The organism is uncultured Nisaea sp., assembly GCF_963974195.1.
In the GTDB taxonomy this organism is placed as follows: Bacteria; Pseudomonadota; Alphaproteobacteria; order Thalassobaculales; family Thalassobaculaceae; genus Nisaea.
The window spans coordinates 55,154-109,403 of the sequence record NZ_CAXBDC010000002.1; the positions used below are offsets into that span (position 1 = coordinate 55,154).

The 54,250-nt window shown below is 60.3% G+C and carries 61 protein-coding genes and 2 pseudogenes (1 of these 63 only partly in view); 20 read left to right on the plus strand and 43 right to left on the minus strand.

All coding sequences use genetic code 11. The features are described 5' to 3' along the window. Positions 1-639, minus strand: partial view of an Ldh family oxidoreductase gene (locus tag AAC126_RS00925; RefSeq protein WP_339848965.1) — the 5' portion only. 414 nt of this gene lie to the left of the window's left edge; the window shows 639 of its 1,053 coding nt (coding positions 1-639); the start codon lies at positions 637-639; the stop codon falls past the left edge of the window. A gap of 119 nt (positions 640-758) precedes the next feature. Between AAC126_RS00925 and AAC126_RS00930 the strand changes: the two genes are divergently transcribed. From AAC126_RS00930 to AAC126_RS00940, 3 genes are read left to right on the plus strand one after another with little or no spacing between them, the layout of a single operon-like run. Then, a complete protein-coding gene (locus AAC126_RS00930; protein WP_339848966.1) occupies positions 759-1,241 on the plus strand; it encodes a RimK/LysX family protein in 483 nt (160 codons plus the stop codon). Then, positions 1,238-2,143: a 30S ribosomal protein S6--L-glutamate ligase gene (gene rimK, locus AAC126_RS00935; protein ID WP_339848967.1), complete on the plus strand. Its 906-nt coding sequence runs from the start codon at positions 1,238-1,240 to the stop codon at positions 2,141-2,143. Before AAC126_RS00930 ends, rimK begins: the two co-directional genes overlap by 4 nt. Continuing rightward, positions 2,143-3,183 (plus strand): succinylglutamate desuccinylase/aspartoacylase family protein, encoded by a 1,041-nt coding sequence (locus tag AAC126_RS00940; RefSeq protein WP_339848968.1) that lies wholly within the window; start codon positions 2,143-2,145, stop codon positions 3,181-3,183. Before rimK ends, AAC126_RS00940 begins: the two co-directional genes overlap by 1 nt. A gap of 12 nt (positions 3,184-3,195) precedes the next feature. Here AAC126_RS00940 and AAC126_RS00945 read toward each other — a convergent pair whose 3' ends face one another. After that, positions 3,196-4,266: an SPASM domain-containing protein gene (locus tag AAC126_RS00945; RefSeq protein WP_339848969.1), complete on the minus strand. Its 1,071-nt coding sequence runs from the start codon at positions 4,264-4,266 to the stop codon at positions 3,196-3,198. A 199-nt stretch (positions 4,267-4,465) separates the two neighbouring features. On the opposite strand from AAC126_RS00945, the gene AAC126_RS00950 reads away from it, so the two are divergent. Beyond that, a complete protein-coding gene (locus tag AAC126_RS00950) occupies positions 4,466-5,446 on the plus strand; it encodes a glucokinase (protein ID WP_339848972.1) in 981 nt (326 codons plus the stop codon). Positions 5,447-5,461: 15 nt separating this feature from the next. Here AAC126_RS00950 and AAC126_RS00955 read toward each other — a convergent pair whose 3' ends face one another. Next, on the minus strand, positions 5,462-6,115 hold the full coding sequence (locus AAC126_RS00955; protein WP_339848975.1) for a glutathione S-transferase: 654 nt from the start codon (positions 6,113-6,115) through the stop codon (positions 5,462-5,464). 110 nt (positions 6,116-6,225) lie between these two features. Here AAC126_RS00955 and AAC126_RS00960 point away from each other — a divergent pair, with 110 nt between their 5' ends. After that, the gene (locus tag AAC126_RS00960; protein WP_339848978.1) at positions 6,226-6,789 is read left to right on the plus strand and encodes a TetR/AcrR family transcriptional regulator; all 564 of its coding nucleotides are present in this window, start codon (positions 6,226-6,228) and stop codon (positions 6,787-6,789) included. An 89-nt stretch (positions 6,790-6,878) separates the two neighbouring features. Here AAC126_RS00960 and rocD read toward each other — a convergent pair whose 3' ends face one another. Both rocD and rocF read right to left on the minus strand, forming a co-directional pair. After that, positions 6,879-8,087, minus strand: a complete 1,209-nt coding sequence (rocD, locus tag AAC126_RS00965; protein WP_339848981.1) for an ornithine--oxo-acid transaminase — start codon at positions 8,085-8,087, stop codon at positions 6,879-6,881. A gap of 39 nt (positions 8,088-8,126) precedes the next feature. Then, positions 8,127-9,062: an arginase gene (gene rocF, locus AAC126_RS00970; RefSeq protein ID WP_339848984.1), complete on the minus strand. Its 936-nt coding sequence runs from the start codon at positions 9,060-9,062 to the stop codon at positions 8,127-8,129. Positions 9,063-9,225: 163 nt separating this feature from the next. Between rocF and AAC126_RS00975 the strand changes: the two genes are divergently transcribed. Then, positions 9,226-9,669 carry an Lrp/AsnC family transcriptional regulator gene (locus AAC126_RS00975; RefSeq protein ID WP_339848987.1) on the plus strand — a complete coding sequence of 148 codons (444 nt, stop codon included), beginning with the start codon at positions 9,226-9,228 and terminating at the stop codon, positions 9,667-9,669. A 14-nt stretch (positions 9,670-9,683) separates the two neighbouring features. Here the strand turns inward: AAC126_RS00975 and AAC126_RS00980 are convergent, their stop codons facing one another. Then, entirely contained in the window at positions 9,684-10,268 is a 585-nt protein-coding gene (locus tag AAC126_RS00980; RefSeq protein ID WP_339848990.1) for a TetR/AcrR family transcriptional regulator, read from the minus strand. Between the two features lie 110 nt (positions 10,269-10,378). On the opposite strand from AAC126_RS00980, the gene AAC126_RS00985 reads away from it, so the two are divergent. Then, the gene (locus AAC126_RS00985; RefSeq protein WP_339848992.1) at positions 10,379-11,521 is read left to right on the plus strand and encodes an MFS transporter; all 1,143 of its coding nucleotides are present in this window, start codon (positions 10,379-10,381) and stop codon (positions 11,519-11,521) included. A gap of 93 nt (positions 11,522-11,614) precedes the next feature. Here AAC126_RS00985 and AAC126_RS00990 read toward each other — a convergent pair whose 3' ends face one another. The 3 genes from AAC126_RS00990 to AAC126_RS01000 form a co-directional block, all read right to left on the minus strand. Then, positions 11,615-12,016 (minus strand): hypothetical protein, encoded by a 402-nt coding sequence (locus tag AAC126_RS00990; protein WP_339848995.1) that lies wholly within the window; start codon positions 12,014-12,016, stop codon positions 11,615-11,617. Between the two features lie 124 nt (positions 12,017-12,140). Then, positions 12,141-12,977, minus strand: a complete 837-nt coding sequence (locus AAC126_RS00995) for an RNA polymerase sigma factor (RefSeq protein ID WP_339848998.1) — start codon at positions 12,975-12,977, stop codon at positions 12,141-12,143. Between the two features lie 71 nt (positions 12,978-13,048). Next, entirely contained in the window at positions 13,049-13,657 is a 609-nt protein-coding gene (locus tag AAC126_RS01000; RefSeq protein WP_339849001.1) for a TetR/AcrR family transcriptional regulator, read from the minus strand. 124 nt (positions 13,658-13,781) lie between these two features. On the opposite strand from AAC126_RS01000, the gene AAC126_RS01005 reads away from it, so the two are divergent. Next, positions 13,782-14,075 carry a DUF1330 domain-containing protein gene (locus AAC126_RS01005; RefSeq protein ID WP_339849004.1) on the plus strand — a complete coding sequence of 98 codons (294 nt, stop codon included), beginning with the start codon at positions 13,782-13,784 and terminating at the stop codon, positions 14,073-14,075. A gap of 125 nt (positions 14,076-14,200) precedes the next feature. Then, positions 14,201-15,361 (plus strand): mandelate racemase/muconate lactonizing enzyme family protein, encoded by a 1,161-nt coding sequence (locus tag AAC126_RS01010; RefSeq protein ID WP_339849005.1) that lies wholly within the window; start codon positions 14,201-14,203, stop codon positions 15,359-15,361. Positions 15,362-15,368: 7 nt separating this feature from the next. On the opposite strand, the gene AAC126_RS01015 is transcribed toward AAC126_RS01010, so the two are convergent. Then, positions 15,369-15,698 (minus strand): DUF1330 domain-containing protein, encoded by a 330-nt coding sequence (locus tag AAC126_RS01015; RefSeq protein WP_339849007.1) that lies wholly within the window; start codon positions 15,696-15,698, stop codon positions 15,369-15,371. 401 nt (positions 15,699-16,099) lie between these two features. On the opposite strand from AAC126_RS01015, the gene AAC126_RS01020 reads away from it, so the two are divergent. Together AAC126_RS01020 and AAC126_RS01025 are read left to right on the plus strand one after the other, a co-directional pair. Beyond that, entirely contained in the window at positions 16,100-16,603 is a 504-nt protein-coding gene (locus tag AAC126_RS01020; protein ID WP_339849009.1) for a TRAP transporter small permease subunit, read from the plus strand. Then, complete coding sequence (locus AAC126_RS01025; RefSeq protein WP_339849011.1) at positions 16,600-17,961, plus strand: TRAP transporter large permease subunit; 1,362 nt, start codon at positions 16,600-16,602, stop codon at positions 17,959-17,961. Before AAC126_RS01020 ends, AAC126_RS01025 begins: the two co-directional genes overlap by 4 nt. A gap of 78 nt (positions 17,962-18,039) precedes the next feature. Here AAC126_RS01025 and AAC126_RS01030 read toward each other — a convergent pair whose 3' ends face one another. Beyond that, entirely contained in the window at positions 18,040-18,459 is a 420-nt protein-coding gene (locus AAC126_RS01030; protein ID WP_339849014.1) for a helix-turn-helix domain-containing protein, read from the minus strand. 388 nt (positions 18,460-18,847) lie between these two features. Here AAC126_RS01030 and AAC126_RS01035 point away from each other — a divergent pair, with 388 nt between their 5' ends. The 5 genes from AAC126_RS01035 to AAC126_RS01055 all read left to right on the plus strand — a co-directional run bounded on the left by AAC126_RS01035 (position 18,848) and on the right by AAC126_RS01055 (position 25,778). Continuing rightward, the gene (locus tag AAC126_RS01035) at positions 18,848-19,225 is read left to right on the plus strand and encodes a hypothetical protein (RefSeq protein WP_339849017.1); all 378 of its coding nucleotides are present in this window, start codon (positions 18,848-18,850) and stop codon (positions 19,223-19,225) included. Beyond that, the gene (locus tag AAC126_RS01040) at positions 19,222-20,295 is read left to right on the plus strand and encodes a TRAP transporter small permease subunit (protein WP_339849019.1); all 1,074 of its coding nucleotides are present in this window, start codon (positions 19,222-19,224) and stop codon (positions 20,293-20,295) included. The genes AAC126_RS01035 and AAC126_RS01040 overlap by 4 nt, the downstream gene beginning before the upstream one ends. 5 nt (positions 20,296-20,300) lie before the next feature. Further along, positions 20,301-22,961: a TRAP transporter large permease subunit gene (locus AAC126_RS01045; RefSeq protein WP_339849022.1), complete on the plus strand. Its 2,661-nt coding sequence runs from the start codon at positions 20,301-20,303 to the stop codon at positions 22,959-22,961. A gap of 320 nt (positions 22,962-23,281) precedes the next feature. Then, a complete protein-coding gene (locus AAC126_RS01050; protein WP_339849024.1) occupies positions 23,282-25,489 on the plus strand; it encodes a cation-translocating P-type ATPase in 2,208 nt (735 codons plus the stop codon). Next, entirely contained in the window at positions 25,479-25,778 is a 300-nt protein-coding gene (locus AAC126_RS01055) for a hypothetical protein (RefSeq protein WP_339849025.1), read from the plus strand. Before AAC126_RS01050 ends, AAC126_RS01055 begins: the two co-directional genes overlap by 11 nt. 179 nt (positions 25,779-25,957) lie before the next feature. Here the strand turns inward: AAC126_RS01055 and AAC126_RS01060 are convergent, their stop codons facing one another. The 11 genes from AAC126_RS01060 to AAC126_RS01110 all read right to left on the minus strand — a co-directional run bounded on the left by AAC126_RS01060 (position 25,958) and on the right by AAC126_RS01110 (position 32,994). Further along, complete coding sequence (locus tag AAC126_RS01060; protein WP_339849026.1) at positions 25,958-26,374, minus strand: hypothetical protein; 417 nt, start codon at positions 26,372-26,374, stop codon at positions 25,958-25,960. Positions 26,375-26,619: 245 nt separating this feature from the next. Next, on the minus strand, positions 26,620-27,105 hold the full coding sequence (gene lspA / locus AAC126_RS01065) for a signal peptidase II (protein WP_339849028.1): 486 nt from the start codon (positions 27,103-27,105) through the stop codon (positions 26,620-26,622). A gap of 5 nt (positions 27,106-27,110) precedes the next feature. Next, positions 27,111-27,566 (minus strand): DUF411 domain-containing protein, encoded by a 456-nt coding sequence (locus tag AAC126_RS01070; RefSeq protein WP_339849030.1) that lies wholly within the window; start codon positions 27,564-27,566, stop codon positions 27,111-27,113. Between the two features lie 4 nt (positions 27,567-27,570). Then, a complete protein-coding gene (locus AAC126_RS01075; RefSeq protein ID WP_339849032.1) occupies positions 27,571-28,905 on the minus strand; it encodes a M23 family metallopeptidase in 1,335 nt (444 codons plus the stop codon). A 23-nt stretch (positions 28,906-28,928) separates the two neighbouring features. Then, positions 28,929-29,555, minus strand: coding sequence for an SCO family protein (locus AAC126_RS01080; RefSeq protein WP_339849035.1), 627 nt, complete (start codon positions 29,553-29,555; stop codon positions 28,929-28,931). Beyond that, complete coding sequence (locus AAC126_RS01085) at positions 29,555-30,010, minus strand: copper chaperone PCu(A)C (protein ID WP_339849109.1); 456 nt, start codon at positions 30,008-30,010, stop codon at positions 29,555-29,557. Before AAC126_RS01085 ends, AAC126_RS01080 begins: the two co-directional genes overlap by 1 nt. Before the next feature lie 40 nt (positions 30,011-30,050). Beyond that, entirely contained in the window at positions 30,051-30,710 is a 660-nt protein-coding gene (locus AAC126_RS01090; RefSeq protein ID WP_339849038.1) for a thioredoxin domain-containing protein, read from the minus strand. Then, complete coding sequence (locus AAC126_RS01095; protein ID WP_339849111.1) at positions 30,707-31,129, minus strand: disulfide bond formation protein B; 423 nt, start codon at positions 31,127-31,129, stop codon at positions 30,707-30,709. The genes AAC126_RS01090 and AAC126_RS01095 overlap by 4 nt, the downstream gene beginning before the upstream one ends. After that, entirely contained in the window at positions 31,129-31,737 is a 609-nt protein-coding gene (locus tag AAC126_RS01100; protein WP_339849041.1) for an SCO family protein, read from the minus strand. The genes AAC126_RS01095 and AAC126_RS01100 overlap by 1 nt, the downstream gene beginning before the upstream one ends. A gap of 440 nt (positions 31,738-32,177) precedes the next feature. Continuing rightward, the gene (locus AAC126_RS01105; protein WP_205620558.1) at positions 32,178-32,519 is read right to left on the minus strand and encodes an SHOCT domain-containing protein; all 342 of its coding nucleotides are present in this window, start codon (positions 32,517-32,519) and stop codon (positions 32,178-32,180) included. A 49-nt stretch (positions 32,520-32,568) separates the two neighbouring features. Then, positions 32,569-32,994, minus strand: a complete 426-nt coding sequence (locus AAC126_RS01110) for a hypothetical protein (RefSeq protein ID WP_339849047.1) — start codon at positions 32,992-32,994, stop codon at positions 32,569-32,571. A 995-nt stretch (positions 32,995-33,989) separates the two neighbouring features. Between AAC126_RS01110 and AAC126_RS01115 the strand changes: the two genes are divergently transcribed. Next, the gene (locus tag AAC126_RS01115; protein WP_339849050.1) at positions 33,990-34,412 is read left to right on the plus strand and encodes an integrase core domain-containing protein; all 423 of its coding nucleotides are present in this window, start codon (positions 33,990-33,992) and stop codon (positions 34,410-34,412) included. A 9-nt stretch (positions 34,413-34,421) separates the two neighbouring features. Here the strand turns inward: AAC126_RS01115 and AAC126_RS01120 are convergent, their stop codons facing one another. The 16 genes and pseudogenes from AAC126_RS01120 to AAC126_RS01195 form a co-directional block, all read right to left on the minus strand. Further along, positions 34,422-35,159, minus strand: coding sequence for a cytochrome c biogenesis protein CcdA (locus tag AAC126_RS01120; protein WP_339849053.1), 738 nt, complete (start codon positions 35,157-35,159; stop codon positions 34,422-34,424). Next, entirely contained in the window at positions 35,152-35,649 is a 498-nt protein-coding gene (locus AAC126_RS01125) for a hypothetical protein (RefSeq protein WP_205620551.1), read from the minus strand. Before AAC126_RS01125 ends, AAC126_RS01120 begins: the two co-directional genes overlap by 8 nt. Beyond that, positions 35,646-36,260, minus strand: coding sequence for a hypothetical protein (locus AAC126_RS01130; RefSeq protein ID WP_339849055.1), 615 nt, complete (start codon positions 36,258-36,260; stop codon positions 35,646-35,648). Before AAC126_RS01130 ends, AAC126_RS01125 begins: the two co-directional genes overlap by 4 nt. After that, entirely contained in the window at positions 36,260-36,697 is a 438-nt protein-coding gene (locus tag AAC126_RS01135; RefSeq protein ID WP_339849058.1) for a copper chaperone PCu(A)C, read from the minus strand. The genes AAC126_RS01130 and AAC126_RS01135 overlap by 1 nt, the downstream gene beginning before the upstream one ends. Further along, a complete protein-coding gene (locus AAC126_RS01140; protein ID WP_339849060.1) occupies positions 36,694-37,350 on the minus strand; it encodes an SCO family protein in 657 nt (218 codons plus the stop codon). Before AAC126_RS01140 ends, AAC126_RS01135 begins: the two co-directional genes overlap by 4 nt. A 58-nt stretch (positions 37,351-37,408) precedes the next feature. After that, positions 37,409-37,693, minus strand: a complete 285-nt coding sequence (locus AAC126_RS01145) for a hypothetical protein (RefSeq protein ID WP_036552883.1) — start codon at positions 37,691-37,693, stop codon at positions 37,409-37,411. Positions 37,694-37,999: 306 nt separating this feature from the next. Further along, positions 38,000-38,521, minus strand: a complete 522-nt coding sequence (locus tag AAC126_RS01150) for a TlpA disulfide reductase family protein (protein WP_339849063.1) — start codon at positions 38,519-38,521, stop codon at positions 38,000-38,002. Then, the gene (locus AAC126_RS01155; protein ID WP_339849065.1) at positions 38,518-39,096 is read right to left on the minus strand and encodes a DsbE family thiol:disulfide interchange protein; all 579 of its coding nucleotides are present in this window, start codon (positions 39,094-39,096) and stop codon (positions 38,518-38,520) included. The genes AAC126_RS01150 and AAC126_RS01155 overlap by 4 nt, the downstream gene beginning before the upstream one ends. Beyond that, positions 39,093-39,578 (minus strand): cytochrome c, encoded by a 486-nt coding sequence (locus AAC126_RS01160; protein WP_028464230.1) that lies wholly within the window; start codon positions 39,576-39,578, stop codon positions 39,093-39,095. Before AAC126_RS01160 ends, AAC126_RS01155 begins: the two co-directional genes overlap by 4 nt. After that, positions 39,575-39,715: a hypothetical protein gene (locus tag AAC126_RS01165; protein ID WP_156901123.1), complete on the minus strand. Its 141-nt coding sequence runs from the start codon at positions 39,713-39,715 to the stop codon at positions 39,575-39,577. The genes AAC126_RS01160 and AAC126_RS01165 overlap by 4 nt, the downstream gene beginning before the upstream one ends. Before the next feature lie 96 nt (positions 39,716-39,811). Next, the gene (locus tag AAC126_RS01170) at positions 39,812-40,231 is read right to left on the minus strand and encodes a DUF411 domain-containing protein (protein WP_339849078.1); all 420 of its coding nucleotides are present in this window, start codon (positions 40,229-40,231) and stop codon (positions 39,812-39,814) included. 11 nt (positions 40,232-40,242) lie between these two features. Continuing rightward, positions 40,243-40,824: a hypothetical protein gene (locus tag AAC126_RS01175; RefSeq protein ID WP_339849080.1), complete on the minus strand. Its 582-nt coding sequence runs from the start codon at positions 40,822-40,824 to the stop codon at positions 40,243-40,245. Positions 40,825-41,191: 367 nt separating this feature from the next. After that, on the minus strand, positions 41,192-42,628 hold the full coding sequence (locus AAC126_RS01180; RefSeq protein ID WP_339849082.1) for a multicopper oxidase family protein: 1,437 nt from the start codon (positions 42,626-42,628) through the stop codon (positions 41,192-41,194). Positions 42,629-42,763: 135 nt separating this feature from the next. Then, the gene (locus AAC126_RS01185; RefSeq protein ID WP_339849085.1) at positions 42,764-43,210 is read right to left on the minus strand and encodes a hypothetical protein; all 447 of its coding nucleotides are present in this window, start codon (positions 43,208-43,210) and stop codon (positions 42,764-42,766) included. Beyond that, positions 43,204-45,717 (minus strand): heavy metal translocating P-type ATPase, encoded by a 2,514-nt coding sequence (locus AAC126_RS01190; protein ID WP_339849088.1) that lies wholly within the window; start codon positions 45,715-45,717, stop codon positions 43,204-43,206. Before AAC126_RS01190 ends, AAC126_RS01185 begins: the two co-directional genes overlap by 7 nt. 108 nt (positions 45,718-45,825) lie before the next feature. Further along, a pseudogene (locus tag AAC126_RS01195) lies at positions 45,826-46,526 on the minus strand (IS5 family transposase). A 285-nt stretch (positions 46,527-46,811) separates the two neighbouring features. Between AAC126_RS01195 and AAC126_RS01200 the strand changes: the two are divergent. Next, the gene (locus AAC126_RS01200; RefSeq protein WP_339849091.1) at positions 46,812-47,480 is read left to right on the plus strand and encodes a cytochrome c biogenesis protein CcdA; all 669 of its coding nucleotides are present in this window, start codon (positions 46,812-46,814) and stop codon (positions 47,478-47,480) included. Further along, entirely contained in the window at positions 47,477-48,715 is a 1,239-nt protein-coding gene (locus AAC126_RS01205) for an MFS transporter (protein WP_339849094.1), read from the plus strand. Before AAC126_RS01200 ends, AAC126_RS01205 begins: the two co-directional genes overlap by 4 nt. Positions 48,716-48,913: 198 nt before the next feature. Here AAC126_RS01205 and merA read toward each other — a convergent pair whose 3' ends face one another. From merA to AAC126_RS01225, 4 genes are read right to left on the minus strand one after another with little or no spacing between them, the layout of a single operon-like run. After that, positions 48,914-50,344 (minus strand): mercury(II) reductase, encoded by a 1,431-nt coding sequence (gene merA, locus AAC126_RS01210; RefSeq protein WP_339849096.1) that lies wholly within the window; start codon positions 50,342-50,344, stop codon positions 48,914-48,916. Positions 50,345-50,358: 14 nt separating this feature from the next. Continuing rightward, entirely contained in the window at positions 50,359-50,598 is a 240-nt protein-coding gene (gene merF / locus AAC126_RS01215; protein ID WP_339849098.1) for a mercury resistance system transport protein MerF, read from the minus strand. 10 nt (positions 50,599-50,608) lie between these two features. Further along, a complete protein-coding gene (locus AAC126_RS01220) occupies positions 50,609-50,941 on the minus strand; it encodes a cation transporter (protein ID WP_339849101.1) in 333 nt (110 codons plus the stop codon). Positions 50,942-50,953: 12 nt separating this feature from the next. Further along, a complete protein-coding gene (locus tag AAC126_RS01225; RefSeq protein ID WP_339849104.1) occupies positions 50,954-51,349 on the minus strand; it encodes a mercuric transporter MerT family protein in 396 nt (131 codons plus the stop codon). Positions 51,350-51,426: 77 nt separating this feature from the next. On the opposite strand from AAC126_RS01225, the gene AAC126_RS01230 reads away from it, so the two are divergent. Beyond that, positions 51,427-51,840: a helix-turn-helix domain-containing protein gene (locus AAC126_RS01230; RefSeq protein WP_339849107.1), complete on the plus strand. Its 414-nt coding sequence runs from the start codon at positions 51,427-51,429 to the stop codon at positions 51,838-51,840. An 857-nt stretch (positions 51,841-52,697) separates the two neighbouring features. Here the strand turns inward: AAC126_RS01230 and AAC126_RS01235 are convergent. Continuing rightward, a pseudogene (locus tag AAC126_RS01235) lies at positions 52,698-54,250 on the minus strand (hypothetical protein); the annotation flags it as partial.

The following is a 54,250-nucleotide window of genomic DNA, read 5'->3' on the forward strand; positions in this document are numbered from 1 at the left end:
GTCGCTTGCCGCGCCATCCGCATCCTGGACCCACATGCCGGGCAGCTTCCTGCCTTCGCCATGCAGGCGTCCGGTCATGCCGTTGGTGGTGATGGAGGCGCTGGTATCGATGAGAATCGGGTCATTGCTGGTGGGAATTCCAACCGCGATCGGGTCCGGGGTGAACAGCGGCTCTGTGCCGCCATAGGGGGCAACGCTGGCGACGGCCGGATCGGAGCAGGTGATCTGCACCATGCAGCCCTCGCGCGTCGCCCGCTCAAGAAAGACCGCGAGACAGGCAATGTGGTGGCTGCGGCGGATGGCAATGCTCGCGGTGCCATAGAGTTTCGCCCGTTCTACGGCCTGGTCCACGGCGCGGGCGGTCAGCCAGACACCCGGCAGGCGGCGCCCGTCCCATGTCGCGACCGCCCCGCGATCACTCAGCACTTCGGGGCTGCCCTCCCGGCGCATGCTGCCGTCTTTCAGCGCTTTCAGATAAGGCGCGCAAAGCTGCATGCCGTGGGTCGTGTGCCCCATCATGTCAGCCTCGACCAGCGCGGCTGCTATGGTCGTGGCCTTGTCCGTGTCTAATCCCGCCGTCTCGAAAAGAGCCGTTGCAAAATCGCTCAGGATGCTGCTGTTCCAGCGTTTGCCGGTCATATCGATTCCCCTCCCCAGGGTGTACGCGGGCCGATGCCATCTTTCTTGTTTGCCGGCAGGGTTGCTTTAATCTCCCTGACGCGGTTCGGTCACCCATCAGGCTATTGCGGATACAGCAATTGAAGAAGAAAAAGTCGCTTTCTCCACCGGAGATCATTGGCTGGCGGGAGATGGTTAGCCTGCCGGACTACGGCATCGAAACGCTGGCAGCGAAGATCGATACCGGCGCGCGAACGTCGGCCCTGCATGCCGTCGATCAAAGACTCTTCGAGAAGGATCACCAGATCTGGGTCCGGTTCATCATCCCGATTCCCAGCCGCCGCAGAGGCGTCAGGATCGAGGCGCCGGTTGTCGATGAGCGGGATATCAAGAATACCGGCGGGGTTCCCGAACGCCGGCTGATTGTTCGAACCGCGCTGGTTCTCGGTAGCCATCACTGGCACATAGATGTTTCACTGGCGAACAGGGAGAAGATGGAGTTCGATCTGATACTCGGACGAACGGCCATCCGGGACCGCGGGATGCTGGTAAACCCGCGCCGCTCGTTTTTACTGGGCGATCCGGACCTTCTGAAACCAATCGACGGGGATGCAGAACGATGAAAATCGTCATGATGGCGCGTAATCCGAACCTTTACTCCCATCTGCGTCTCAAGGAGGCGGCGGAAGCGCGCGGGCATGAGCTGGATATCGTCAATACCCTGCGCTGCTACATGAACATCGCTTCCCGCCGTCCCGAGGTTTACTACAACGGCGAGAAGCTGCCGAAATACGACGTGGTGATCCCGCGTATCGGCGCTTCCGTGACCTTCTATGGCCTTGCCGTCCTCCGTCAGTTCGAGATGATGGGGGTCTATCCGCTCAATGAATCGGTGGCCATCGGCCGCTCCCGCGACAAGCTGCGCTCGATGCAGCTTCTGGCGCGGGACGGTATCGGCTTGCCGGTCACCACCTTCGCCCATGATCCGAAGCAGACCGAAGAGGTGCTGAGCCTCGCCGGTGGTGCGCCGCTGGTGGTCAAGCTGCTGGAAGGCACCCAGGGCATCGGCGTCGTGCTGGCGGATTCGGACCGTTCCGCCAAATCGGTGATCGAAGCCTTCCGGGGCGCCGGGGTTAATATTCTGGTGCAGGAATTCATCAAGGAAGCGGGCGGCACCGATATCCGTGCCCTGGTCGTCGGCGGCAAGGTGATCGCGGCCATGCAGCGCACCGGGGCCGACGATGAATTCCGGTCCAATTTGCACCGGGGCGGCAGCGCCAAGGCGATCCGGATCAGCCCGGAAGAGCGGGCAACCGCGATCCGCTCGGCCAAGACCCTTGGCTTGAATGTCTGCGGCGTCGACATGCTGCGCTCCAATCACGGGCCGGTGGTGATGGAGGTGAATTCCTCCCCCGGGCTCGAAGGGGTGGAGAAGGCAACAGGCATCGACGTTGCCGGCAAGATCATCGAACATATTGAAGCCCGCGCGAAGGCAGGCAAGACCAAGACAAAGGGCAAAGGCTGATGGCCAAACGGCCGGATTTCGTCATTGGCGGGGTTTCGGTTGCCCCGGGCACGCGCCAGACAGTCGATATCCCGGTCAGTGTGCTGTCGGACAACACGCCGGTGCATCTGTCGGTCCATGTCATCCACGGGCGACGGCCGGGGCCAACCCTGTTCGTCAGTGCCGCCGTGCATGGCGACGAGGTGATCGGGGTCGAGATCGCCCGCCGGCTGCTGCGCTCTTCACAGGTAAACAGCGTCAGCGGAACGTTGCTCGTTGTTCCGATCGTCAACACGTTCGGGTTCCTCAACCATTCCCGCTATATGCCGGACCGGCGCGATCTGAACCGCAGCTTCCCCGGTGGCGAGAAAGGCTCGCTTGCGGGGCGCTTGGCGCATCTCTTCATGACGGAAGTGGTGGAGCGGTCCGATCTCGGGATCGACCTTCATTCCGCCGCCATTCACCGCACCAACATGCCGCAGATCCGGATCTCGCCAACGCAGGCGGATACATTGTCTTATGCCCATGCCTTCGGCGCGCCGGTGATCATCCGGGCGAAGCTGCGGGACGGTTCTCTTCGAGCAGCGGCAAAAGCGCGGGGCATCGACATGCTGCTTTATGAAGCGGGCGAAGGGCTGCGGTTCGACGAGCAGTCGGCGCGGGCGGGTGTCGCCGGAATTCTCAGGGTCATGCAGGAAATGTCGATGATCCGGGGGCGTGGTGTGTCGAAACCCCGGGCGCGGGCGGTGGAAGCCTCTAGCAGCTCCTGGACTCGTGCTCCGGCCGGGGGGCTTCTCCGGGCCTTCAAGGGGACAAGCGAGTATGTTGTCGAAGGTGATCTGCTGGGGGTGATTGCCGATCCTTTTGGGGAAGTGGAAATCCAGGTTCTGGCGGAGACCACCGGAATCATTATCGGCCGGACCAACTTGCCGGTGCTGAATGAGGGCGATGCCCTGTTCCACATCGCCGAGACCAGTCGGCGAAAGGCGGAAACGACCATCGATCAGCTTGCCAACCAGCTTGAGGCGGATCCGATGTTCGACGAGGACGAGATTATCTGACCGGGGTGGTTCTTACTCCGCCGCATCCCTTGAGCGGCCGCTGAGGCGCTGCCGCCGGGCTTCTTCCAGAACGCCTGCCAGCACTTCGGTATGGAACCGGTCGCAGCCGATGCAGAGATTGCGGTAGGGCTCACCTTTCACGGTGATGGTCTCCGACTTCTTCAGGAAGGTTTCGACGTCCCAGCCATGGGCGATCCCCATGCGTTCCGGGTGCCCCATCGAGATCGCCTCGAAGGCGGGGTGGCCGACCAGGCTGTCGATGATGTCTTCCAGCGGCTCTTCCGTCAGGTTGCCGAGCGGCGCCTTGGTTTTCAGGCAGCAGGGGAAAACGTCACCGTTCGGATCGATGGACACTTCCGAGCCGGAATAGCGCCGGTTCAGGAAATTCAGGCCGCCGGACCAGACATTGCAGAAATTGTCGTTGATGGTCGCCTTGGAGAGGCCGTTCTTCCAGGCCCGGCCGCGCGGCCAGATCTTGCCGATCCAGGCATCCTCCGTGGCACCAAAGAAGGAAAAGGCCGGTCCGTCATCGTCCCAGGCCCGTTCGGACGGTTCATGCACGAAATCGCGCATGCCGGCGGCCTTGAACCACTGGGTCAGCCGTTCCTGCAGCGGAACCCGCTTCTCGCCCTCCATACCGACATGGAAATCATCCATCCCGGCGACCGAGATCATGTAGATGCCGCGTTCCAGCAGCTCGCCGATGATCTTTTCGGTGAGCAGGTCACCCGTGGTCTGTACGACGAGACGGACGCCGCCCTGCGCCTTGTACTTGTCCCGGATCATTTCCAGCGCGGGATAAAGAATATTCTCCCGCACGGGATCGATCAGCACTTCCCCGCCGGAGACGATGATCCGGCTGTTCCGCTCGACATAACCGCCGGGGGCGTTGTCGTCCGGTTGTTGCAGATCGAGATAGGTGAGCCGTTCGGGCAGGTTCGCGATGATGCGGGGGAAATTCTCTTCTGCCGCACTGACGACCGCTTTCAGCTCGTCGCGGACATAGGGCCGGAACTTGTCCTCGTAGCAATGCTTGCACCGCCGGTGACAAGCCCATGAGAGGACGTAATAGATACTTTCCATTAGATTTTTCCCGCTTGCATCTGGTGATGCATATGCCTGTTCCGGCACGGCCTGTGAAATCACGCCTCCGTCAGCAGTACGCGATCCAGCCGGATAAGAGCCTACCTTCGATGGCGCAGGCAGGTCGAGCCGCATGCCCGTCCGGTTGCACGGGGGCGCCTCTTCCGGTACCCCATGAGTGTGGTTCTGAGAGGTGCGGATGACGGCAAGGACACTGATTGGCGATCTCGGCGGCACGAACTTGCGGCTGGCACTGACCGATGGCACCGCGCTTGAGGCCGAGGCCCGTTTTCTGACGGCAGAGCATGACGGCCTGGAAGCTGCGCTTGACGCTTATCTGAACGGGCTTCCGCCCACGCACCGCCCGGCCGGGGCCATTCTTGCCGTGGCGGGGCCTGTTTCCGGTGACCTCTTTACCCTGACCAACTGCCCCTGGAGCTTTTCCCGGCAAGCTGTCGCGGGACGTTACGGCTGGAGCCGGTTTGATCTGCTGAACGATTTCTCGGCGGTTGCGTCCGGCCTGCCATATCTGGACGGCCCTGATCTTGAACTGGTCAAGGACGGCACTGCGATGCCGGATGGGCCCAAGCTGGTGCTCGGGCCGGGGACGGGACTTGGTGTCGGGATCGCGGTGCCCTCGGAAGATCGCTGGACTGTGCTGGATGGGGAAGGCGGGCATGTCAGCCTGCCGGTTTGCGATGCGGAAGAAGCGGATCTGATGCGCCGGCTGAAACACGGCACCGTGCCGGTTTCAGCCGAAGAGGTCCTGTCCGGCTCGGGGCTGGCGGCTTTGTTCAATGCCATAGCGGAGCGGGACAGGGGGGCGGAGCGTGACGGGGTGGCGGAGCGGGCCGAGGCCGGTGCCGATGTCATGGCCCGGCTGACCGATGACGCGTGCCCGGTCGCCCGCGAGGTACTGGACCGGTTCTCCGTGTTCCTGGGGGCGGTTGCCGCGAATGCGGCCCTGACCGTGGGGGCACGCGGTGGCGTCTATCTGACCGGCGGTGTGCTGGGGCATGCAGGCGACGCTTTCCGGCAGGACCTGTTCCGGGACCGTTTCATCGCGAATGCCCGCATGGCGGATTATCTCGCCGCGATCCCGGTCTATCGCATCCGGCATCCGGAGCCGGGTCTGTTCGGGCTCCGGATGCTGGCGCGTGGTGTGTCTCTCACTCAGTGAATGACGGCTGGCAGGTCATGCCTCTTCGGTCAATTTTGACATTGTCACCCGGTTCCTTACGCTCGGACGCTCCTGCATTCTTGCGTACCAGGCCCGGAGAGCGCCGCATTCCTGTGGCACCGGCACGTCCACGCGCTCGGCAAAGATCAGACCGCCTATTGTCGTGATATCGGCCATCGAGAAGACATCGCCAGCGACAAAGGGCTGTTTTTCCAGGACGTCGTTGAAATAGTGCATGCCTCTTATGGCTTTGTCGCGCTGGCGGAAACCCCATTCCGGGTTCTGATAAATCTCGACATCGGGCCCAAGCCCGGGCGTACCATGATGGAAATAAACACTTATGGCATCGAGCAGTTCCAGCTCCGCACGCTTGCTCATCATGTGGATCATGCCTTTTTCACGCGGCGTCCGGCCTGTGAGCGTCGGAAGGCCATCAAGCGCGTCGAGATATTCCGTGATGGCGGTGCATTCCGCAATGAAGCTCCCGTCCTCGAGTTCAAGCACCGGTAAGGTGCCGGAATAGTTCTTGGCCAGAAACTCCGGCGTCTTGTGCTCACCTTTCCAAAGGTTGACCGATATGAAGGTGACAAGCGGCTGCAGGTTTTTCTCGGCCAGAGCGATCCGCACGCGCGCCGGATAGGGGCCGGTGTGCCAGTCGTAAATTTTCATGATTAAGCTCTCTACCTGTCAGTTGGTAGATAATTCATAGGCTATTAATCCATTCGGTCAATGGCTATCTATCACTTGGTAGAATGCAGAATACCTTGATGAGGCGGGATATGGGCGAGAACGCTAAGGAAGCTATCCTGGCAGCAGCCAAAAAGACTGCGCAGGCACATGGTTACGGCGGATTGAACTTTCGTGAACTGGCGGCTGAAGTCGGTATCAAATCCGCGAGCATCTATTATCATTTTCCAAGCAAAGCGGATCTCGCGGTAGCAGTGGCCCGGCGCTATTGGGAGGACTCGGCAGCTTATCTGGAGGCGATGTCAGCCGAGCTTCCGGATCCTTTGCACTGTCTTCGTAAATATCCTGTGACGTTCCGCCGGGCGCTGGAAAATGGCAATCGCATGTGCCTGTGCAGCTTCATGGCCGCGGAATATGACGACCTGCCCGACCTCGTGAAAAAAGAGGTGCGGCATTTTGCAGATGTCCATGTGGGATGGCTTAGCAAGGCCTTGTCATCAGCCGGCATAGGCACTTCTGAGGAATGCGACCAGCGTGCAGGCGCCATCTTCGCTGCCATTGCAGGCGCGCAGCTGATGGCACGGAGCCGTTCGGATATCTCGCTTTTTGACGGGATGATCGACAGCTATCGCGCGGCGGGACTTCTCCCGGCCTAGGTAACGAGCCTTCAGCGCCCGTGACTGCTTTTGCATCCGGAGCCGGATCTCTTCAGGCTCCGGATGCTGGCGTCTGACTGGATTATTATTCAGTGCAGATTGGTCAGCACATCCTGGAACCGCTCCAGCGCCCAGTCGACCTGATCCCGTGTAATCACCAGTGGCGGGGCGATGCGGATGGAATGTTCGTGTGTGTCTTTCGCCAGAATGCCGCGCTCTTTCAGGGCCTCGCAGTACTTCTTGGCGCCGCCCGCTTCCGGCTGCAGCTCGACCGCCAGCATCAGGCCGCGGCCGCGGATTTCCTTCACCGCGTTGGAGCGGATGTCTTCCAGCCCGGCCTTGAAATAGGCGCCCTGTTCGGCGGAATTCTCGATCATTCCCTCGCTCACCAGCACGTCTAGCGCAGCCCGGGCGATGGCGCAGGCCAGCGGGTTGCCGCCGAAGGTGGAGCCATGCTGGCCCGGTTGCAGGACGCCGAGAACCTCGGTGTTCGAAAGCACGGCGGAGACCGGGTAGAAGCCGCCGGACAGCGCCTTGCCGACCAGTGTCACGTCCGCCTCGATCTCCTCATGCTCTTCCGCGAGCATCTTGCCGGTGCGGCCGAGGCCTGACTGGATCTCGTCCAGGATCAGCGTGATGTTGTGCTCGGTGCAGAGCGCCCGCATCCGCTTCAGATAGCCTGCGGGCGGAATGATCACGCCGGCCTCGCCCTGGATCGGTTCGATCAGCACGGCGACGGTGTTCGGTGTGATGGCCTGTTCGAAAGCTGTGATGTCACCGAACTTGGCCACCCGGAAGCCCGGCGCGAACGGGCCGAAGCCGCCACGCGCGACAGGATCGGTGGAGAAGCCGACAACGCCGATGGTGCGGCCGTGGAAGTTGTTGGAGAAGACGATGATCTCGGCCTGGTTCTCTTCCACGCCCTTCTGCTCATAACCCCATTTGCGGACCGCCTTGATGGCGGACTCAACGGCCTCGGCGCCCGAGTTCATCGGCAGCACCTTGTGGGAGCCTGTCAGCCGGGCGATGTCTTCGTAGAAACCGGCGAGCTGATCATTGTGGAAGGCGCGGGAGGTCAGGGTGATGCGTTTGGCCTGCGTCACCATCGCTTCAAAGATCTTCGGATGGCAATGGCCCTGATTGACCGCCGAATAGGCGGACAGGCAGTCGAGATACTGTTTCCCGTCCACGTCCCAGACATGCACGCCTTCGCCCCGGGACAGTACCACGTCCAGCGGTTTGTAATTGTGTGCGCCGAGGCGCTGTTCGGTGGCGATGAAGTCTGCGGCGTTTGCCATGAGTGTCTCCGTGGTTCGGGGTATCAGAAAGGCCAGGGCTCAGAAAGAACGTGTCGGCCGGTCCATGACCTTGCGGCCGAACAGGCTCGCGGTCAGGTCGACCATCAGGCGCGCGGTCTTGCCGCGCTCGTCGAGAAACGGGTTCAGCTCGACCAGATCGAGGGAGCTGACGCGCCCGCAATCGTTCAGCTTTTCCATGATCAGATGCGCCTCGCGGAAGGTCGCGCCGCCGGGGACGGTGGTGCCGACCGCAGGCGCGATCTCGGGATCGAGGAAATCGACGTCGAGGCTGACATGAATGATGCCGTCCGCCGCTTCGACCCGCGCCAGGAAATCTTTCAGAAGAGTGTTGACGCCATGCTCGTCGATGGCGCGCATGTCGATCACTTCGATCGGCTGGTTCAACAACTCGCGATGCTCCGCCGGATCGACGGAGCGGATGCCCATCATGGTCATGTTCTCGGGCTTCACCGGCACCTCGAGCGGCGGGAAGTAACCGTCGAAGCCGTCACGGCCGGTGAAATAGGCAACCGGGACGCCATGCAGATTGCCGCTCTCGGTGCTGTTGAGGTCGTGATAGTCGGTATGGGCGTCGAGCCAGAGCACGAAAAGCTCGCGGCCGTCTTCCCTGGCGGCCTTGGCGATGCCGGGAAGGGTTCCCGCCGCCAGCGCATGATCGCCGCCGAGGAAGATCGGTGTGCGTCCGCCCTGCTTCGCCTGATAGGCGGCTTCGGTGAGCGTCTCCACCCAGCCGGCGGTTTCCGTCAGGTTCTTGATCGCCTTGTTCGGATGGCTGCGCGGCGCGAGTTCCGCGGCGGCGCAATTCCCCAGATCCTCGACGGAATGGCCAAGGCTTTCCAGCGCCCGGCCGAGCCCGGCGGTGCGGAATGCGTCAGGCCCCATCAGGCAGCCCGGCTGGCCTGCCCCGATCTGAACGGGGGCGCCGACAAGAACACAGGAACGGGGATCGCTCATTCTCAACTCCATGAATGGTGTGCGGATCACGCGCCCGCGGACCAATGATGGCCGACCATGATGTCAGTATGCGGGCAATTCTCTGGCGCAAAATAGATGGCAATTTGCGCAATTTGATCCATGATATGGTCAATATGATAAACTAAATATGACGATTTGAAAAATGGATGCTGTTGACCAGAAACTGATCGCCGCGCTGCGCCGGGACGGCCGGGCAGGAATTTCCGAGCTTGCCGGGACGGTCGGGGTGTCGCGCGCCACGGTGCGCAGCCGGCTGGAACGGCTGGAGCGGGACGGCCATGTGCTCGGCTACACGGTGGTGCTGCGCGGGGACGCGTCGGAAATGCCCGTGCGCGGCATCATGCTGATCGAGATCGAGGGACGCGGGACCGAGAACGTGGTGCGCCAGCTCACCGGCATCGGCGAGGTCGGCGCGGTGCACAGCACGAATGGAAAATGGGATCTGATCGCGGAGATCGGCGCCGAGACCCTGACGGATTTCGATGATGTGCTGCGCCGTATCAGGTTGATTGAAGGCATCGCCAGTTCGGAGACCAACCTGCTGCTGGCAACACGGCGCAGCGCCCGGGCTGCTCGCCGGGGGTGACGGACAGGCGAGACCTAAGTCGGACGTGTCGGAAAGACCGAGGAGACGAGGGCGGCGGCAAAGGGGCGGTCGAGCGGTTGATTGGTCAGAAGCCGGTACCAGAATGCGCCGTGGATCATTGCCGTGACCGTGTCGATATCGGCCGATGGCGGTAATTCGCGTTCCGAGCAAGCCTTGTTCAAGATCTGGCGAACCATCTGCTCACGCGGGAAAACGAACTTCTCTTTGAAGGTTTCACAGAATTCAGGATCGCTCTGGGCGCAGGCAATCAGACTGCTGATGGCATCTCCCTCGCGTGCAAGGCTGTCAAATACGTCTGCCAGGAACTTTTCCAGCACCGAGCGAGCCGTTAATCCGGCGTTGCCCGAGAGCGTGGGCGGCTCGCCGGCAGTTTCGAAAAATGCTTCCAGCACCAGATCTGCCTTGCTTGACCAGCGACGATAGAGCGTCTGACGCGCTACGCCAGCTACACGCACAATTTCACTGATACTGACATTCTCGTAGCCTTTTTCCGTCACCAGGCGCCGCGCCGCAGCCTTGATTGCCGGTGCCGATGTTTCATCCCTAGGGCGGCCGCCCGGTTTGTTGTCATTGGTCATATCGTCTCTCATCAAAGAAGACTGTAGTCTCGTAAATTAGTGGACTATAGTCTATTATTGTGTCAGTCGTCTCCTAACGATTGTAGATCACTATGACCGGAAAACCTTCCTTGACCCAATGGGGCACCGCAGCCCTGCTGTGTGTGGCGACGCTGACCATCATGGTGGGCAGCGCCATCGCGCCCGCTCTCCCGCGGATAGCCGGTCATGTCGGCATGGCTGAGAATGCGAGTTGGCTGATCACCTTGCCTTCCTTGGGGGTGGTCGTTTTCGGGCCGATGGGGGGGCGCATGATTGACCGTATGGGCGGTCGGCGTGCTGTGATGCTCGGGCTGTTACTCTATGGTTTCCTGGGAGTGATAGGGGCGATTATCACCAGTGTCCCATTGTTATTGCTCGATCGTTTTCTGCTTGGTGGCGCGACCGCGCTCGTGATGGCTGGCGGGACGGTATTAATTTCCGAGTTTTTCGAAGGTGGCGAGCGCTTGCGTATGATCGCCCGGCAAGGGATGGCCATTGAGCTCGGTGGTGTCGTGTTTCTGAGTGCCGCTGGACTGATGGCGGAAATCAGCTGGCGTCTTCCCTTCAGCCTCTATCTGCTGGCCTGGTTGTTCTGCATTCTCGTCGCGGTTTCCATTCCTGATCCAGCCCCTGCGGTAGAGGATGACGCTGTGGCTCAGGACGATGGCGTGAACTGGGTCGGGGACATTTACTTTGCAGCAGCATTGTCACTGATCCTGTTTTTCGCCGGTTTCATTACCTTGCCCGGTCTGCTCGCCGATATGGGAGCTTCCGAAGCCATGACAGGATATTATCTGGCGTTCGTTTCGCTCGTTGCAGTTTGTGCCGCAGCCCTCATGCCCCGGATTCAGTTACTCGCAGGGACCCGTACGGTCTTTCTTGTCGCTTTCATGTGTTACGCGGTGGCTCACACAATTTATCTGTCCAGTCCTTCGTTACCGGCCTTGATTTTTGCGGGCTTTATGATGGGAGGCGCATTCGGTTTTTCCATTCCCCTGGCTAATCACGAAGTTGTTGAGAGGAGCCCGCGTGCGGTGCGGGGACGCAATCTGGCCTATCTCTCATCAGCAGTTTTTCTGGGCCAGTTCCTGTCCTCGTTCCTCGAACTGTTCAGTCCGGAAAAAGCCGTGACGTTCGGCTCGGCTGCCGGCCTCGCGGTCATTGGAGCAACGATCTACGCGATCCTCGCGCAACGGGCCGCACCGATCCGGCTTCCGGAACTTCCTGGCTGACCCTTTACGCGCCCATGAGAAAGGTCGCGACGCTGTATATTCATACTCGCACGGGCCGCTCACGGGTATTGCGGAGCGGCCCGTGCAGCTATTCTATTCCGAGGCGGCAGATTCAAGCGCATGGGAGCCGTGCGGGTTGTCGAGCACCATCAGCCATTTACCGTCCGGTTGGCGGCGCAGAATGGCGACGGTGAGGCCGCCCATGGTGACGTCCTCGCAACCGGGTTTGGTACCTCGCATGCCCCATGGTGCTAAATGCACAGCGATATCGCCGGTTACATAGACTTCATGCTCCCCGTAATGAACGGTCGGTTTGGTGGCAGCGAGTTCACTGAAGATTTGCCGGGCGACGGTTGCGTCGGCAACCTGCTGTCCCGGCTCGAACAGGATTGAGGCGCCGGGTTCGTAGGATGCCATGACACCGTCCAGATCACCTTTCTCGAGATTGGTGGTCATGGTCAGGATGGTGGAGAGAACGGCTTGTTTGTCTTCCATAGGAAATTCCTTTTCGTGTCGTATGGGGGAAACGCGCGCAGGTCGACACAAACCCAGCGCGCGCAAAGGCAATCGCATAAGCCTGCGTGAACGGGCGGCGATGAGATTCAGACGGCGCGGATATTCAGTGCAGCTGCTGTTCGGCGACGATGGCGCGTACCGTGGCGGCGAGGTCATCGGGGCAGGAAAACAGGGCCGGGTTTTTTTGTAGAGAGAGCGCGGCCAGGTCCCGTTCCATGCTGCGCGTGCGGGCAAGGATTTTCTCGTAGTCATCTGCATCGGCGCTTTGTGTCAGCGGGCGCGAATTGTCGAGCCGTCCGAGGCGGAGTGCTTCGGGCAGGCGGCGCGGGCAGCGGCATTGCGCCGCTGGGTTGGCGAGGCCGCAGACCCGTCCGGAGAAGGCGACGACCTCCGAGCGCGCACGGGACAGGCGTTTGCGATAAGTGGCTGGAGCGATTTCCAGCACATCCGCCGCTTCCCTGTGATCGAGTTCGAGAATGTCGCCAAGTACGAAGGCGGTGCGATGTTCCACATCCAGGCAAAGCAACATAGCCATTGTGCAGGCGATGCGGAGTTCGCCGAGCATGGCAACATCATCTGCTGCCGGTGCCGGATCCTCGACCAGGCCGGCATGCAGGTCTTCCTCAAAAGCCTTGAAGCTCAGGGTGAGTGTGCGGCTCTGGATTTTGCGGGAGCGCAGCAGGTAATTGACGGTGATCCGGTAGACCCAGGTGCGAAAAGCGCTCCGGCCCTCGAAGGTTGAGAGCCGGGTGATCATGAGGATCAGGATTTCCTGCGTCGCGTCCCGTGCATCGTCGGGATTGATGAGAAAGCGCAACGCCAGGGTGTAGATTGAATCCTGCGAAGCCCGGACAAGGTCTTGTAGCGCGCCTTTGTCCCCGATCCGGGCCTGTTGGACCAGATCATTAAGGGCTTTTGTATCCGGCACTTTCAGAGGCATGTTCGTCGCTCCGTCGTTGGTCTGAAAGATTAGAGACCAGACGGCAGGGATGTGTGACACTAATAGTTACGTCACGCTGCGGTATCTTCCTCAAGCAGGTCGAGTGCCTTGAGGGCAGTGCGGGCGGAGAGCCAGAGCTCTTCCTCTTCACGAATAACCTTGCAGACGACATTGAGGCCGACCAGCACGGTCTTCAGGGCAAGCGCGGTGGCGTGCGGATCGAGGCTTTCGGGCAGTTCCCCGGTTTCCTTGCCGGACGCGAGCAAATGTTCCAGCCGGGTGACATTCGCCTTGACGATATCGGTCACGATCGGACCGAGCTCTTCGTCGCGGCTGCACAGCTCGGCCACGCTTTTGATCGCGAAACACCCCCTGGCATCGGGATCCGCGGCACGGGCGCGGCAGGCGGCGCGGAATGTTCCGGTGATCCGGCGGCGGACCTCGCCCGGGTTGACCTGCGCATCGGCAAAGGCCTGGTCGGGGGCCTGGTCGCCATACCGGGCAAGGGCCTCGCGAAACAGGGCTTCCCGGCTGCCGAACGCATTATAGAAACTTGACCGGGTGATGCCAAGACGTTCGGAGAGCGCCTTGACGGAGCAGGCCTGGTACCCGGCGCGCCAGAACGCTTCCATCGCAGTCTCGATGGCCTCGTCTCTGTCAAACTTGCTGGGCCGTGCCATTTCCGCTCACGCACCTATGATTTGTACATATATGGACAAAACGGATTATCCGTGTTCTGTCCGGCTATCTGCATAAAGCGCCTCGTGCGTTTTGTCGATCTGCTGGAAAATCAGGGAGTTTGCGATGACGGCATTTTTTGTGGCTGTGGTGACAGTCAAGGATCCGGCCAGGATGCAGGAATATTCACAGAAGGCCGCGGAAACCTTCAAGCCGTTCGGCGGTGAAATGGTGATGCGCGGGAAAGCCGGAGAGGTTCTGACCGGCGGCGCCGTCACCCATCAGGCCACCGGTATCGCCTCTTTCCCGAGCATGCAGGACCTGAAAGCCTGGTACGCCTCGGATGCCTATCAGGCGATCATTCCCCTGCGCGAGGAAGCGGCGGAGATGACGATCACCACGTATGACATGCCGTCCTGAATAACTGCACGGGGCGGCTTGGCGTGCTCGCCCCGTGTCCGGACCGTTCCGTGAAAAGCGCGTGGCCGATGTGGTCCCGGATGATCTAGGCTTCCGGGACTGGCAACATTGCAGGTCTGTCGCTCATGAAGATCACAGGCATCCGGAGTCATGTGCTCCAGTACGATCTCGACGAAGAGCTCGGCTATTCCCAGCAATATTACCTGAAGCGCACGGCCCATCTGGTGGAGGTTTCCACGGATGAGGGGATGACCGGCTGGGGTGAGTGTTTCGGCGGCGGCGATATCGCGTTCGCCAACAAGGCCATTGTCGAGCGTGTCATCCAGCCGATGGTGCTCGGCATGGATCCGCTTGAGCGCGAGGTGATCTGGCACAAGGTCTATAACCTTCTGCGAGACCACGGACAGAAGGGCATGCCGATCCAGTCTCTTTCCGGCGTCGATATCGCGCTCTGGGATCTGGCCGGAAAGATCCACGGGGTGCCAGTCTACCGGCTGCTCGGCGGGGCCTTCCGGGAACGCATCCCGGTCTATGGTTACGGCATGATGCTGCAGCGGGTGCCCGATCTGAAGGAACGCTTCGCGGCCGAGAGCGCGGCGATCAGCGCCGCCGGCTACAAAGCCATGAAGATGAAGATCGGGCGCGGCGTGAAAGAGGATATCGCCCTGGTCGAGACGGTGCGCGATGCGATCGGCCCGGATATCGGTCTGATGGTGGATGCGAACCACGCCTATACGGCGCGCGAGGCCATCCCGCTCGGCCGTGAGCTGGAGCGGCTCGGCGTCGCCTGGTTCGAGGAGCCGGTGGCGCCGGAGGACCGGCAGGGCTATCGCGATCTCTGCCTCGCCCTCGACATGCCGATTGCCGGCGGGGAGGGGGAGTTCACCCGCTGGGGCTTCCGCGATCTGATCCATAACCGCTGCGTCGACGTGCTGCAGCCGGAAGTCTGCGGGCTGGGCGGTATCACCGAGTATCTGAAAGTCCGGGCGCTGGCCGAAGCCCATTTCATGCCGATCGTGAATCATGTCTGGGGCTCTGCCGTGGCCGTCGCCACCAACATGCACCTGCTGGCGGCCCTGCCGGATCTGCCCGGCGGCGCACACCCGGTCCAGCCGATGCTGGAATACGACACCACGCCGAACCGGTTCCGGGAAGAGTTGCTGACCGAGCCGCTCCGGGTCGGCGAGCAGGTGAAGGAAAGCGGCGGCAGCGTCGGGTTGCCGGGCGGGCCGGGGCTCGGGATAGAGCCGGACCCGGATTTCATCCGGCATTTCACGGTGCGCTGAAACAGGATCACGCCGCCCGGGTGAGAATGTCCGCCGCTTTGTGATCGCCGGGGACGCCCTCGATCAGAATAATGTTCCCGGTGCTGTTCCGGCTGCGCAGCGGCAGGATCGCCGCATAGGCATCCGAGCGATACCAGGCGCGCGCCTTCTCCATATCCGGAAATTCAATGACGATAAGGTCGCCCGCCCACTGACCCTCGACGCATTCCGGTTGTGCGCCATGGACCCGGAAACGGCCCTCAAAGAGCGCCAGGGTGGTATCAATCCGTTCCAGATATTCTACGATTTCAGGCCCCATGCTGACGGCGGTCAGATGCCCGATGGCGAATGCCGGCATGTTCATTTCTCCCGCTGATGTGATGCGGGAACAATGCTGGTGGGAGGTGGGGAAGCCAATTACCGGGGAGGTAAGAAAATCGCCACGACGTTCGTGTGTGTTCGCGATGGGACTCAGGGGGCGGAAGCCGCTTCTTTCTTTTCTAAAGTCACATGATCTCGATTGAAGGCCGTTTTCGACCCAAAGCGGTCGGTCATTTCTTCAGCTCCCGACGATCAGGCCGCCTTGATGCGGGCATTCTGATCGGCGGAACTGAACTGTTCGTCTTCGAACCAGATACGATCATCGCACTGTACGGTCGATAGGTAACCAGCCCGGCCCAAAATGATCGCTTGAACCTATAGTAGCTATAGGTACTAGATTTCTCATTGCGGCAGATTTAGGTGAGGGGGCAGAAAGCGATGCAGGGTTGGTTATCTGCTTGTAGACGGCTCGTCGAGCTAGGTGGGGCCGCTGCAGCATTGATTTTCTTGCCAGCACTCATTCTTGTGTCGGGCTACGACATCGTCGGACGGCGGCTTTTTCATTTCAGCTCGACCTTATTGCAGGAGCTTGCCTGGCATTTCTTCTTCGGTTGCGTGATGTTCGCCATTGGATACACCTATATTCAAGAGCGCCATGTCCGAGTTGATATTCTGCGTGAACGCCTCCCTGCCCGTATAAAAAGAAGGCTCGAGCGAATCTTGTTGACGGTGCTCCTTCTTCCGTTTTGTCTTATATTATTCTGGTTTGGCGCTGAAATGACTTGGCTTTCTTTTGTTCAGGGAGAAGGGTCTCGCGCAGCTTTGGGGCTGTCCGCCCGGTGGATAGTCAAGTCTGCGCTGCCAGTCTGCGCTCTGCTCCTGTTCTTGGCGGGTATCTACCGTTTTGCCTTTCCGACGATTGATCGAGGAAGCGAGCTATGATCTTGGTGGATTACCTCCCCCATCTCATGCTGATAGTTCTTGCCCTCCTACTAATGTCGGGCTTTCCCGTTGGGGCTATTCTTGCTGGGGTTGGAGTTGGCTTTGGGTTGCTCGGTGTTGTTATTGGTGAGTATCCGGTTCAGTCGCTCTTCCTCATTCCGAGTAAGATTTACATGTCTATCGGTGAGAATCTAACCTATCCGGCTGTACCGATGCTGTTATTTATGGGCGTTGCGCTTGAAGTCAGTGGCGCTGCGCGAGAACTGCTCCTGTGTTTACAGCGTATTTTAGGCCGCGCCCCCGGGAGCATGTGCGTATCGGTGATCTTGATTGGCCTGCTGCTGGCGCCACTTGCCGGCGTGATTGGGGCTTCAGTCGCTACTATCGCCGCCGCTGCCTTACCAACCATGATGGCCCAGCGTTATCGTCCTGAAGTCGCCAGCGGCGTTATCGCGGCCGCCGGGACGCTTGGGGTGATAGCACCGCCAGCGATTATGTTGTTCTTTTTGTCGGATGCAATGGAGTTGACGATTGGCAGTATGTTTCTAGCGCCAATCTTGCCTATACTGTGCTTGGCGGGGGCCTTCATTTGTTATTTTATTGTAATTGATGTGCTGCGCCCACGTTCCGGTGCGGCAGCCATGCCGTCCGAAAATGGACGCTCAATACTTATTTATCTTATTCGAAGCCTGGTTCTGCCGGTCGGACTCATAGCATTGGTGCTTGGCTCTATCGTCGCGGGGTGGGTGTCGCCGACAGAGTCGGCGGCTGTCGGGGCCATCGGTGGCGGTGCGATGATCTTTTTATACCGCGGGTTTGATCTTGCCCTACTACGTCAAGCCTTGGTTCGCACGATGGTGATCACCGGAATGGTGTTTTTCGTGGTCCTAGGAGCTGGAATCTTCTCGTTGGTGTTCCGGTTTTATGGAGGAGACGACATAGCGATTGGCTTGTTCGAAGATCTATCGATCGGCGATTTTGGTGTGCTGGCCGTCGTGTTGATTATTTTATTTGTGCTAGGCTTTTTCATCGATTGGATCGAGATCACTCTAGTCTCATTGCCAATTCTTTACCCGGCAATAAGCCAGCTTGATTTTTCTGCATATGTTGGATCAGAACAACTGGCCCGGCTCTGGATTGGCGCTCTCGTTGCCTTGGTTCTTCAGACTTCCTTTCTGACCCCACCCTTTGGTTTTGCGCTTTTCTTTCTCAAAGGCGCGGCTCCTGACAGCATTCGAATGGCGCAGATTTACCGTGGCGTCATCCCACTTGTTGCGATCCAGCTTTTAATGATAGCCGCGGTGCTGTTATTTCCCGCACTGGTAACCATACTACCGAAAGCCGTTTTGGGGATTTGACGCCAGAACCGTAAATACCGATTTGCTCTATCGAGCGCAGACTCGGATGACCGATTAATGGATATGCTGCCAAGTGGGTTAGGAAGCATCAGCGTTTGAAGTATCCGCAAGACCCTCGATAATACGGCACTCAGAAATATTTACGCTGCTACAGGAGTCGATCATTCGTTCGAGCTCTAGTTTAAGTCCTGAGAATCGAGCGATGCGACGGTTGATCTCTTCGAGGTGGGATTTGGCTATTTCTGTTACAACCTCGCATCCTTGACTTGGTTGAGCTGTAAGGGCCAAAAGCTCGATTATGGCGTTCTGACGAAAGCCCAAATCGCGGCAATGTTGAATAAACTGGAGTCTCTTAACGTGCTCCGGCCCATATCGCCGTTGATTGCCACTAGTGCGACTAACCGCAGGCATCATCCCAATCTGTTCGTAGTACCGAATGGTTGGAACCTTGCACCGCGTTGTTTCGGAAAGCTGACCGATTGAAAGCTCAACGGCCATAGTGAAACCCCCTTGAAGCTATAGTGACTAGAGAGTGTAGGCTTGCAGAGCGCTTCTATGGAAGTGGAAAATTGGACCTTGTCAACATCGTCACTGCGGGAGAGGGGCACGTTTGAAACCACTCAGTTTTAGGAAAAATAGTGCGCCGAACCAACTTTAAACCAAATCGGGTCTCAAGGGGCGTCGGAGGAACACCGTGCTGCATAGAAGGAATATTCGATCAATAACGGCAGAGCGTCTCCTAGCGGCTTCCTTTCTCATGATCGGCCAATCAGTCGCCGGAACTAAAGTTTCTGCCCAAGCATCACGGTTGCCTGACTCTCGGGATACATTTAACCCATGCAGGATGCCTCGCGGCATGTGGGTGCCTAAGAGCATGAGCCCTCACATGCAACAGAGAATGAAGCGCTTTTGGACGTTCATGCATCAAGGCGTTCCGCTGGAGCATCAAGACGGGCAAAATCCCGCCGCCTTCTACGGAACGATCATACGGTCAGGCCGCCGCCTCTATCATGAGAACCGTGCTTCGTGTGATGGCAGTAGCGGTATGGGCGATGGCGAAGCGGTAAAATCGCCCAATCCGTCACCGACTTTGCTCGCCTACATGAACCAAATGCACACGATTGTCGGTGATTACATGCTGTGGGCGATCTCAGAGAGTGGAGTTGTCTTCGGTGCGGGTATTCGGGGGGGCAATGATGTAGTTTCCATAGAGGTGATCTGGACGATCGTCGGGGTTATGCCAGCCAGGTTTCCATCAGAATGAATCTTGAGAATTACGACGCGCAAACAAAAACTGTTTGGAACAGAGCTCATTTTGAGCCAGATCACAATGCGAGGCGTTCCAGGATATGTCTTGCTATTTTCACTCGGCTGTTCGGCTGGGGCAGCCTCGCCGTTCTTGTTGCCTTTCTATTCAATAATTATCTGACCTATTGGCGCGGATGGCCGGGGCCTGCCGGGGTAACGGGTGAAACCGCAGATATCTCCTCGATGATTCAGGCCGGATTCTACGGCATCGCTGTTCTTTTTGTCGCGTCGTACTTGGTCTTGGACCGGTTTCGCCTTCTGCGCGAGGAGCGCGAGCGGATCGTCCGCATCAATTCCTTCCTGATTCGCACTGCCTTCTGGTCGGTCCTGCTGATCGGCCTGGTCGACTTCAGTCTTGCGTTCCTGCGGGGCGAGAATCTGCTTGCCGCGATGGCCGGGGACGAGCTGTTCAAGCAGCTCATGAGAGCAGAATTCCGTGGGGGTTACGTACATATGTCCCTCGTCGGGGTCGCAATCATCATTGCTTCAATTACGCGTTCGATCGGCGTGACCTGGCTTTCCCTACTGATCGTAGTTGCCGAGTTGCTGCTGGTTATCTCCCGCTTTGTCTTTTCCTATGAGCAAGACTACATGGCGGACTTGGTCCGTTTCTGGTACGCGCCGCTGTTTCTGATAGGCTGCGCATACGCCCTGCGTGAGGAGGGGCACGTACGGATCGACGTTCTTTATACGGCCTTAGGTCTTAGATCCAGAAGCGTCGTCAATGCATGCGGCGCTGTGCTTTTGGGAATGCCGTTCTGTTGGCTGATCCTGATTGTCGGGACCTCGGGGAAAGCAGCTATCATCAACAGCGCTCTGCTGACCTTTGAGATCGAGGGCATCGGCAACGGCCTGTACGTCTTCTATTTGATGACTGTGTTTATCGCGGTGTTCGCTATCACGATGCTGGTCGAGCTTGTCGGCACTTTTTTTGATGCGGTAGCCGACTGTCGTGGGGAACCCGGCGGACGTAATTGTGATGCGGTAGCAGGGACCGTCCATCCCGCGACCAGGGAGGGGCCGTAGATCCCATGGAGCCCTTTCTTCTTGTATTGTTGCTTGCCCTCCTTTGTCTCGCTCTTGGTGCGGGATACCCGGTCGCGCTTGCCATACCCGGTGCAGCAATCATGTCGATTGCCGTGGCGGCCCTCGCGGGTCAGTTGCTGGCCGACGATCCCAACGCATACTTCGTACACGGGGGGACGCCCGGGGAATGGCTGTCGGCAGGTGTCACCAACCTGCGCCGAATCTACAGGTCAGACGAGAGTGACGTTTTGATCGCGATCCCGTTGTTCATCTTCATGGGGCTTATGCTGCAACGCTCGAAGATCGCAGAGGACCTGCTGCTGGCGATGTCCCAGCTTTTCAGATCGTTTCGCGGTGGATTGGGTATATCGGTGGTGCTTGTCGGCGCGCTTCTCGCCGCAACGACCAGTGTTATCGGCGCCACAGTCGTGGCCATGGGGATGATCTCACTGCCAACTATGCTCCGGACAAACTACTCGAAGCAGATGGCAACCGGTATCGTTGCTGCGACCGGCACACTCGGGCAGATCGTCCCGCCGTCGATCGTGCTGATTATCCTCAATCACCAGTTGACCACTGCCGTATACAAAGCGAACCAAGAGCGCCAGTCGCTCTACAAGGTCGCCAGCGGCGAGCTGATGATGCCGAGTGAGTTCGACGTGGCATCTGCCAGTGTCAGTGACATGTTCATGGGGGCGCTCGTCCCGGGGCTGTTGTTGGTCGGCCTGTACATTCTCTATCAGGTCGTTGTCGCCGCGATTCGCCCAGACATGGCTCCTGCATCGAATCTTCCAGGGGCTGACGCTCGCAGATTGGTGGGCAGGACATTGCTCGCCTTGTTCCCGCCACTGACCCTGATCTTACTGGTTCTGGGTTCGATCATGTCGGGAGTGGCAACAGTCAACCAGGCGGGGGCAATCGGCGCTGCTGGTGCAACGGTAATGGCCGGATATCGTCTCTGCGAGGGAGAACGGCGGGCCTATTGGCCAGTCTTGTTAGCCGCCTTGGCGACGTGCGCTATCTGGATCGTTATCAGCCTGTTTGATGTGAACCTGCGGAAAATTGAGTCTGCTCAGAACGTTTTGGGGGTAACGCTCGCGGGCATCGCCTCGGCCGTTCTGGTTTACGCAGTTGGTTGGAGCGGATGGCGTACGCTGAAGAAGGACCGGACACTGAAATACGTGGTTGAGGAAACTACGAAGACCACGGCGATGGTGTTCGCAATTTTGCTCGGCGCGGTAATGCTCACCGCGGCTTTCCGCGCATTTGGCGGCGAAGCCTTGGTGAAGGATTTCCTAGCCTCCATACCCGGTGGCTTCTGGAACAAGTTCGCCGTTGTTATGCTGGTCATATTCATACTGGGATTTTTTCTCGATTTCATCGAGATAACAGTCGTTGTCGTGCCAATCATTGCACCAATTATCCTTGCGGACCCAGCCGCCAATGTCAGCGCGCTCTGGCTCGGTGTGATGTTGGCGTTGGTGATCCAGACGTCTTTTCTGACGCCGCCGTTCGGCTTCGCGCTATTCTATCTGCGTGGTGTCACTCCTCCAAGCATCAAAACAACGGAGATCTATAAGGGGGTCATTCCATTCATCGCCCTCCAACTCGTGGCTGTTGGCCTCGTTTTCATATTTCCGGTGCTGGTTAATTACCTTCCCAACAGAAATCTGTTGCTGTCGGAATACGCTCCACCTACGACAAATCCACGGCTGCAGGTCTGTATGGAAAATTTCGTCGCACGAAAGTTCGAAAGCGACGGTGCCGAAATCCGCTCCGCCATCGAGCGGATGCGAAGAGCGGACCTTTCCACTCTCCCTGAAGAACTACGCGTCGATTTTCGAAGAGGGCTGACCGCCGCAGAGCGTGCGTTCGCGATCATGCAGAATATCAAGCAGGGTTACGTTGAGGTCGCAGAAGCGGCGGTGTTCTACCGCCCCGTTCTGTCTCGCGTGCGCGGTGTCGAAAGCGACATTCGCCGGATCGATGATGCCGTTTCGAAACTAAATATCGCGATCACGCAGAGCCAACGCGCTGAAACAGAGGAAGAACTCAACGACCTGCGAGACGATAGAGCTCGACTGAAAATCCGCCGTGAAGAACTGATGGCCCAAATCCCGACCGAATGGAGTGCGATGCATGAAGAGTTTTCATCGGTTTTGGAACGAGAAAACAACGCACGGAAAATTTTTCGACGTAGTGTCGATGACGCATATGAACCTGTAAAAACGGCCATGATTTTGTTGGCGGATACAGGACGATTAAAAAATGCCGCTCCCCAGTTCCGGGGGTTGAGTCTCCTCGTCCAATCCGGAATGGCGACGTCAACAGTTGATAACATCAATAAAGCCATAGCCTCATTGGCCGAGATATCAGGTACGAGCCAAATCCGAAGTCAATTGTATAAGGTAAAGCGGGAATTCAAGAATGAGTCGCCTGATGCAAATTGGGCGCGTGAGGGTATGGCAAAAGCTGTCGTCTTATTTGAAAAGGAAGTTACTTGGCGTGAGGGGGCAATCGATCAACTGCGCCCGCAGATCGAGGAATATGATCGAGCCATCGCCGATACGATCGGCCTGCGCGGACAAACCCGTCTGCCTGATAACATCGCCGAGGAAATTGCCGTTTGTATTTCAAACAGGCGGGATATTTCTCTTCACTTCTGAATGTCTAGGCAAGCTATCGCGCTGCGAACGACCTATCCTAAAAAGATGGACTGGCCTGATCGAGTACGACCGGATGAAGCGTGTTAAACAAGTGCGATTTTCCTCTTGAAGCTCTAGTCGCTGTAGCAATTACATAATCCGCACTATCGGGAAAACGAGGCTGGGTCATGCAAGAACACTCGAGACAAACTTACTGCTCTGACAATGCGAGCGGTCAATGCAGTCACAAGCCTGGCCGCAATGATGATGGCGTGGACAGGTGCTGCAGTACCAACCACGGTATGGTGACTTCACTGGGAGAAGTATCCGGTCGCAGTTTCTTGGTAACCGGCCTGGATTGCGCCGAGGAGGTGTCAATTCTGAAAAAGGTTGTTGGGCCTGAAGTCGGCGGGCCCGAACATCTGGCCTTCGACGTCATCAACGGGCGCATGACGGTGCTCGACACGGCCGGCGATGCCTCCGACGATCGCATTCTCGAGGCGGTTGCCGGCACGGGCATGAGCGCCCGTCCGTGGGATGCGGACAATGCCGAGGCCGACCGGGCCGCGCATCTGCTGCGGCAGGGACGGTTCACGGCGCTGAGCGGCGGCTTCTGGGCGGCGGGGTTCCTTTATCACATCGTCGAGACGGGCCTGGGTGGCGCGCTCGGGCTGTTCGCCGGCCATGGCGAGGCGCCGATGCCGCTGACCGAGGTGACGTTATTCGGCCTGGCGATCCTGTTCGGTGTCTGGCTCGTCGCGCCCAAGGCGTGGTCATCGGCCCGCAGGGTCTCGCCCGACATGAACCTCTTGATGGTAGTCGCCGTCGCCGGCGCGATCGGGCTCGGCGAGTTCTTCGAGGCGGCGACCGTGGCCTTCTTCTTCGCGCTTTCGCTCTATCTAGAAAGCTGGAGCGTGGGGCGTGCGCGCAATGCCGTCGCGGCGTTGCTCGATCTCGCCCCGCCCTCGGCGCGGGTGATCCGCGACGACGGGGTCGAAGCGGTCGTGCCGGCCGAACGGGTTGCCGTGGGCGACCGATTCGTTGTGCGTGGTGGTGATCGCGTCCCACTCGACGGCGAGGTGACGGACGGCGCGGGTGCGGTCGATCAGGCGCCGATCACGGGCGAGAGCGCGCTTGTCCCCAAGGGACCGGGCGACGAGGTTTATGCCGGCACGATCAACGGTGAGGGCACGCTGACAGTGCGGGCCACGAAGGTTGCGTCCGACACGGTGCTCGCGAAGATTGTCCGCATGGTGGGGGACGCACATTCCCGCCGCGCCGAGGTGGAGCAGTGGGTGACGCGGTTTGCCCGTGTCTACACTCCCGCCGTGATGGCGCTGGCGCTCGCAATCGCGTTGCTGCCGCCACTCATTGCGGGCGGGGCTTGGAGCTTCTGGTTCTACAACGCGCTGGTGCTTTTGGTCATCGCCTGCCCCTGCGCGCTGGTGATATCGACGCCGGTCTCCATCGTTGCGGCGCTCACCGCCTCGGCGCGGGGCGGCGTGCTGATCAAGGGTGGCGCCTATGTCGAGGCGCCGGCGCGCACCACGGCTCTAGCGCTCGACAAGACCGGTACGATCACAGAAGGCAAGCCCGAGGTGGCCGCCGTGTATCCGCTCGGAGGTACGTCGGAGGCCGATCTGCTCGCCGTCGCCGCATCGCTCGAGGCGCGCTCCTCGCACCCGCTAGCGCGCGCCGTTCTGGACCGCGCCGGTTCGCAAGTGACTGCCGCCGAGGATACCCGCACGGTGCCGGGCCGCGGCCTCGAAGGCCATTTTCGGAGCCACGCGGTCTGGCTCGGCTCCGACCGCTTCGCCGCCGAGAAGGGGGTTGCCGAAGCGATCCCCGCCGACCTGCGTGAGCGGATCGAAGCTGCGGGCGCGACCATGGTCGTCGTGGGCGACGACGGCGGAGTGCTCGGCTTGCTCGAACTGCGCGACCGCATTCGCCCCGACGCCAAGGGCATCGTGGCGCGACTGCACGCCCAAGGCGTCAAGACCATAGTCATGCTGACCGGTGACAACGAACGCACCGCACGCGCGGTCGCCGCCGAGGTCGGTATCGACGAGGTGCGCGCCGAGCTTCTGCCTGAAGACAAGGTCGAGGCGATCGAGAAGTTGGTTGCGTCGCACGAGATGGTGGCGATGGTCGGCGACGGAGTGAACGACGCCCCAGCCATGGCGCGAGCTCATTACGGCATCGCCATGGGCGCGGTCGGTTCCGATGCAGCCATCGAGACGGCGGACATCGCGCTGATGACCGACGACATCGGCAGGATTCCGTGGCTCATAGGCCATTCGCGCCGCACGATCAGCATCATCCGCCAGAATATCGGCCTCTCGCTCGCGACGAAAGCGCTTTTCGTTGGGCTGACAGCGTTCGGCATGGCCTCGATGTGGGGCGCGATCGCGGCTGATGTGGGTGTATCGCTGCTCGTCGTGGCCAATGCGCTGCGCCTTTTGAACGGCCATCAGGTCAAAGACGGCCCATCGGGCGGTGAACCGGCGGGCGAGCAGGTGGCGAAGGGCACGCTGGCGCATGGTCATTGATCCGGCGTGCTGCGGAGGCCTCATACCTGATCGATCAGCGAAATCCGGGAAAATTTTTCAACTCTCAATCGGCATTTCCTGTCCCAACGCGGCAGACATCGCTTCCGCTGAGGCGCAGGGCCCGGCTCCCGGCGGTGACAACTTCACTAATGGCGGGCCTCAGCGCGGGATCGACCCCATGAATGTCCGCGACTGCACGCCAGACTGCATGGCCGTCACGGGCCGCCAGATCGAAGAAATGTACGCCATGATCAGGAACGGAACGTCCATCAAAAAAATCTATGCGTGAAGATCAGGTAAATCGACGGCGCAGAGTAACGTTTATGGCCTCTATAGCGATGACCATAACGACAACCGCAATCGTGACGCTGGCCGCTTTTTCATACTGGAAGGATCGCACGTAGGTCTGGATATAGAAACCGATCCCACCCGCTCCGACTATGCCAAGTATCAAAGACTCGCATAGATTCAGTTCGAAACGGAAGATCGTATCCCGGGCAGCGGCCCGAGTCCGACAGCTCCCACCATGAGCATGGCCACGAGGATCAGCGGAATTGCCCTGATGAAGGCAAGTAGCGTTCGAACCGGCCGGTAGAGCGCTGGCGCTACCATCGTCTCGGACGCGAGAATGCCGAGGGGAATCGATAGAATCACCGCGCCGAGGGAACCGAGGATCGCGATTCTTAGCGTTTCCGCGCTGCCCTTCCTGATCTCTGCCATCACCGTCGGGTCAGGCGGGAACATCCGCACGAGAAAATCGGCAATCCGCGGGCCGGCCGAGACGAGACGCGACAACTCGACATCGGTGGTGACGAAGGACCAAAGGATTGCGCCAGCGACCAGGGCGCTGGTCGCGAAGCCACCAAACCCGCGGGCCCGCTTCAAGAAACCGCTCTGAGACCAAGATCAGATTGCGGTGGCCAAAGGCAGTTCGCACTAGGACGATCCCGCGCGGCCCCCGTCTCACGAATCAGGCGAATAGGCCCGACAAGACGATAGGAACCAAAGCGAACTGGAAAAACGGTGGCCAGGTCGGGACGGGCGCCCCACCCGGGCCCGAACGCAAAGGTAAGCCTTGCGGCAAGAGCGGCGGGCTTCGGTCTGGACCGGTCGGCGACCGACAGCGAGGCTCAGGACCGCGCCTGCCCGAGACGCGCTTCGAGCGGACCGGCAAGAAGAAGCGCCGCGACACCGCAGAAGATGAAGGTATCCGCGAGATTGAAGGCCGGCCAGTGCCAAGTGCTTACGTAAAAATCGAGAAAATCCGTGACCGCGCCGTGACGCAGCCGGTCGATGACGTTGCCAAGCGCGCCACCTAAGACCAACCCACAGCCCGCTGCTTCGATGCGGTTCCGGGTGCGCAGCATCACCGCCATCAGCCAGCAGCAGATCGACAGCGCGAGCGCAACCAGCAGCCATGGTGCCGTCCCGCCGAACATGCCAAAGCTCACGCCGTCGTTGCGCAGAAAGACGAGGTTGAAACCAGGGAAGACCGGCACGCCGGCCGAGAGCTTACCTGCCGAGACCACGACAAGCACCTTGCTAAGCTGGTCGACCGCCAAAGCGACGATCGCTGCAAAAAGTCCAATGCCTGTGGTTCGTCTGAAATGCCTCAAGGTCGTCACTCTCCTAGATAGGCCGCAAAGATCTCGGTCGTGCCGTCGTTCCGGATCAGGAACACGTCATAGGCTTCGGTCCTGTGACCCTGATCCATGCCCGGAGATCCGAGTGGCATCTCGGGAACGGCGAGGCCGACGGCAACGGGGCGCTCCTCCAGCAGGCGGCGGATGTCGGCGGCGGGCACATGGCCTTCGACGATGTAGCCCTCGATCTCCGCTGTATGGCAGGAGACCATGCGCTGCGGCACACCGTTGTCGACCTTAAAACGGACGAGCAGCCCGGCGAACATGTTCTCGCCTGTGGGCGCGAAGCGATTCTCCTCGAGATGCTCCATCCAAGCAAGACAGCAGCCGCAGCCGTTGGTCTTGCGGACATGGGTCGGGGTCGCATCCGCCAAGGCCTGAGTTGCGGGTGCGAAGACGAGGGTGGCGGCCAGTAGCGCTGTGAAGGGTTGCACGCGGTCAGATCCTTTCGTTCTGTGGATTTGCCGACCGGGAGGTCAACAGGTCCTGGAGGCGGGAGCGAGCCTCTTGCAGGCGGCGTTCCGCATTTTCTTCTTGCGCCGTGATCTGCGCTGCCGCGGCGAGCTGGTCGTCGGAGAGGGGATCGGTTGGGCGGCCATCCACGAGGACCTCGTAGTGGAGGTTTGGCCCGGTGGCCGTGCCGGTCGCGCCGACATTCCCGATCAAGTCGCCAGCCGCGACCCGCTGGCCTGCGGCGAAGCCCTCGGGCACCGCGCTCAGATGCGCGTAGCGCGTCACCACATTCGAACCGTGGGCGATTTCCACGGTTCGGCCGTAGCCACTAAGCCAGCCCACGTGAGTGATGCGGCCGGATGCGGTGGCGTGAACCGGAGTTGCATGTGCGGCGGCGAAATCGACGCCGGTGTGCATGCGGATATCACCGTAGATCGGGTGCCGGCGGCGCCCGAAGACCGAGCTCAGCCGCGCGCCCTCGACCGGTTGGGAGAAGACGCGCATCACTTCTCCGTCACGATAAATCGTGGCGCGGCCCGATCCGTCCTCCGGCCAGATGACCTCATAGATCACGTCGCCAAGATCGAGCGCCGCAAAGGTGATCGCGGGCTGGCCCACGATCTCGGCGCCCACGCGGGCTTCGCGCCAGAGCAGGCGCAGCGTCTCGCCCCCACCAAGGTCGCGCCGGAAGTCAACATTGCCGCCCAGCATCTGCGCTAGATCAACCGCGAAGCGTGCTGGAATATCGGCACCGTTGAGCGCGGCGAAAAGGGAGGTCTCGATGACCGCCTCTCCGACACGAGCTACGATTTCGGGCTCGGGTGTGATGACGCGAGTTGTCAGCCTCTCACCGAATACCGTTTCGACGACTATGCCGTCGTCCACTTCCAGCAGCACACGACGAGGTGCACCGTCAGGTGTGGTCACCACTGTGACGGCATGACCGGGCTGTAACCGCCGCAGATCGTATTCCGCCCCGAGGGCCAACGCCACTTCGACGCGGTCGGATGCAGCGAGCCCGGCGTCCCTGAGCATCGCATCAAGCGTCTCACCAGAAGCGATATCCCGCGACCATGTGGTCAGGTGTCGTTCGACCGACGGCGGGGGCGCACCGGACGCAAGTTCCTGAACTGCCTCGAGCGGAGCCTGATCTTGGCGCTGCCTAGACAGGCGTAGTCCGCGTGCATCGACTTGCACGGGCTGGGCAACGGAGTCTGGTGTCCCAAATGCGGTTTCGGCAAGACCGGGTGAGGCAGAATCCTGAGCAAGCGAACTGAATGCCGCGACAACTGTCACCGCAAGGCAGCCCATCAACCCCATACTTGCGAGCCGACACCGCCGCTTCATGAAGCCCCCCGAGCCGCTTCATTCATTGCACGACGGATTTTTGGCACCGCGATCTCCCTTGGTTCGTGATAGTCGATTGTGCTGACGAACCGTCCGCCCGCGTCGAACAGGAACACACTGGCCGTGTGATTCATCGTGTAATCGTCGCCCTCAGTCGGCACCCGTTCATAGCGAGCGCGGAATTCTCCCGCCACGCGGGCGATCTGTGCCTCCGACCCGGTCCAGCCTCGGACCGCGGGGTGAAAATAGCCGACATACTCCGCCATAGCCTTCACCGTATCGCGCTCCGGATCGACTGTGATGAAGACCGCATTCAGCCGCTCCGCGTCCTCGCCTAATGTGTCGAGCCAGCCGGTGATGTCGGATAGCGTAGTGGGACAAACGTCAGGGCAGTAAGTGAAACCGAAGAACACTATGGAAGCTCTTCCGATCAATGACCCCGGCCCCACCGGTTTTCCGTCGTGGTCGGTCAGACGGAAATCCATTGATTGCAGCGCCAGGGGACGCAGCCCGACAGGTTCGGGCGCGCCGGGGCCATCCACCTGCCACCAGCCTGCGAAGAGCGTCAGGCCGAGCACGCCCAGCCCCGCTGCACCGCGACCCAGAAACGCGCGACGCCGCATCAGCCCTCCGGTCCGCGCGCGCCCAGTTTCAGTATCGGCACCTCGATTATCACCTTGCCTCCGCCAGAGAAGGTGAGCGTCAAGGGGAACGACTCACCTTCGTTCATCGGCTCCTGCAACCGCATCAACATCGCGTGCAGTCCGCCGGGCGCCATCGCGACGCTCTCGCCCGGCGCGATGGTGATTTCGCCCGCCGGCGCCATGGTGCTGACGCCCTTATCGTTCGTAGTCGAGCGGTGAATCTCGGGCATCATGGCGATGGGCGTCATGATGCCGGTCAACGTCACGGCCTCGTTACCCGTGTTGCGGAGCGTCATGTAAGCGGCACCGGGGCGGCTGGTGCCGACCGAGGCGCGGGCCCACGCGCCTTCGACCACGACGTCTTCCGACCCGGCAAGTGCGGGCCAGGGACCTGCGAGCGCGACGTTGAGAGCCGCGAGCGCAGCTAAAATCATTCGGTTCAACTCATACCCTCCGCATTAATCCCTTCATCGATCACGACCCGGCCCCCGCCACCTCTTCGGCCACCCGTGTCCGCAATTCCGTCTCGCCGAACGGGTCGAGGAGCCGACCGTTGACGAAGAATGTCGGCGTCCCGCGTATTCCCATGGTTTCGACGTCGGCGCGGTCCTGGTTAAGTATCGCCACGACATCAGGTGCGAGCATCTGCGTTCGCGCGACCTCGGCATCGAGCCCTGCGCTACCGGCGATCTGAAGAATCCGCCCCGGTTCCGACGCACCATGTGACGCCCATCGCGACTGTTCGCGTAGAACGGCCTCGAGCACCGGTTCGTACACATCCTGCATACGCGCGGCCTCCAGAACCTTGATCGCCTCCTCGGAGGCCGCCCCATGGAACGGCGTGTAGCGGAGCACGACTCGCACCGCGTCACCATGCTCGGCCATGATGTCCTTGATCACTGGGTGGAAAGCGCGACACGCTTCGCAGGCCGGGTCGAAAAACTCCACGATGGTCACAGGAGCCTCCTTCGGTCCGAGGACCGGCGAATAGCCACGCACCAAAGCCTCCGCATATTCCGGTGCAGCCGATGCCGTCGTGGTCTCCGGCCCAGGTCGGGTCATATACCAGGCCGCGACGGCGAAGACCGCAAGGCCAAAAGTGAGAACGGAGAGGATGAGCGGTTTGCGGGTCATGAACGGATTTCCTTCAGAGATGCAGCAGATAAGGCCCCGACGAGCGCAAAGGCGATGACTGACAGAAGCGGAATCGGCACGCCGAAAATAAGCTGGTTGACGTCTGTACAGGAGGGGCCAGTAGCGGTGCAGGGCTGGATCGGTTCGGGGATGACCCCGACGTAAAGCCCTAAATGCCAGAGAGCGACAGCGCCGCCGCCGAAGCTCAGCACCACCCCGTAACGTCCCGCCCGCCGGTCCTGCCACCACAGGCCGAGCCCGAGAACGATGGCCAGCGGAAACATGAAGGTGCGTTGATACCAGCACAGAATGCAAGGCGCCTGGCCTAATACCTCACCGATGAAAAGCACCGAAAGCGACGAGGCCAGCGCGGCAACCCATGCGGCGGCCAGCGCCATTTCTCCTGAAAGCCGGCCCATCATTCCGCAATCCGCTCTCTCAGATCGGTTAGAATCTCCTCGGCGGGCGTGCCGTATTGCCAAGAGGCTGCGTAGCCGCCCGACTGGTCGAACAGGAAAAGCTGCGAGGAGTGACCCATCGTATATCCGTCTGGCGCCGCAGCCTCCTCTATTTTGTCGTAGTAGATGTGGAAGCTGTCCGCGGTTTGCCCGATTTGCTCCGGTGTGCCGGTTAGACCGATGATGCCTGCGTCGAAGCGTGGCACGAAATCCGCCAACGCCTCGGGCGTGTCGCGCTCGGGATCGATTGTGATGAAGAGCGGTTGGATCCGGGATGCGTTTTCGCCTAACCCGTCCATCACCGCAGCAATTTCTGCCAACGTCATCGGGCAGATGTCGGGACAGTTCGTAAAGCCGAAGAACACCAGCAGCCATTGGCCGGCGAAATCATCGTCGGTCCGGACTGTGCCCTGATGATCGGTCAGCTCGAAATCGGCCCCGAAAGCGGGCTCTTGTACCTGCCGCGTGGAATAGCCGCGGTAGTCGACCCATAGCGAGAGTGATCCGGATGCGATGACTCCTGCGCCTGCCAGCGTCCAAAGGACCTTCTGTAACTGGGTAAGTTTCAAAGCTTGTGCCTGAATGTGATCGTGTTTAATGGAGCGCTTACATGCTATAGCGACTGTAGGTTCAAGCTAATTTTTCACTTTTTTAAAGCTCTTTCTCACAACCGGCGGCCTTGATGCGAAAGGCCGGCATTCCGGGAGAAGCATCGTCCAGCCTTCAGGAGGGGGCCTCGGTTGCAAGGGTCTTGGCCCGAAAACAGGGAGTCCCGGAACAAGGCGAGCGGACGCGAGTTTAGCCTTTGCAGAGAGGGAGCGACGTCCTTTCTCCGCACTGAGCGGCAGCAAGATTTAAGGCAAACGCCCCCAAGAGAAAAAGACCTTAGATCCGGAGATCCATCGTGGGATGCACCAATCAAGGTCTGCTTTCAGGGCAAGATAGGCTTATCCGTTGAACAGCCGAGTTAAGCTAATATCTGACATTTAGGAATGATTCTTGATGCGATCTATTCGCCAAGAACTCGTCGACGTTCCTCAAACTCTTCCGTGTCGATTTCACCCTTGGCGAAACGCTCTTTAAGGATTTCGAGGGGCGTTCTAACGGCTGCGTGCGCGTGATGAGCGGCGCCATGGCCGGTTCCACCGAGCCAGCGCACCATAAAAACGACCACGGCCACGGCGACGGCGATGAATACGATCATCATGATAGGCCCTAAAAACCATCCGTGCCAACCGCCCGACCACATGTGCGGACCGTAATTGGGAATTTGCGCTTGTTGGGCAAGGGCCAGTGGTGACGTTGCCAGCCCCGCCACCACGCCAACCATTGCGAATGTGTATTTTAGCATGACTAAACCCACTTGAGTTCACGGAGGCAATGCAAGCAATCCGTTTCGACTATTGAACCGCCTGCATGCGCCCCGTGTGACGGTCGACGTCGATCTTCCGAACCAACGAGCCGTCCTTGGTCACGATTTCGGCAACGATGGTATCGGCGTCTTTTTCCGTAATCTTTCCGACTTTCAGGTTCGGGTTCCCAGCCCAGGCGACACGATGCTCCATCATGTGCTTGACCTCGTCGGTGGTCAGGTCGCGCCGCAAAGGCTGCATCTGCCCGTAACCGGATCCACCCATCATCGGCATCTGACCCATCATGCCACGGTCCATCATCGGCATTTGACCCATCATGCCACGGTCCATCATCGGCATCTGTCCTTGGCCGCTGCCCTGAGAGTCGGGACCGTGCGCGATAGCCGTCGCGGCCACCGATACGATAAAAACCCCTGCCAATGCCAATTCGGGTAACTTCACTGTCAGTCTCATGGCGTCGTCCTTTCATGGATGCTGTGCAAAAAAAGATCACCGCTTTCATGGAACTTAGGTCAGTTGTCGAATGCGTACATTGATTTGGGTCAAGGTCTTGGAGGATAGTGTCCCAAGATGTGATGTATGAGACATCCTGGCGCCAATCTCCTGCGGTTGTCGTTGCCAGTTTTTTTCCGCCTTCAGATGAAGCAGTTGAATGTCTTCAGGTTTGCACAGCCCCTCGACGGTTTTCAGTGTCATGCATCGGCGTGTGACGGCCTATTCGACACTGCAGGATGAGAAGCTGCCGGAAATCCTTAAGCGGCGAATAACGGTAGTTCGACTGGCGAAACATAGGGTTTTCGCTGTTTAATGCGCGAAATTACGGCCCCGCGCTGATCCGCGCCGCCGGCTTTCTGCCAATGACTTACCAATGGTGCGCATTCGCCGTCCGCCATCGTGAGCACATAAGCACTTCCCAGACGCCTCCGTGCGGATAGGCGCCGGCGTAAAACACAAGCGGCGGTACGGTATGCTTCATCCAGATTACGAGCTATAGAAACAACATCCCGCAGTTTGGATCCGTGTCGGCCAAATCGTGACGTCACTGTAATGACGCCAAATAGATCACGATCGATCTCAATCTCGTAAACCCGATTGCGGTTTCGCTCGGAATCAATGAGGCGCAGACGAAGGTAAACAAGTGAAAGCATAATCAAATTTTATCATGCCAAGAACAAAACATGAATCAGCTAATTTGGTTTTTTTGCTTCTGATTGTTTTCGCAATCTATCGGGCTGATTTCTTAAGGTCGATAAAAAGCAACGGTTGGCCGTTCCGTGGAATAGTGATTGTCGCTCTGGTGCGTCTGGCGGAAATGGCGGTCGACCGGCCAGATCTGGTCTGGTGCGCCTACATCACTTTCCTCCACTTTCGGCGCGGCTTCCTCTCTCTGGTCGGGGTCATGAATTGGGCTACCCGCCGCATCTTGGCCTGGCGGAGGCCGAACCACCATGCATGCCAGCTTCTGCGTTAAAGCCTTGGATGAAGCCCTCGCCAAACGCGACGCGCCTGAGATTATGAACAGGGATCAGGGCAGCCAGTTCACGAGTGCCGATTGGATCACGACGCTCACCAAGTTTCAGGACGGTTTCCAAGCGCGACAGGTCATCGAAGACTGGATCAAGTTCTACAACACCAAGCGGCCTCGCTCCGCGCTTGAACACAGAACACCCGGGGAAGCAAATTGGGGCGGCAAACCCGAAACGCAGGCAAGATTAAACCTAAACCGGATACACCCTGAACTTTGGCGACTTGTCCAGGTTCCCGAGCCCATTTCATTTGCGGCACAACTGATTGTGCACCGCTTCTTCACATTGGCTCGGAGAATGGCTAAAGGTCCGTGCTATAGTACGGAGTCAAGTATCCGTATTTGAATGCGGCAGCTACCCGATGCGGCCGAGGGCCGGAAAAGCATCGAGGAGCCAATAGGACAGCACCGAAAGCTGCCCTGTCATCATGGCTATCCCCATCGCGACCATGACCAGTCCCGCCACTTGATGCAGCCGCCGACCAATCTGGCCAATGGTGCGCAACCGCCGTGTCAGACGATCTGTAAAGCCGGCAGCAAGGAGGAACGGGATACCCAATCCGGCAGAATAGATGGCAAGCAGGGCGACGCCTTCCGGGACGGTAGCCGATGCGGCGCTGGCTGTCAGGATGGCACCGAGGATGGGCCCGATGCAGGGAGTCCAACCAAAGCCGAAGGCGAGGCCGAGGACATAAGCAGAAAGAGGCCTTCCACCCGGAACGGACAGGTGGAAACGGATATCTCGTTGCATCATTGTGATCTTTGCCATGCCAATCATGAACAGACCGAACAAGATTACGATAGCACCGCCCACAAAGTTGAGTTCATACCGGTAACTCAGCAGCACCTGGCCGATCGCGGTCGCGCTTGCGCCTAGCACCATGAATATTGTGGAAAACCCGACGACGAAGTAAAGGCCCATCCTAACAGCTTGTCGTCGACGATCCGACGGCTCGATATCCATCGAACTCGCCGTATGCCCGGCGACATAGGAGATATAGCCGGGCACCAACGGCAGCACACAGGGCGAGACAAAGGAAACTGCGCCGGCAAGAAACGCAGCTATCAGTCCGATCCCGGACAGTTCAAACATTGACGGTCCCCTGACTTCGGCGGACGGTCGGGAGCACCCTTGCAAGACTGAAACCGGTGAGAGGGACAACAATCCATTGCAGCACCGGGCTGAGCCCGGCACCGAGAACCGGGATCACCGGCATCAGGTCGCGATAGGCCCAGGCTTCCCGTATTTCGATGTTCAACCACTCACTGAAAATCGTATAAACGAGTCCGAAGACGACCGCGCCCGCAACGACAGGAATTCTGCGTTCCGCGGGCCATGCTCCCTTACCGAAAAGGAACAGGGACAGCATGACTGCGCTGAGCGCGATCAGGATGTCTCCGCCAGTGCAGTGGACCGCAGCGAACACAAGCTCACCCGTCGTTCCAGTTAGCCAGATCGTGTAGAGCGGCAGATGTGCGAACTCCCAGATCAGATGCGCGACTGCGGTGAAAGCGAAATACCGGCGCAACGCGGCTAGCCAGTCACGCCCCGCCACCATCTCTGTCTCCGACCGCGCTGTCACCGGAACGCTCCGAGCAACCGGTCCAGCAGCCCGGGTTCGGGCGGTCGCGCGTTCGTCAAGCCGTTGATGTACAGCACTGTGTTGATACGCCCGAAGCCCGGCCCATGAAAGATGCCCGCATGTCGCCCGCCTTGGTCGAGTATATGGACCATGGGCGCATCCGTCCCGTGCGCGGAGAGTGCGGCGAATGCCCTGGCGGTCTCCGCCACCGTGCCATCGGTGGGCGTCGCACGACGCCAGTTTCCGGCTTGCCAACCCGGATCATCCGCCGCCTCTCTGCCCATTGTCACGAACAGGACCATGTCGCGCATCGGTGTGATGTTAACCGCTTCCTGAACCCCCTGCAAAAGTGCCTGTTGATTGGCGCAGGGCGCACCGCAGCCCTCCGGTGCAAAGCTGAGCACGACGATACGGTTAGCGAAATCCACCAGATTGAGGCTGGCGCCCTCGGCTCCGGTCAGCGCCAGCGGCGGCAGGCGGCGTAGGTCGGTTGGCTCGAAGCCCGGCTCCTTCTTGGCCATCACTTCGTCGAGTCGTTCGCCAGGATGATGCGCGTCAACCGGTGCGATGCCCGCAATCAGCAACGCGGCGACAAGTGTGAGGAGCCTCATCAATTTGCCTCCGGCGCTGTGAATGCGACGCCGAGGATCGGCACCTCGACGGTAATGTCACCTGCGTGCTCGAAGCTGAGGGTCAGCGGAAACTGTCCGCCTTCCTCGAGTTTGGCCGTGAGCCCCATCAGCATCAGATGCATGCCGCCGGGTGCGAACCGCACCGTCTGCCCCGCCCGAAGGTCGAGTGCATCGAGATGGATCATGCGCGTTATGGCGTTGGTCTCCGTCTCGGAGGCGTGCATCATTACCTGACCGGCTGCCGGTGTTGTGGCCGACAAAAGCCGGTCGTCCATGTCGCTGACGAGGGTCAGGTAGGCGGCTCCCGGGCGGGAAGCGAGAATGCTGGCACGCGCCCAGGGGTCGGTCACGACCACCTCCGCCAATACTGCTATGGGGAATACGGCAAGAGAGGCCGCTGCAAGAAAAAGCTTCATTCGGCTCTGTCGTCCTTCTTGATGCGCACGGAAATCTCTTCGGCGAGTTTCTTCGGCGGCTGATCACCCTCCCGGAAGATGGTTTCAAATCGGCCATCGGGACGCATCAGGTAGATATATCCGGAATGCGCCATGAGATAGCCGTCTGGCGCGGCGGCATCCTCGGCCCGCTCGTACCAGACCAGGAAGTTGGCAGCAGCCTCGGCGGTTTGTGCTTCTGTTCCAGTCAGGCCGATCAGACGGGGGTGGAACGCCGCAACATAGTCAGCCATCACGTCGACCGTATCGCGTGCCGGATCCACGGTAACGAATATCGGCGCGACGCGGTCTGCCTCCGGTCCCAGCCAATCCATGATGCTGGCCATATAGGCAAGTGTCGTCGGACAAATGTCAGGGCAGAAAGTGAAGCCAAAGAAGACCAGTTGCCAGCGCCCGGCATAGGCGTCTGCCGTCACCGTGCGACCGGTATGTTCGGTCAGCGTATAAGCGTTCAGGATCGCGGCCTCGCCCGTTACACGCGGCGCCGGGAGATCGGAAGGGGTCTGGGCGCGCCAGAGAGCCGCGCCGCCGAAAGCCAGAACGGATATAGCAACGGCAGCCCAGAGCAGGCGCCGGATACGTCGCAAGACATCTGAGTTGGACGTGGTGTGCATCGAATCGTGTCCTTCAGGGTGGTCGCCCGGGCGGCGGCGCAGCCCGGGCGTCTTGATGTCAGCCGCCCTCGGGCGCTGTGGTCGTGTCCTGATCGGCCGGGGGCGTCGCACTGTCGGGATGGGCGGGTTGATGATGCGCCATCTGCTGCATCATGTCGGTGCAGGCCTCCATCATCGGACCCATGGCCTGCATCATCTGCATCATGCCCTGCATATCGCCGCCCATCATGCCCTGCATCGGCTCCTTGGGCATGTCGGGGCCATTGGCCTGCGCCAGAGCCGCAGAGGTGGTGAGCCCGAGGCCAAGAACGGCGGCTAATGCGTGTTTCTGAATCGTTTTCATTGGATTGCTCCTTTTGGTGGGGCGAGGATCACTCTCTCGCAGTTTCCGGACCAGCGTCCGAATTCTTTTGGGTGGCGCAGGATTTCGAGCCGCCCATCATGCAGAGACCCAATCCGCACATGGCGGCGCAGGGGGCGACGGCAAGGATCAGGGGGGCAGCGCCGATCGCGGCCACCCAGCCCCAATTGAGCCACAAGCCTGCTCCTATCAGCGCCATAGCGCTGAGGATGAGGCCGCGGCGTCCGAATGGAATCGAGAAACCCCTCGGTCGGATGGTGTCCTGGTCATAAGATATGTTAGGCATGATCATCTGTTCCTTTCAGCGATGATGGTCTGGAATTGTGCGATCGCCTCTGCGCTGTCCCATTCGGCGGGACCCATCAGGCGACCGCGTTCGAGCCCCTGCCGGTCGATTAGCAGAGTCGTGGGCAGGCCAATGACGGCAAGGGCGCGCATCGCGCGTATGTCTTCGGCGAGGTACTGGCCCAAATGTAGGATGCCAATCTCGTTGTAAAAGCGCAGCACCGGCCCAAGCCCCGCACGGTCAATGGAGAGGGGAAGGACGTGGAAATCGTCACCGCCAAGCTTCGCCTGCAGACGGTCAAGTGTCGGCATCTCCTCGCGGCAGGGCGCGCACCAAGTGGCCCAAACGTTCAATAAAACAACGCGGCCCCGAAAATCCGCCAGCGTCAGGTCCCGCCCGTCGCCATCCACGAAGGGCATCGAGAGCATCTCGCGCGGGGTCTCGTGCAACGGCATCAATGGTCGTGCGGCGGCGGGCGTGGCGGCAAATGCCAGCGCACCGGCAAGCAGGTCACGCCGCCTCATAATCCGTCCTCGGCCTGCAACCGGCGGACGACGGGCAAGATCTCGTCCTCCAGCGCGCGGCGGTCAAAGGCGCCAACATGCTTATAGGCGATACGTCCTTCGCCATCGATAACGAAGGTCTCGGGCAGGCCGTAAACACCCCAGTCGATGGAGACGCGCCCGTTCCGGTCGGCGCCGGTCCGGGTATAGGGGGCGCCGAGCTCCGCGAGAAATCCGAGCGCCGCGTCGGGAGCGTCCTTGTAATTGATCCCGTGGATCGGAACAGTCCCGGTCTGGGCCAGTTCGACTAGGAGGGGCATCTCCACGCGACAGGGCACGCACCAGGAAGCCCAGACGTTCACGATGGAGACCTGGCCGCGCAGGTCCTCCGACGAAAGACCGTTGTCGCGCCCTTCGATCGGCGGCAGGGCGAAATCTGGCACTGATCGCCCGATCAGCGTCGAGGGCAGCCGGTCGTCCTTGTTCCAGAGCCCCCAGTATAAGGCGGCGAAGAGCAGCGCAGCGATGGCGAGGGGGATTATCGCGAGCAACCTTCCGCCCACAGGGCGAGCGACATGACGGGCTCCGTCGCTCATGACCCGCCCTCGTCATTCGCCGTCACTTCGGCCTGGAATCCGCGCTCGCGCTCGGGCCAGGTGCTCTTGATGAAGGCTAGGACTGCGACGATTTCGTCATCGGAAAGGATGCCCTCGAAGGCGGGCATGTCGCTCTCGTAGCCAGGCACGATGGCGCTCACACCGAGCTTGGTTATGGTGAACAACTGGCGGTCGGCATGGTGCCAGGTATGGCCGTTCGCATCGTGCGGAGGCGCGGGCATACGACCATTCTCGTTCCGCCTGCGCCAGTCGGGCTGGCCTTCCAGGTTTGCCCCGTGGCAGGAGGCGCAATTGGCGGCGTAATCCTCCTGCCCAAGCACTAACTGCGCCGCGGTGACCGTCTTGCCGAGGAAAGTCAGGCTCTCGACGTCCGTCGCTTGTTGAGCCGCCGCGTTCCAGCCTGCCGCACCGATCGCCGCCACAACAGCGACGGCCGCTGCGATGGGAGCCCGGCGCGTCATTCGGGCCTCCGCAGATATCTGATCAGCGCTGCCGTCGCGAGGACCAGCACCACGATCAGCAGCAACAGGACGAGTCCGCCACCCAGCATCATGCCCATCATGGACCCGCTCATCATCTGGCTCATACAGTCGCCCATCAGCCTGCCTCCCAGTTATCATCGCGCCATGCAGCCAACCCGGCGAGGTAGTGTAAGAATTCAGCGCCCGAGCCTGTCTCCGGGGTGAGTGTGATGTCATTCATCGGCATAGACCGTCACTCCTTTGGGTCCGAATGAGTAAGTGCGTAGCGTGCCGGTCTTCTCAGGCGCCATCCCCGGTGCGTTGGCGGGCATGCCGGGCAGCGTAATGCCAGTGATTTCGGGACGTTCCTCAAGCAGCCGCTCGATGAGCTCGGCGGGAACCAGACCGCTGACGACATAGCCGTCGATCTTGGCAAGGTGGCAGCCCACCCCCTGCTTGGGGACGCCCGCGGCGACAGAGCGGGCCACGAAGTCATGATCATCGATCACGGTGACCTCGAAGCCTTCCGCCCGCAGGTATTCGGCATAAGCGTCGCAGCAGCCGCAGCTGGGACTGCGCCAAATGGTCACGGGCTCGGCTGCGAGCGCCGGGGTTCCTAAAGCCAGGAAAATGGCCAGGGCGAGACGTTTCATGTGATGTCCTTTCACGTGGTCGGGAGCGCAGCCCATGAGGCCCCGCTGTCATGACTGAGGATCACCTCGTCTGCGGTGATGGCGGCGATCCGGGATGGCTCGGTCGGGTGAGCGGCGAGCGCGGGCGCGACGTGGCCCGATCTATGCGCCCAGTTCACCCCGCCATCGGAGGACGCCCAAAGTCCCGAGGGCAGCGCCGCAGCGAGCCGTTCTGGGGCAGCCATTGCCGAGGTCAGAGCCAATACGGGCTCGCCCTCGGGCAGCGGAGTCTCTGGCGCGGGCGGCGTTCCCGCGACCAGCGCGTCCATCGCGTTCCCCGCCACCACGTCCTGCCAACGGCAGAAGCAGTCGGGAACGCGGGTCAAGCCGCGCTCGGTGCCGGCGTAGATCCAGATGCCGCCCATGCCTGAGGCGAGATTGACAGAGGCGATCGTCAGCACCTCGCGCTCAGCATCGGCGATCCAGGGACGGTCCATCACGAAGGACCAGTTTTCCCCCGCGTCTTCGCTGCGCCATAGCCCGTCGCCCGCGACGGCGGCATAGACCGTGTCCGGAGCGCCCGCCGCGGTGGCAACCGCCGTCACCTGCGGCATCGGCAGGCCTCCCGATGCCGGGTGCCATGTCCGGCCGCCATCGTCTGACCGATCGAGACCGCCGCCCTCCAGCGCCGCGAAGAGCCGCCCGGTCCGCGCGGGGTGACAAGCAAGCGCCCGGATATGGGCGCGTGGCGTGGGAAATGTTGCCGAAGCGCCACCTGACAAGTCATGCCGCCACACCTGCGCGCCCGCGACGACAAGCGCACCGCCGTCAAAAGCCAGTGCGGAGGCCACGGCGCCCCCGGCATGCGCCCACCGCGCCGGAGACAGCCCAGAGAGGACCACACCGCCCAGCATGGCCAATGCTTGGCGTCGCCCGAGCGGAGATCCGGTCCTTGAGTGCTCGTTCATCATCGCTCTCCCCTCAGGCCACACGGATCACCCCCATCATCCCGCCCGCCTGATGCTCGAGGATGTGGCAGTGAAACATCCAGTCGCCAGGATTGTCGGCGACGAACGCGATCTCGACCCGTTCGCGCGGGGCCATCAGCACGGTGTCCTGCCATTCGCGATGTGCGGTGGGCGTGCCGTCGCGGCTGAGCACTCGGAAGGAATGGCCGTGCAGGTGGATCGGGTGGTGGAACGCCGTGGCGTTGGTCATGGCGATAACGTGGGAGGCATCGCGCTCCAGCGTCAGCATCGGGTCGAGGATATGGCCTTCGGCCGCCACGCCGTTGACAAACCAGATGCCGCTATCGTGCATTCGGTTCATCATACCCCTCATGCCGCGTCCGTTAGAAAGGCCCATCTTGCGCTCGACCATCCCGCCCATCATGCCTCCAGTGAAGGTCACCTCATGACGATGGGCGCGCCCGATGTTTGGTTCGGGGAGGTGGTTCGGGGCCAAATCCATGGACCAGTCGGGCTGCGCGTCGCGGAGCGGCGTCTCCGCTACCGTCAGATCGACGAGGGCATAGGCGTCCTTTGCGAAGAACCGGTCGATGACGGAGACCGTCGCACCCGGCTCGGTGGTTACGTCGATCATCAGGTCTGCGCGCATGGCCGGACCGAGGACCAGCCGCCCGCCGGGCACCGAGTGCGGCGCGACCGGTTGGCCGTCGAGCGCGATCACTTGCGGCGCAAGATTACCAAAATCGAGCGCGAAAATGCGAGCATTGGCAGAATTGATCAGGCGGAGCCGGATCCGTTCCCCCGCTCGTACTGCCACCGCGTCGGGGACCCGACCGTTGATCGTCACCGTATTGCCTAGCCGTCCGCCGTGGCTCATATCGTGGAAGTCGCCGAAATCCGCAGCGATTGATGCATCCTGCGTCAGGCGCCAGTCATCGAGCACCCAGACCAGTTCACGGTCCACGCGCGGCGGGGTCGCTTCCTCGACAATCAGCGGGCCGTAGAGGCCTCGACCGACCTGCTCGAAGCTTCGCTGGTGCGGGTGATACCAGAACGTGCCGGCATCGACCGCGTCGAACTCGTAGACGAAGCTCTCGCCCGGCACGATCGGGGGTTGCGTCAGGTGCGGCACGCCGTCCATGGCGTTCGGCACCCGCAGTCCGTGCCAGTGAACCGTCGTGTCTTCGGCAAGTGCGTTGTCGACCACGATGCGGAGCCGCGCGCCTTGGCGCACCCGGATCTCGGGGCCGGGCACGGTGCCGCCATAGCACCAGATGTCGCTCTCGCCCCAGGGGTAGGGCGCCAAACGCGCCCGACCCGGTGCCGCGCGCAGGGTGAAGATACCGGGCGTGTCAGCCCATGCGGGGCGCAGAGCAAATGCTGTGCCGGACGCGGCGCTGCCAGCCAGAAAGCCGCGGCGCGATAGCGTCGGTGATAATGCAGATCTCATGTATCTCTCTCATCTGATGCATGCCGTTGGTCTCGCGCACATGGCGCAAGGGCTGCGCGTCTCCTGGCGTCCGTCAGGGACTCAGAGAAGACGCGACGGTCGCACACCCGCCCTCGCGGGAGGTGTGTCGTCGGATCAGATGAAGGGTCGAGGAGGAAATGGGTCCGGCGGCGCGCGCAGCCCGCGAGGAGTCGTCATGCCGAGAAGGCGGTCCTGACGCAGCAATGGTGCTGCGGGCTGCGCGATGTCCACGCCTTTCAAGACGGCCGTGACAGGCGCCGTACAAACAAGGTCGCATAGCGTGTTCGCATCGCTGTCGCCGTCCTCGGGGCAACCCTGACAGTCGGGCATCGACATCTCGCCGCCCTCAGACATCGCGATGTCCAACGCCATCGCGTTCGCACTCACCGCGTGCGTGACCGTGCCTAGGGCAAGAAGCGCCACTAAGGCTGAAAGAAAGATGGCTCGGACCTGCGACATGTTTAGAAGATGGCTTCGCAGAAGGCATTTATCCAGCCACTTTTTTGTGATGGGCCCCCGTGTCATCCTCGGCCGGCGGCAAACGCGCGCCCGGATCAGCATGACGCGGTCTCTTGTGGGACCGCCATCTCGCGCGGTCCAGTCGAGGCCGCCCGCTCGTCCATGACAGGGCGCAAGCGGCGCAGGCGCAGCGCGTTCGACAGAACGAAGACCGAGCTTAGGGCCATCGCCCCGGCCGCCAGAACCGGCGACAATAGCTGCCCGAAAGCCGGGTAAAGCACGCCCGCCGCCACTGGGATCAACGCTGTGTTGTAGCCGAAGGCCCAGAAAAGGTTCTGCCGGATGTTGCGCATCGTATGGCGGGAGACCTGAAATGCGTTCACGATGCCTCGCAGATCACCCGACATCAGCACGACATCGGCGGATTCGATGGCGATGTCGGTCCCGGTCCCGATCGCGATACCGACATCCGCATGGGCCAGCGCGGGCGCATCGTTGATCCCGTCGCCAACGAAGGTCACGCGCGCGCCGCCCTCGCGTAGACTGTCGAGCGCCGCAATCTTGCCATCCGGCAGCACGCCCGCGATTACCGTGTCTATCCCGACCTCCCGAGCGATGGCCTCCGCCGTTTCGCGCTTGTCGCCGGTGACCATCGTCACGCGCAATCCCGCCGCATGCAGTGCGCGGATCGCCCTGGCACTCGACGGTTTGACCGGGTCCGCCACGGCGATCACCGCTGCTACTCGCCCGTCGATTGCAGCGTAAAGCGAGGTGCGGCCCTTTGCAGCGAGATCGGCCTCTGCCCTAGCAAGGTTACCGGGATCCAGCTCCTCGCGCGCCATCAAGCGGTCCGCCCCAACCAGCACGTCACGTCCCGATACGCGGGCACGCACACCATAGCCGGTGATCGATTCGAACTCCTCCACCTTGGCGCGCGCGGCCCCCTCAACCTGCGCTGCGCGGGTGATTGCCTTGGCAACGGGATGTTCGGACTGGCTCTCAACCGCAGCGATCAACGACAAGACTTCATCGTGCTCAAACCCGTCTGCCAGCACCAAATCGGTCATTTCAGGACGCCCTTCGGTCACTGTGCCTGTCTTGTCTAGCGCCACCACATCGACGGACGCCAGCGCCTGCAGCGCGTCGCCCTTGCGAAACAGCACTCCCATTTCCGCCGCGCGCCCGGTACCCACCATGATCGAGGTTGGCGTGGCTAGTCCCATAGCGCAGGGGCAGGCAATGATCAGCACCGATACCCCGGCCACCAGCGCCAGCGTCACGTCGTGGTCCGGCCCGACCGTCAGCCATATCGCTACGGTGATCGCGGCCACGGCCATGACGGCCGGCACGAACCACGACGTGATCCGGTCGACCAACCCCTGAATCGGCAACTTGCCGCCCTGCGCCTCTTCGACCATTCGGATGATCTGCGCTAGGGTCGTATCCGTGCCCACCCTCATCGTGCGAATGTGCAGGCTACCCGATCCATTGACCGTGCCGCCCGTTACCGCGTCGCCCTCGGCCTTGGCCACCGGTACGGGTTCACCGGTGATCATGCTCTCATCGACATATGCCTCGCCGCTCAAAACCTCACCGTCCAGCGCGATGCGCTCGCCTGGGCGCACTAGCAGGATGTCGCCAACGCTAATACCGTCAATCTCGACCTCCTCCGCCTCTCCATCGCGGATCACGCGGGCCGTGCGGACCTGAAGCCCCAACAGCCGCTCGATAGCTGCCCCGGTCCGACCCTTGGCGCGCGCCTCAAGCCACCTGCCTAGAAGGATCAGCACGACGATCACCGCCGCCGCTTCGAAATAAACCGCGCGCACAGCCTCGGGCAGAAGGCCAGGCAGGAATGTAGCGACCACCGAATAAGCCCAAGCAGCACCAGTGCCGACCGCGACAAGGCTGTTCATATCCGGCGCCCCTCGCAGCAGCGCGGGAATGCCCTTGGCAAAGAAAACCCACCCCGGTCCCCCGAGGATGATCGTTGTCAGCGCGAACTGGAAATACCAGCTTACCTGCTGCCCGATCGCGCCAGTTATCAGCTCATGCACCCCAGGAATCAAATGACTGCCCATTTCGATCACGAAGACCGGCAGCGCCAGCAGGGCGGCGATCATGGTCTTGCGGGAGATCAGCCGAGCATCTTCCTCCTTGCGTGCCGCTGCCGAGATGCCCTCGCTCGTCTTTGCCAGCTCCGCCGGAAAACCAGCCGCGCGCGTCGCGGTCAAAAGATCTTGTGGGTTCACGACTCCCTCGGCAACCGTCACCACTGCGCTCTCTGCGGCGAGGTTTACGTTGACGTCCAGAACGCCGGACAATGCGCCGAGAGCGCGATCCACCCGGCCAACGCAAGAGGCACAGGACATCGATGTAAGGGTCAGTTTCACGGTCCGGGTCCGCAGCGGATAGCCAATGCCTCCAAGTGCTGTAGCGACCTGATTTAAATCGACACCCTCCGTGATATCCAATTGCGCGGCCCCATTGGCTAGGTTGACCGAGGCATTCGTCACCCCATTCACATCCGCCAAAGTTCTTTCGACCCGCCCCACGCAAGACGCGCATGTCATGCCCTCAATAGCAATCTTGATATGCTGCGCATCCATTGATACCGGCCTTCCATCTCGTGTTGTTTTTCACACATAGGGGTTCCTGTAGGGGGAAGGTCAAGGTAGCAAAGCCCGGGAGGCTTCTGTTGCCCAATTCTCTTATGACTAGGCCGTGGACTCATTAACGCGTAGCCAATCCCGGATGGCAGCGAGCTTGACGAAGGCAAGGAAGTTGGCTGCGTGTTTCTCATATCGCGTAGCGATGCGCCGACAGTGCTTCATCCTGTTGAAGAACCGCTCAACGTGATTTCGATGACGCAAGAGATACGGACTGAAGCAGATCGGATCGCGCCGGTTCCGACGGGGCGGGATGTTCGCCCAGCATCCACGTGAACTCACGAACGTTCTTATCTCGGTCGCGTCCTAAGCCTCGTCGGCGAGAACCATTCCGCCGCTCGGTAGGCCTTCAAGTAGAGCACATGCCATCAGACTGTGATGCTGCTGACCGCCAGTAATCATAACTTGGAGCGGCAGTCCGTTCGCATCGACAACGGCGTGGATTTTGGTCGTCAGCCCTCCACGCGAACGTCCAAAGCCTTCGCTGGCACTATTCGGGATGCAACTTGCGTGCTGATGAGCGCGGCCTATCGTGCTTCAATCATCTGCACCTCGGCATCGTCCCGATGCGATATGGCAGTCAGGATACGGTCCCAAACGCCTGCGTAACGCCAAAGCACGAAGCGATTGTAGCAGGTGGTGTAGGAGCCAGCTCTCGGGTAGATACGCCATGGCGCTCCCGACCTCAAGATCCAGAAAATGCCGTTCAGGACACGCCTGTCATCCACACGCGGGACGCTTCGCGGCATGCAAGGAAGGATTGGCGCTATCAACCGCTATTCGGCGTCGGAGAGGGCATGTCCCTTGTTCAAGACTCCCCTTCGGAGCTTGAATCACGCCGGCATGCCAAACTTCAATGTCTGCTTTGCCCCCAGGCACTGCGGCTTGGTCCGTTAGATCGACCGGTCGCTTCGCGCCCGAAATGCATGATTTCTGCAATGCAGCCACGGTCAGCTCATGGAAAGGTTGCTTGAGCCTCCTGCTGGTGGAAGGTCTAGCATCAAGCTCCAAGATTAATGATTTTAAGGGCACCTATGGAGATCACTGATCAAACGCTGCTGCTTGCATTCGGCCTTGGGTTACTTGGCTTTATCGAACCCTGCACTATCGGCGCACATATGCTTTTTCTGGGAGGCCAGAGAATCCGCCCGATGGGTCAGCGGATCAGCGCAGCTTTCATCTTTCTTCTGGCACGGCTCGTCGTGATGGGCGGATTCGGTGGCTTGATCGTCGTGCTGGGCCAGCGCCTTATCGAGGTGCAGACCGGTGCGTGGCTAGCTTTCGGCGCAATTTATCTTGGCTTTGGGTTTGCGATACTCGCGGGATGGGACAAAATAATGCGCCACCGCATCGGGTTAGCGCCTGAACGATGGAAGATTGCCTCCAACCCGCTGCTTCAGGGACTGGCGTTCGGCCTGAACATTCCCGCCTGCGCAGCACCAATCCTTTTTGGGCTTATCGGCACAGCGACCGTCAGCGGGTCGGCCACGACTGGTTTTCTTATGATGGGGGTCTTTGCGCTAGCGCTGTCGCTCCCACTCCTACCGCTCTCCGTAGTTCCCGGTCTTGCCCGGCCCCTTGATCGGCTTTCGGACTGGTTGCGACCGCGTCGCTGGCTACTGGGCATGATCTTCATAGGGCTAGGTATCTGGTCAATTTGGTTTGGCCTGTTCGTAGAACCTGTGGATTGGAGTGGGACGTGACCCCCCGCCGCCGCTTTTGGCATGTGGCGGGCGCAGGCACTGCATTCCAGGCTGGTTCGGCAGCGGTGGACAGCGCAACAGTGATGTCGGCGCTGGTCTACCAACTGACGGGCAGCGCTGTCGCCGTCGGAGCGGTTTCGACGATCCTGCGACTCGGCTGGCTTCTCCCTCAACTCTTCGTTGGCTATTTCGCCGGTCGTGGTGCTTCCTCCATGCCGTTCTATGTCGTGGGCGCGTTTGGACGAACGGCGGCCATTGCCATGCTCGCAATCGCACTCTGGCTCGGCGCGAAATTCGGCGGGACCTACGCAGCGCTCGGTACAGTGACACTTGTGCTGTGGGTACTGTATGCCTTCCTCAGTGGTATTGTCGGCGTTCCCTACAACGATATTGTTGCCCCGTCCGTTCCGTCGGAACGCCGGAGCCGGATGCTTTCAATCCGCTTCTTCGGTGGAGGGATTGTTGCACTTCTTGTCGCCGCGTTGGCAGACAAACTGTTCCGGACGCTCGACTTCCCGATCTCCTATTCCGCAGTGCTGGGGATCGCGGCGAGCCTGATGTTGGTGTCGTCTTTCATTTTCACTGCGATGGGAGAGCCCGAACAGACAATGCCTACCAAAGCGGCCACAAGTTTCACGGCCTATCTGCGAGAGGGGGCCGTGACGTTTCGAGACGATCCAGTGTTCCGCCGCTTCGTTTTTGCACAATGGTGCGGCGGCGCGGTTCTCATTGCCGCTCCATTTTTTATCGTCGCGGCCAACAGGCTTGGGGTAGGTTTGGAAAACGTGGCGCTTTTGCTCGGTGCCCAGACCGTGGGAGCGCTTGCGGGAAATCCGTTATGGGGCTGGTGGGGCGATAGCCGGGGCAAATTGAGCCTTATGCGCGGGATCGCAGTTGCCCGCATGGCTCCGCAAATTGCACTTCTGGTTCTTCTGCTGATACCCGTGCCGCCGGAGGCAGCCATGCCGGTTCTGCTCGTCGTATTCTTCGTTCTCGGCGCATTGGCGAATGGCTTGACGATTGCGGTCATCGGACTGCTGATGGAGATATCGCCGGACGACCGACGCCCTGCCTATAGCGGGTATTTCAACGCGCTGACGGCACCCGCTTTCGTTCTCCCGCTTGTCGGAGGTTTAGCCGTCGCCTCCTTGGGAACATGGATCGTATTCGCGACTGCGCTAGCTGCTGCAATCGGTCAAGCCACGTTTCTTGTGCGCATCGACGTAAGAGAATGAAGGAGATAGACGGGTCTACTCGGCTATCCGGATGAGAAGCGGACATGCGGCCAATGTCTGGAAAGTCCGCAATGCTGACCTACGCGATTGATTGATCGTCTTCGAAGGTTCCGCCGAAAGCGGTCATCTGCGCTCGCTCGTTTATGAGTACACGCCCTATACTATGCTTGGCTTGGTGAACGCTCGTGCCGCCCTGCCTCACCCTGAGCAGCACGACAGCTTCGCTACGTCTTTGTCGAAGGTTTGCGCAGCGAGTTTCAGGCCTTCTACTGTCGTGAGATAGGGGAAGATCGTCTCACCAAGCGCCTTGGTCGTCATCCTCGCCTTCAGCGCCATCGCGAGCGTCTGGATGCTGTCCGCTCCCTCCGGCGCCATGATCACACCTCCCAGCAGGCGGTTGGTCGCCTGGTCCGCAACGAGCTTGATCAGGCCCCGCGTGTCGCGGGCGGCGAGCGCGCGGGGCACGTTGTCGAGCGACAGCTCGCTCGTCATGACGTCATATCCTGCCGCACGCGCCTGCTCCTCTGTCAACCCGACTCCCGCGACCTGCGGATCGGTGAACACAACCCAGGGCATCGCGGCGTTGTCGTAGCGCTCCGCCCCGCCTAGCACGGCGTTGCGAGACGCGAGCTTGGCGCCGTAAGCGGCCATGTAGACGAACTGGTCGCGGTCCGTGACGTCACCCGCAGCGAAGATCCCGGGCTGCGTCGTCTGCATGTCGTCGCCAACCCGGATTGCACCGCGTGCGTCGGTCTCGATGCCTATCTCCGCGAGGCCCAGTTCCTCGGTGTTGGGTACACGTCCCGTCGTCAGAACAAGACGGTCAGCCATCAGATCGAGCTCGGCCCCGTCCACCGTCACGGTCAGGACTGCACGGTCCCCGTTGCGTCGCGCGGTATCGTAGGTCGCGCCGTCAAGAACCGTGACACCCTCAGCGCGCAAAGTCGCCGTGAGCACTTCTGACACTTCCGGCTCGGTGCGCGGCAAGAGGCGCGAGCGGCAGACGATGGTGACGCGGGCGCCCATCCGAGCCATCATCTGTGCGAGTTCGACACCGATATAGCCACCGCCGAGGAAGATCAGGCTGTCGGGCAACTGTTCCAACTTCAGAAGCGATGTGCTGTCAAGCGTGGGGGCGTCTTGGATGCCGGGGATATCGGGCACGGCCGGGCGCCCGCCGGTGGCGACAATTACCCTGGGTGCCGTGAACTTACGACCGGCGACCTCGACTCCGCCGGGGACGAGCCGCGCGTGACCCTCGTCAATGTAAGTCACGTCCTCGTATGCCGGCAGCAGGTCGGCATATTTTTTCTTGCGCAGTGTCGAAACGAGATCGTCCTTGGCGGTGACATGCGCTGCCCAGTCGGCGACATGCGCCTCGCCATGCAGGCCCGGGAACCGATGCGCCGACTGGGCACCATGCAGGGCTTCCGCAGCGCGTATCATTGTTTTCGAGGGCACGCAGCCGACGTTCACGCAGGTGCCGCCGATGGTGCCATGCCCAATCAGAGCGACGCGCTTGCCGCCCTCGGCCGCGGTGATTGCGGCCGAGAAGCCAGCGGAACCAGCGCCGATCACGGCAAGGTCGTATGTGTTCTTCTGTCTGTTGGTTGTGCTGCAGTCGGCCATGTCAGGCTTTTTCCTTAGAGGTTTGCTTTGCTTTGATTTGAGCAACAGGCCGCCGCACGCTGCCGCCGCCAGAGGCCGTAGGCCATCATTGCCAGAAAGACCGCGAGCGTCGGAAACAGCACGTAGTCGATCCAGCCGAGCCAGGCCGACAGACCGACGACGCCGAGTGCTATGACGAGCACCGGCGTGAAGCAGCAAATGGCAGCGATTACCGAGCCTGCGATGCCCGTTTTCAGTATGGTTGCGTCTTTCATCGGTCCCTGCCTAACCCTTAACCGAGGCGGGGTAGCCCGCATTGGCCGAAGCTGCGGCAATGGCTTCGATCGTGGTGACCGACGGATCGAATGCAACCGTTGCTGTCTTCGCCGCGTAGTCAATCTTGACCGATCGCACGCCTCTGACCTGTTCCATCGCCTTTTTTACCGTGACCGGGCAGAGTGCACAGGTCATGTTCTCGACCGCGAAGGTCGCCGACTGAACCGTGGCCACCTGGGCGGCCGCGGACTGCGCTGAAGCGGAAGAGACAGTCGTAAAGCTGAAGCCCCCAAGTCCGCCGAGAGCGAGCACGGCGGCCGCGAGAATGAGGGACCGTTTCATATCGTTTGCTCCTTAGTAGAAGAGTGGCGCCCACCAGTTGATTGTCAGAGCCAAAAGGACCAGCGCAGTCGCCAGCCAGAGAGCAGTTTTGGTGATGAGGGAGGATTGCGGTTTGGCGCAGCACGATCCATCGACGCAAGCAGGTTTGGCCTTCAAATATACCTGCCGAAAACCAAGCCCGATGAAGATGAGCGTCACCGCTGCAAAGTACGGCTTGTAAGGCTCCAGCGCCGTCAGCGTACTAATCCACGTCCCGGACACGCCCAGCATCAAAAGAGTAAGTGGCGCGATACAGCAGGTCGATGCCAAGATGGCGCCGATGATGCCTCCTGCCGCGAACCATCTTTTCTTGCGGTCCACAACGTCATCAGACTGAAGTGCCACTGGTTCCGCTCGTATGAGTGCCATCCGTCATCGTCCTCGCTATTGTTCTGATAATAAGGTAAGGTCTGTAGTAACTACAGGCTCAAGAGGTTTTCGACGCAATGACCGATCGCGTTGCTGGGAGAGGATTGAAGCGCGGGGCGCTGGCGCGGCGGACCGGCTGCAACCTGGAGACCATCCGCTACTACGAGAAAATCGACCTCATGCCAGCGCCGCCGCGCACCGCATCGGGCTACCGTGTCTATGATGAGCAGCACGTCGCGCGCTTACGCTTTATCCTGCGCGCCCGCGAACTGGGGTTTACTATTGAGGAAACCCGGGGACTGCTTGGCTTGGTAGATGGAGGAACCCAGACATGCGCGGAGGTGAAGGAGCGCACCTTGCGCCACCTTGCCGATGTGCGAGCGAAAATCGCCGATCTCCAAAGGATCGAGCGGGTGCTCGCAACGACCGCAGCGTCTTGTAGTGGCGACGATGTCCCTAAATGTCCGGTATTGGAAGCACTCGCTTCATAATCGTGAGCTACTCGGCTGCGACTGTCACCGTCTCTCGCGTCGCCTTCCGCCTTGGTGCAGTTGTCAGGCCGCCTCTCTTAAAGCGTCCCGGTTATCCTCGAAAACCATAGAAAAATACAAATCCCGTTGAGCATGGCTTGCCATGCGAATAAGGCAGGGGACAGCCTAAAGTGGCGTGTGGGGGTATAAGAGATTATTCGAGTGGGACCACCACACCTATCCTGCCAACGGGACAAGAGATAATTAGAGATTTGGGGGCAACTTCAATAATCACCAATAATTTTGACAGGGAACCATCAATATTTTCCCATAATCTCCGATAATTTCTCATAACATCGAGAATCATCAATAATTTCCAATAATCTTCGATAATCTCCAATAATTTTCCGGTCGATCTTCAATAATTATTGGAGATCACTCAGATAGGCAAAAATCAGAGTGGATGACTTCGATTTCAGCACCGCATAGTGAGCTGAAGCGGCGCGCGGGCCTTCTGTTCAGCATATGTCATGTCAGGAGTCTGTGCGTGGGGGAGACGCAAACACTAACTCGCTCAAGGGTGGTTTGTCCGCGAGCGCTTGCGATTGCGGATTACGCGTCCGGACCAGGGGGACGGTCGCGACGAGCGAAGCGAGAACCACCCGTATTCCAGGTCAGGCAGATGTGCATAAAACCGGGTCTGATTACGCACTTTCTGTAATCCGCTCCCCATCCATGAAAGACAAAAAAAGAAAGCCTCAATCGCGTAAGACGGGGCTGCGGGAGAGTGCCGGTAACAACAAAAGCGGCCCCCCGAAGGGAGCCGCCGTCTGTCAGTTATAGCACCGGATCATCGCGCCCGGGTTTGTGGGGAGCCGCTATTCAGCGGCTTCCAGAAATTGGACTTCTTCCCCGTCGCTCGATTCTTCAACAGCGTCCGGATCGATGGCGGGGAAGGCCATGATCGGGTCCATCCAATTCTTTGCCATGTTGGCCCGCTCGGCTGGTGTATCTGACGGCACCGCACGGAACCACCCGGTGAGAAGTGCAACCAGATCGCCTTTTTTGGACTTGGCGACGGATTTTTCGCTGAGAGCAACCCCGCTCTCTACGGCAATTTCCTTCAGCCGGTCGGACTTATACCGTTTCAGGAATGTTTCGTCGGGAAGGTAGCTATCCCGCACGTCCGCGTTGACATCGATGGCGACAAGATTGTGCTCGTTTTCTTCTGTCTTGATCCCGTCCCCGGGCTGGTGGAACGTCACTGTAACGAGCAGTGAGTGAAGCCCTTCCAGCTCTTCATCCGTGAGGGACCGGATAACCTTGAAGATCGCGGCCTTGTCGCCTGAGAGTTTGAACAGCGCCCGAATAGGCTCTGTAATTTCGCCTTCTTCCGGATAATAGGCCGAGCGCAAGGCCGACAAACCGGCATCTCGGAACTTCGTCAGGAACGCGGCGGCGATCTCCTCGATGCTGTTCAGCATATCGCTGCCATAGTGATCTTGGAGACGGGGAGACGGCGCAAGGGAGACTTGGTTCTGAAACCCGGTCATGCATTGCAGCACTGCGACTTCAAGCACCTTGCGCCGATTGGTGATGAGATTCCGCTGAACCGCAATGGTTCGCAACTCGGCGGCGTGCTCAAGCTGTGCTTTCGTATATCGCGGCTTCGTTTCCGCAATACCGCCCGATCCGCTGACCTTCTTCGCTTTAACCATGCCGTCGAGGATCGTTACCCGGCCGTTCTGGTTCTTCATGATGACAGTCGTCGGCTCCTCGCCCTCCTCCGCTTTCCGGTACTTGTCCAGCACCATGTACCAATCGTGGCCCGGCTCCAGGACGATCAGCCCGTCTGCTTCGAATGCCGCTTTCTTCTTGTCATAGGCTGCGTTCTGAAGCGCCGTAAATTGGTCAACGTCTGCGAAATGCCGGTCTGCATTGTCGCTGAAGAGGTCCTGAAGGTAGCCGCCCGTGTAATCTGCGAGGTCGAAGATCGCCATATCGGCGGTCGGCTTCTTGAAGAAATACATCCGGGCCGCGTACTCGCTATTACCCGCGTTGTTGTCTTCAAGATATTTGAAATAGGCGGCTTGCTCCTCGGTGGTGACAGAGGCCAAATGCTTGGCTTCCCTGAGACACATATCTCCGGCCCGGATCATTTCCTTCGCTTGATCAACAAGACTTCCAAGCGCGATATGACGCCGGACGTATATCTCAGTTACACCGAACTTCTCCGCGATCTGCGCGATACTCATGCCGCCGTCACGTAAGCGGGTGAATGCCTCGCACGCATCGATAGGGTCGAGGTCTTCCCGCTGATGGTTTTCAGCAAGGGCGATTTCCTCAAGGACAGCTCCCGTCTCTGTCCGGACTGATACCGGAACCGGGAATGTGTCGTCTGCCTTGCCTTCCTTGATCAGAAGCTCGATGG

What these genes read in the sequence shown, in the direction of transcription:
- AAC126_RS01040 (WP_339849019.1), top strand. Translation starts at nt 19,222, where the DNA reads ATGAATCTTGAGAATTACGACGCGCAAACAAAAACTGTTTGGAACAGA.
- AAC126_RS01000 (WP_339849001.1), bottom strand. Translation starts at nt 13,657, where the DNA reads ATGGCACGGCCCAGCAAGTTTGACAGAGACGAGGCCATCGAGACTGCG.
- AAC126_RS01185 (WP_339849085.1), bottom strand. Translation starts at nt 43,210, where the DNA reads ATGCTGATCCGGGCGCGCGTTTGCCGCCGGCCGAGGATGACACGGGGG.
- AAC126_RS01160 (WP_028464230.1), bottom strand. Translation starts at nt 39,578, where the DNA reads ATGACGCGCCGGGCTCCCATCGCAGCGGCCGTCGCTGTTGTGGCGGCG.
- rimK (WP_339848967.1), top strand. Translation starts at nt 1,238, where the DNA reads ATGAAAATCGTCATGATGGCGCGTAATCCGAACCTTTACTCCCATCTG.
- AAC126_RS01105 (WP_205620558.1), bottom strand. Translation starts at nt 32,519, where the DNA reads ATGCTAAAATACACATTCGCAATGGTTGGCGTGGTGGCGGGGCTGGCA.
- AAC126_RS01080 (WP_339849035.1), bottom strand. Translation starts at nt 29,555, where the DNA reads ATGCGGCGTCGCGCGTTTCTGGGTCGCGGTGCAGCGGGGCTGGGCGTG.
- AAC126_RS01165 (WP_156901123.1), bottom strand. Translation starts at nt 39,715, where the DNA reads ATGGGCGACTGTATGAGCCAGATGATGAGCGGGTCCATGATGGGCATG.
- rocD (WP_339848981.1), bottom strand. Translation starts at nt 8,087, where the DNA reads ATGGCAAACGCCGCAGACTTCATCGCCACCGAACAGCGCCTCGGCGCA.
- AAC126_RS01200 (WP_339849091.1), top strand. Translation starts at nt 46,812, where the DNA reads ATGGAGATCACTGATCAAACGCTGCTGCTTGCATTCGGCCTTGGGTTA.
- AAC126_RS01030 (WP_339849014.1), bottom strand. Translation starts at nt 18,459, where the DNA reads ATGGCCGTTGAGCTTTCAATCGGTCAGCTTTCCGAAACAACGCGGTGC.
- AAC126_RS01110 (WP_339849047.1), bottom strand. Translation starts at nt 32,994, where the DNA reads ATGAGACTGACAGTGAAGTTACCCGAATTGGCATTGGCAGGGGTTTTT.
- AAC126_RS01120 (WP_339849053.1), bottom strand. Translation starts at nt 35,159, where the DNA reads ATGTTTGAACTGTCCGGGATCGGACTGATAGCTGCGTTTCTTGCCGGC.
- AAC126_RS01005 (WP_339849004.1), top strand. Translation starts at nt 13,782, where the DNA reads ATGACGGCATTTTTTGTGGCTGTGGTGACAGTCAAGGATCCGGCCAGG.
- AAC126_RS01045 (WP_339849022.1), top strand. Translation starts at nt 20,301, where the DNA reads ATGGAGCCCTTTCTTCTTGTATTGTTGCTTGCCCTCCTTTGTCTCGCT.
- AAC126_RS01075 (WP_339849032.1), bottom strand. Translation starts at nt 28,905, where the DNA reads ATGGGGTTGATGGGCTGCCTTGCGGTGACAGTTGTCGCGGCATTCAGT.
- AAC126_RS01145 (WP_036552883.1), bottom strand. Translation starts at nt 37,693, where the DNA reads ATGAAAACGATTCAGAAACACGCATTAGCCGCCGTTCTTGGCCTCGGG.
- merA (WP_339849096.1), bottom strand. Translation starts at nt 50,344, where the DNA reads ATGGCCGACTGCAGCACAACCAACAGACAGAAGAACACATACGACCTT.
- AAC126_RS01135 (WP_339849058.1), bottom strand. Translation starts at nt 36,697, where the DNA reads ATGAAGCTTTTTCTTGCAGCGGCCTCTCTTGCCGTATTCCCCATAGCA.
- AAC126_RS01175 (WP_339849080.1), bottom strand. Translation starts at nt 40,824, where the DNA reads ATGCCGCAGGTGACGGCGGTTGCCACCGCGGCGGGCGCTCCGGACACG.
- AAC126_RS00960 (WP_339848978.1), top strand. Translation starts at nt 6,226, where the DNA reads ATGGGCGAGAACGCTAAGGAAGCTATCCTGGCAGCAGCCAAAAAGACT.
- AAC126_RS00950 (WP_339848972.1), top strand. Translation starts at nt 4,466, where the DNA reads ATGACGGCAAGGACACTGATTGGCGATCTCGGCGGCACGAACTTGCGG.
- AAC126_RS01190 (WP_339849088.1), bottom strand. Translation starts at nt 45,717, where the DNA reads ATGGATGCGCAGCATATCAAGATTGCTATTGAGGGCATGACATGCGCG.
- AAC126_RS01130 (WP_339849055.1), bottom strand. Translation starts at nt 36,260, where the DNA reads ATGAGGCTCCTCACACTTGTCGCCGCGTTGCTGATTGCGGGCATCGCA.
- AAC126_RS00945 (WP_339848969.1), bottom strand. Translation starts at nt 4,266, where the DNA reads ATGGAAAGTATCTATTACGTCCTCTCATGGGCTTGTCACCGGCGGTGC.
- AAC126_RS01170 (WP_339849078.1), bottom strand. Translation starts at nt 40,231, where the DNA reads ATGAAACGTCTCGCCCTGGCCATTTTCCTGGCTTTAGGAACCCCGGCG.
- AAC126_RS01015 (WP_339849007.1), bottom strand. Translation starts at nt 15,698, where the DNA reads ATGCCGGCATTCGCCATCGGGCATCTGACCGCCGTCAGCATGGGGCCT.
- AAC126_RS00990 (WP_339848995.1), bottom strand. Translation starts at nt 12,016, where the DNA reads ATGGAAGACAAACAAGCCGTTCTCTCCACCATCCTGACCATGACCACC.
- AAC126_RS01020 (WP_339849009.1), top strand. Translation starts at nt 16,100, where the DNA reads ATGCAGGGTTGGTTATCTGCTTGTAGACGGCTCGTCGAGCTAGGTGGG.
- AAC126_RS00980 (WP_339848990.1), bottom strand. Translation starts at nt 10,268, where the DNA reads ATGACCAATGACAACAAACCGGGCGGCCGCCCTAGGGATGAAACATCG.
- AAC126_RS01225 (WP_339849104.1), bottom strand. Translation starts at nt 51,349, where the DNA reads ATGGCACTCATACGAGCGGAACCAGTGGCACTTCAGTCTGATGACGTT.
- AAC126_RS01095 (WP_339849111.1), bottom strand. Translation starts at nt 31,129, where the DNA reads ATGGGCCGGCTTTCAGGAGAAATGGCGCTGGCCGCCGCATGGGTTGCC.
- AAC126_RS00995 (WP_339848998.1), bottom strand. Translation starts at nt 12,977, where the DNA reads ATGCCTCTGAAAGTGCCGGATACAAAAGCCCTTAATGATCTGGTCCAA.
- AAC126_RS00955 (WP_339848975.1), bottom strand. Translation starts at nt 6,115, where the DNA reads ATGAAAATTTACGACTGGCACACCGGCCCCTATCCGGCGCGCGTGCGG.
- AAC126_RS01220 (WP_339849101.1), bottom strand. Translation starts at nt 50,941, where the DNA reads ATGAAACGGTCCCTCATTCTCGCGGCCGCCGTGCTCGCTCTCGGCGGA.
- AAC126_RS01140 (WP_339849060.1), bottom strand. Translation starts at nt 37,350, where the DNA reads ATGCACACCACGTCCAACTCAGATGTCTTGCGACGTATCCGGCGCCTG.
- AAC126_RS01090 (WP_339849038.1), bottom strand. Translation starts at nt 30,710, where the DNA reads ATGACCCGCAAACCGCTCATCCTCTCCGTTCTCACTTTTGGCCTTGCG.
- AAC126_RS01150 (WP_339849063.1), bottom strand. Translation starts at nt 38,521, where the DNA reads ATGAGGCGGCGTGACCTGCTTGCCGGTGCGCTGGCATTTGCCGCCACG.
- AAC126_RS01035 (WP_339849017.1), top strand. Translation starts at nt 18,848, where the DNA reads ATGCAACAGAGAATGAAGCGCTTTTGGACGTTCATGCATCAAGGCGTT.
- rocF (WP_339848984.1), bottom strand. Translation starts at nt 9,062, where the DNA reads ATGAGCGATCCCCGTTCCTGTGTTCTTGTCGGCGCCCCCGTTCAGATC.
- AAC126_RS01155 (WP_339849065.1), bottom strand. Translation starts at nt 39,096, where the DNA reads ATGAGCGACGGAGCCCGTCATGTCGCTCGCCCTGTGGGCGGAAGGTTG.
- AAC126_RS01180 (WP_339849082.1), bottom strand. Translation starts at nt 42,628, where the DNA reads ATGAGATCTGCATTATCACCGACGCTATCGCGCCGCGGCTTTCTGGCT.
- AAC126_RS01115 (WP_339849050.1), top strand. Translation starts at nt 33,990, where the DNA reads ATGCATGCCAGCTTCTGCGTTAAAGCCTTGGATGAAGCCCTCGCCAAA.
- AAC126_RS01010 (WP_339849005.1), top strand. Translation starts at nt 14,201, where the DNA reads ATGAAGATCACAGGCATCCGGAGTCATGTGCTCCAGTACGATCTCGAC.
- AAC126_RS00975 (WP_339848987.1), top strand. Translation starts at nt 9,226, where the DNA reads ATGGATGCTGTTGACCAGAAACTGATCGCCGCGCTGCGCCGGGACGGC.
- AAC126_RS01230 (WP_339849107.1), top strand. Translation starts at nt 51,427, where the DNA reads ATGACCGATCGCGTTGCTGGGAGAGGATTGAAGCGCGGGGCGCTGGCG.
- AAC126_RS01025 (WP_339849011.1), top strand. Translation starts at nt 16,600, where the DNA reads ATGATCTTGGTGGATTACCTCCCCCATCTCATGCTGATAGTTCTTGCC.
- AAC126_RS00940 (WP_339848968.1), top strand. Translation starts at nt 2,143, where the DNA reads ATGGCCAAACGGCCGGATTTCGTCATTGGCGGGGTTTCGGTTGCCCCG.
- merF (WP_339849098.1), bottom strand. Translation starts at nt 50,598, where the DNA reads ATGAAAGACGCAACCATACTGAAAACGGGCATCGCAGGCTCGGTAATC.
- AAC126_RS01055 (WP_339849025.1), top strand. Translation starts at nt 25,479, where the DNA reads ATGGTCATTGATCCGGCGTGCTGCGGAGGCCTCATACCTGATCGATCA.
- AAC126_RS01085 (WP_339849109.1), bottom strand. Translation starts at nt 30,010, where the DNA reads ATGATTTTAGCTGCGCTCGCGGCTCTCAACGTCGCGCTCGCAGGTCCC.